This is a genomic window from Mycoplasma sp. 613B (genome assembly GCF_054343485.1).
The window spans coordinates 1-53589 of the sequence record NZ_JBTGVH010000005.1 but is presented as its reverse complement, the minus strand read 5'-3'; the positions used below and the strand labels follow the sequence as shown (position 1 = coordinate 53589).

The following is a 53589-nucleotide window of genomic DNA, read 5'->3' as shown; positions in this document are numbered from 1 at the left end:
GAAATTCTTTTGATTTTGTTTTTTTTGAGTTTATTAGTTAATAGTAAAAATATTTTTTATATTAAACCTTATAAAAAATTTATGAAGTAATATATTTAATTAACACAATTAAATTATAGTTTCTTAATCATTTAAGATTTAATCTTTTATGGTTAAATAAATTACCATAAATATTGAAATTTAATTTTGTTCTTATTTTTATTATTAATATCTTGTTTGATTTAAAGAAACATTTTTCTCTTTAATAAAAAACCTTTCTGTTAAGAAAGGCACATTGAAGGTTTGAGTACTTAATATTACGCTTAATCTGACGATAAACTCTTCATATGATTATCCGTAAATTTGTAAATTTACTAGTAATTTAATCATTACTAATATTATTATAACATTATTTACATTAGTTTACATTTGATTTTGTCTTAATAATTTTGTTTTATTAATTTATTTTTTGTTTGGTTTAATAAATAATTAAATATATATACTTTAACTTGATTATAGTATACTACCTAAACTTAATCAAATTAAGATAGAGGTGGGATAATACTGAACTAGTATTCAATATAAATAATAAGTAAATAAAAAATCTAACCTATTACTAGATTAGACTTTTATTAAATTATTATTAGTTAGTTGGTTTGATTTCAAACTCAATTAAAGTATTTGCAAATTTATCTGTATGAATGAATACAGGTGCTACTTTAGAAGTACTATCTTCTTGTGATCAAATTCCAATTAATCTTAATGGTGTATTTTCAGGAGCTTTTTCATCTTCTGAAATTCCATTGTAATTTACATGGAATTGAATTGTTTTATTAGAAAAATCAGTAGAACTAGTAGATAATGCTTGTGGATTACCTTGATTATCACCTGCAAAGTATAAATTACCTTGTTGATCTTGGAAGACAGCATAACCTTTAATAGTTGTAGTAATTATTCTATTGGCATTTGCTGTATTTGGACTATATGATATTGATAAGGTTTTATTAGTATTATCTCATGTTGTAGAACCAAATGTTACATAATTATCAATTTGACTTGGATTACCATGTGTACCTGGTTTTCCAGTTAATCTTAGATTATTTTGTCCAGAGTCAGATGTTCATACTAATTTAGATTCATCATTATTAAAATCACCAGCAGGCATAGGTAGTGTGTAAGTTGCTCTTGTAGTAATATCATCTCTTAGTAATGTTATACCTTCAGTAACATCACTTGTACCATTTGTTAGATATGTAGCAGAGTTAGTTGCTTCTGTTTTATCAGCGGGAACATATTTAGTTAATGCAAATATAGAACCTGCTTTAATTCTAATATATTTTTGATGAAGTTTTCCTCAACCTAAACCATCATTTCTGTTTGTAGAACCACCAATTGTTACATAAATATAATCTGGATTATTCGGATCTCTTTTAGCTGTCATCCATTCAATAGCTTGTTTTGGCATAAATTCTGTTCAAGTAGAACTACTATTTACAAATGCTGATGCAGATTGTTTTAATTTAAAATGACTAGTTGCTTTAGTTGAAGTAGGAGTAATAAATTTACTGCTTGTTATAGTTGTATTATCACTGTTAGTTGCAAAACCTTGATGAGATGCTGCTCCAAAACCATCTGTATATTCAAATGTCATTACTGGAGTATAAGGTGCATCTGATACATATCAAGTATATGCTAATCCACTACCACTATTATATGGATGTGACTCTTTTAATGATCTAGTTGGATCATAAACTTTGAATGCTAATCCAAAGAAGAAGTTTGTATTTTGTTGTGGAAATGCTATTTCTTCAACTAAATAAGTAGATTTAACTGTTGCATAAATATCTCCACCTTTTTCTGTTCTATTTAAAGTAGTAATAACTTTATTATCGCTTTTATCTACTTTTTCAGAATAGGTTACACCACTAATTGTAAATTCTAATCTTGCTCCTAGAATTTCTTTAACATCAGCGGTTGTTAATTCTACTTGTAAAGTAGAAGTATCATTTAATCTGCTATATGAAATTTCTGAATTAGTGATATTTTTATCCGCTTCACCTTCGTGTCTTCCTTTTCTAACAACAGCAACACTTCAAGAATTTATTGTATCTCATTTAATTGTTGATTTTGGATCACTAAACTGTATATTAAATTTAGTTTTATAAGCATAGTGATTATCGGTTACAGTACTATTTTTAATTGATGCTTCCGGAGTTACTCCAACAATTTGTGGTTGCTCAATTAAAGTAGAGAATGTAGAATCTGCTGGAACATTAAAAGTAATTCTTTCTGAAGCAGGAGATAAATCGATAATTTCTTTTACTTTATATTTAGTTCCTGATAATAAACCGTCAACATCACTACTTAAATTAAATTCAATGTTACCATCTTCTGCTAATCTAATATTAACTGGTGAAGTTTTTTCAGTATTTGTAACTTCAGTTCCATCATCTGCAAGTTGCACATATCTTAAAGCTAAGTTTTTATTTCTTGCATATGTTCTATCTGTAGTTGGAACTGTAAATTTAACTTTTGCACTTGATGTTGTTGCATCAGTTCCATCAAATTGTTGTGCATTAAATTCTAATGTTGATGCAGTTCCTAAAGTTCTAAACTCTTTAGAACTTTCTAATTCTCCATTAGTATTAAATAACTTATTGTATGGAACTGCTGTATTTGAATTAGTTGTGTCAACAACAGTTGTTATTCTGTAACTGGTATATTTACTTAAATTACTAAAGTTAAATGTAACTGAATTATTTGCAACAGTTGCATTTGCTTGAACTTGATTTGCTGCTGCATTACCATCATTTGTTGCTAAAATTGCATCTAAATGTAGTGAGTGACCATTTAGTGAACCTTCTGCATCTGCAAAAGTTAATACTACTCTTGCTTCAGTTTCTGAATTAGGAGTAATTTCAATTGCGGAAATTTCTGGTTTAGTATAGAATTTATGACTATTTTGAGTTTGTAATTCATTTTTAATTGTTATTGCAGCTGATGAAGGAATTAATGTTCCCCCTATTATTTCATATTGAGAACCAGCTGATAAATTACTTAAATTAACTGTAAATGTTTTATCTGAATTAACTTCAACTAGTGCAGTGTTGAAACTTTCTGTTGTTCCTACTTTTCTATATAAAATGGATGCATGTTGACCTGATTTAGCAAATTCATCTTCAAGTGTTAAAGTAGCACTAGCACTATTTACTGTTTGACTTGAGAAAGTAATTGCAGAAACTACTGCTGTTTGTGTAATAGAAGTAAATCTTCTTTCAGAATTTGTATCTTCACTTATATTGCTATTGAAAGTTAAATCTTCTCCTGAAGTTGAATTTCTTTTAATTGCAGTAATTTTGTATTCTTGTCCTTTTACAAGATTAGTTAAATTGAATGTCGCAACACTATTATTATTATTATTATTAGACACCACTACTGTTCCTGTTGCATTTCCATTGTGATTTCCATCACCAAGTGGAGTTACTAATTCATAAGTAATTGCAACAGTTCCGTTGTTTGCAATATCTAAGTTAGTATTATCAAATCCTACTTTAACAGTTGCTTGTCCTTCTGTTGATGAAACATAAGAAATAGTTTTAACTGTTGCTTTAGTGTTGATTTGTGCAGGAGTTCCTTGAACTCTTGCAATAACTGAATCAACACTTGCTTCAGTGTTAGCTGAATCTTTAGTTAAAGTAATATCGGTAATATGATAGGTTTGACCACCAGTTAAACCGGTTAAACTAAATACTGCTTGTTTATTAGTAATATTTACAGGAGTATTATGTGTAACTTTTCTTTCAAGTTCATTAGTTACTTGGTAAGAAATATTAGCAGTTCATCCTTTGTTTAAAAAGTCATCACTGTTTCCAAATGCAAGTGTAAAGGTTCCTGCTCCTACTTGTTTATCATCATTAGCAGTAATTGTTACTTCTGCTGTTCTTACAGAAGTTCTAAATCTCTTGTTATTATCTGTGTTAGTTGCAGTTGTGAAAACAAGATCTTTATTATTTACAGTAGCTTTAACAATTTCATATTGTTCATCTTTTTGTAAATTATTCAATTCAACAGAAATTGAAGTTTTACTATTGTAAATGAAGGAAGCAGTTAATTCAGTACTACTATTATCTGAAACTTTTCTATATGTTAGAGTTCCTTGAGTTGAAGCACTCGGTTCCCCTAAGATATCATTATTATTAACAAGATCAATAGTTAATACTGCTTTTTTCTCTGTATTTAGGTTTTTAGTTACAGAACCTAAAGCAGGTAATGTTTTAAAGTCTTTATTAACATTATCTGGAAAACTAAATTGCACATCATTTGCTTGTGGTTCACCAGTTCTTTCTTGAACTGAAATGATTTCATAAGTATCCCCTGAATCTAAACCAGTTAAATTGAAGACTACTTTTGCTTTATCTCCTTCTTTAGTTACAATAGCTGCAGTTTCAGAAGTTTTTGTTGCTCCTGTTGTTTTTGAAGAAAATACTAAGTAAAGATTTTTAGCAGTTGTATTTGGTTCAACAGTAGTACTTCCTGCTAAGAATACATCCGCTGCATCAAATATTAATGTTATAGTTGCAGTATCTTTAGCAATTGAACTTTCATCTTGAGTAATAGTATCAACAGTAGCGGTTTTTCCTGTTGTTTTAAATGTTTTGCTATTGTTATCAAAACTATCAACAAAAGGAGTTTCTGTATTATTAATTAAAACTTTCTTAATTGTATAAGTATGTTCTTTTTTCAATGCTGTTAAAGTAACAACTGCTTCTGATTTACCACTTTCAGTACTTGGTACAATTTCTGCATCACTTGAAGTAATTTCATTAGTATCATCTTTTAATGTATAAACTACTTTTAGTCTTGAACCAACATATGTTTGAGAATTATCATTAATTCTTACAGTAGCTTCAGCAGTAGTTTCATCTCCTACTGTTGAAATTGATGCAACATCTGTTGTTGTAGCAAATGTTTTATCATTTCTAGTTAATGAATCCTTAAATAAGATTAACACACCTTCAGGGTTATGTTCTGTGTTTTTAACACCAGAATTTAATTGATCTCCTTGGAAAATTACTGATAATAGTTCATAAGAAGCTTGAACAAAGTTGTCAGTTCCTACAGTAAAACTAAATGAAGCTTTTAATGTAGTTGTGTTAATAGTTCCATTTTTCTCTATAATGTCTGTTTGACCTTTTTGTCTATATTTAATAGTAATGTTGTGATATGCACTTAAATAATTTCTATCTGCATCAGCAAATTTAAGATCAAATGATGAAGTTGTAGTTGTTGAAGTTTTGTTTTCAACTGCTTCAATTGTTGCTAATTTTGGTATTACTTTGAATTTTTTATTTTCATCAGTTACTGAAGATTCAAAAATTAATGATTGTTCTTGTGAAGAAGAAGAAGAATCAACTAAAATAACTTCTTTAATTTTGTATCCTGTGTATTTTTCAAGATTTGAAAGTTTAATAGTTACTCTATTTGAATTAACAGTTCCAGCATCTGAAGTTAATACATCATTTTCTGCACTTTCTTTTACATATTTAATTTTAATTTGTTTATTAGTTGAAGTTTCTTTTAAGTCTTTTAGTCTAACTTCGATGTTTCAACTTTCTTCTTCATCTGCTTTAAAGTTTCTAACAACTCTAACTGTTGGAATAGTGTTAAATGCTTTTTGCTCTGCAGTTATAGTAGAAGCAAAGTTAACACTTATACCATCAATAATACCTGAAATAATTCTAACATTTGCTCCGTGTCCAAGGTTTTGTAAATCAAATGAATAAACAACAGTTCCATTTTCTACAGTAGCACTTGATAAAGTACTTTCTTTACTTTCAGAATCTTCTGAAGAACGGTATTTAATTTTTAGTTGTTTACTTGAAGTACTTAAGTAACCATCGACATCATTTGAGAATTTAACTTTAACAGTTGCACTATTATTAGTTATAGTTTCATAACTTAATTCTGTAATTTGTGCTGTTTTTGGTTCAACTGTAAATTGTTTATTAGAATCTTGAACTTCACTTGTAAATGTAAATGCAGTTAAATCACCTGTTAATTCATTTCCAGTTGCACTGTATTCAATTTTTTCAATTTTATAAGTTTTAGATTTAACTAAATTAGTTAAAGTTGCATCAATTCTTGATAAAGTAATTGTTGAATCAACTGTTAATTTAGTACTTTCTGCATCGGTTGCATAATAAGTAATTTTTACTTTCTTATTATCAAATGATCTATTGTCATTTGATCCAGATAATGGATCACGAACAATAGCATTTAATTGATAAGTAGTTTCTGCTGATGGAGCAATAATTACTCTAGAAATTAATGGTGTTGTAACTACTTGTTTATTTGAATCAGTAATTGATTGTGAAAAACTTGTTTTAGGAACACTTTCAATAGAGATTCCTGTTAATACGTATGTTGAACCAGCATCTAAACTATTAAATGTAAACTCTCCTTTTGGAACTCCACTATCATCAGTTAAAGCAACTTGTTGAGTTATTTCAGCTTCTGAACCTTGTTTTCTTAATTTTAATGTTGCAGTTTTACCAATAGTAAATGCATCAGCAGTTCCTAATTTAATAGTTACTGTTGCACTATTTAAAGTAGTAGTTGAATTTACTGTTGTTACTTCAGAAGTTTGTGAAGTTAAAGTAAATTGTTTGATATTTTCTGTAACAGTAGATAATTCATCTAATTTAGTTAAACCATCTTCTGAATTTGCTGCATTACTAATTTGTAACTCTTTAATTGTATATGAACCAGATTTGGTTAATCCTGTTAATTCAAATACTGCTCTACGGTTTGAAATGCTTACTGCACTTGTTTCTAGTTCAGTTGATGGAGTAGAAGTTGCATAGTATTTTAATTTAGCTTTAAAGTTTTCTTTTACTCTAGCATTATCTTCAATAGAAACTACAACTCTTGTAGAAGTTTCACTAATTTGGAAAAATTCATATTTTGAAACTGCTGATTTTGTTACAAATTGTCTATGACTTAATGAAGCAAGAGAATTTGTTGAAGAATCAAAGTTAGATTTATAGTTTTCAACTGTAAATCCTACAACTTCATATCTGATACCTTCTTTTAAGTTGCTTAAAGCAATAGTAAGAGTACCATTATTTATTGTTTCACCATCACCTGTTGTTTCAATAATATCTGATGAATCTTGTCCTTTATATCTTAATTTTAGTTTTTTACCATTAACAAATGAATCTTTAGTTGTATCAAAAGTTAATTTTACTGAAGCAGAATTTCTTTCAATTGAAGTAACTTCAACTTTATTAACTGTAGCACTTGTTGCAGTAACAGTAAATACTTTTGTTGTATCTAATGTACTTGCTTGTTCTGCTCCAAAATCAATTTGTTGAGTATAATCTGAAGAACCTCCTGATTTTTCATAAATACCTACTACTTCTAATGTTTCTGTTTTTGGTAAATCTGCTAAATCAAATACATATAATCCTGAATCTGAAGTTGATGTATCTTCATATTTAGTTGCTGAATCATTATCTTTTTCTGATTGTTTTTTAACAACGATTTTTAACTCTTTATTAATAATTTCTGTTTTTGCATCGTTAAATCTTACTACAATTCTTGCTTTTGCTTCTTCAGAAGTATTTACAGAAATAGAGTTTACTGTTGCTTTAGTTGAAAATTGTTTTTTATCTTCACTAACATTATCTAAAATAACATCAATGTTTTTATTATCTTTTTCACCATTAAATCCAATAATGTAGTAAACAGAACCTTCTTTTAGACTTGAGAAAGTAAATTTGTATTTTTTATTAGAAGCATCAGAAGCATCTAAAACACCGGTTGCTTCTTGAATTGCTTCATTAGATCCTCTTAATTTATATCTCATTTTTAGAGTGTAAGAGTTATCTGCAAAGAAACTATCGTGTGTAGTATCAAATGAAACATTTACAACTGCAGAGTTTTTAGTTCTAGAACTTGCATCTTCTTCAATTGTAGCAACTTTTGCACTTTGAGCAGAAGTAGTGAATTTTTTATTATCATCTGTTAATGATGTTTTTAAAGGAATATCAGTTTCAGTACCATTATTTACTAATTTAACATGAGTAATTTTGTATTCTTTGATTTTTTCTAAATTAGTTAAATCAAATACTGCTTTACCATTAATAATGTCAACTGCATCTGTAGTTGTTTCAGTAGAGTTTGCATCTGTTTTAGCATAAACTAATTTTACTTGTTTATTTTCATATTCTTGACTTGCGTCAGCAATTGAAACAATAACTCTAGCTTTTGTTTCAACTGGAGTTCTAAATTCAAATCCACTTACCCCGTTAGTTGTTCTAAAGATTTTGTTTTCTTCTGCAACTGTTTTAGCATCAAAAACAATTCTAGTTAAAGGTTTGTCATCTGCATCTGCAGCATCTTTTTTTAGTGTTAGTGAACTAACAATATATTTAATTCCTATGTCTAAACCAGTTAAATCATAAGTTAAACTGCTTCCATCTGCACTTACAGTTGTTTCAATTGTAGAATCTTGGGTTGAAACACTAGCATTCACTTTTCTGTATTTCATTATAATAGTTCTACCTGCTAAGAATTTAGATCTATCATCAAAAGTAAATACTAATTGTGAAGTTGATTCTGTTTGTGGTGTGTTAGTAATATTATTAATATTAGCTGAAACAGCTGTTGTATAGAATAGTTTTTTATCTTCTGTTATATCACTAGAAACAGCTAAAATATCATTTGGTTTAGTTGTATCTGAAGTTGTATAACCTTCAACTTCTACTGAAGTAATTTCAAAAGTTTTGTTTGGTGTTAAATTCTCTAAATCAACAACAATGTAGTTACTTTTTACTTGTGCTGTAACTGTTTTTTCTGCTGTATCTTCACCTGCTTGTGGTTGAGCATTAGCATCTGTTCTTAATTTATATTTAACAGTAGCTGTTTTTCCTTCAAAGGATTGAGTTTTATCTGTATATGAGTTATTTAAAGTAAATGTTAAACTTGCGGAAGCATCTGAGTTTGTATAGTTAATATCTTTAATTACTGGTTTTGTAATAAATCTTCTTTTAGAACCATCTAAATTAATTGAAAAATCAATTTTTAAGTTATTTTCTACAGCACTCTTGGTTGAATCTTCATCAAGAGTTAATCCAGTAATAGAATAACTTGTTCCTCCAATTAATCCAGTTAAGTCAAATTCTACTTTTAATTTGTTATCTTGTTTAGAAATTACTTTTCCTTCCACTGTTTGATTATCAGTAGCAGGTGAAGGGAAAGTAACAACATCATTAGAACCTAAAGCAGAAAATTGTAATTTTGCTTTTCTGTTTTCAATAAAATCATTGTTTGGTTCAAATTCTAGTACAACTTTTGCTGTACTTTCTTTTATGTCAGTTACATTAACATCGTTAATTAAAATATTTGAAACAGTTGGTATAAAGCTTTTGGTTGCCTGATCAAAGTTTTCAGTAAAATCAAATGCAGTGTGTTTTTCTTGATCTGCAGTTCTACCTGGTTCACTTATTCCAATTTCTGTAATAGTGTATTCTAGTAATCCTTGTAAATCTTGTAAATTGAATCTAATAAAGTTACCAATAACATTTCCTTTAACGGTTTTAACTTTAGTAGCATCATCTTTTTCTGTTTTTAGAGCATATTTTAAATATGCACTTTGTCCGTTTTTAGTATATGAATCATCTTTTAGAGTTACTGTAATAAATGCTGTTTTTTCTACTTGTGTATCAGTCGAGATTTTAGCAACAACTGGATTTGTAGATAAAATTCATTTATCTGCTTCTTCACGTGGAAGAATAGCATTTACTGCATGTTCTAAATCATCGCTATTAACTGATGAAAGTCTAAGAATTTCATATGAAGAACCTGGTTGTAAGTTAGTTAAATCTAAATCTACTTTATAGAATGTTTCTTGTTTATTATCAATTGTTTTTTCAACTTTTGTTAGAGATAAATTAGAAAGGGTTTGAATGTTTGTATAACCTGTTTTTTGTCCGTTTTCATCTTTGCTAATTTGTGCATAAGTAACATTAATTTGTTTATTTTCAACATCTTCATCATCTCCTGAAAATAATAATTCACCTTTAGCAGTGTTTTTGGTGCTTTCAGTTTGAGTTAGTGATTTTACAATTGTAGTTGGTATTGAAGTTTTAAAAGTACGGTCTAAGTCGGCTTTTGCTTCTACTTCTCTATTATCGATTTTAACACTTGTAACTTCATAAGTAGTGTTTCTTTTTAAACCTTCTACTTTAGTTTTAAATACAACACTGTGTTTGTCGTTACCTGCTAAATCTTTACCTTCTACTAATTCTACTTTTCCTGTTAATGTTTGTGGTTGTGCACTTGTGTTATTTTGTTCTTTTACTTGAATTGTAACTTCTTTACCAACAAGAATTTTTTCTTCATCAGAGAAGAATAATTCCAGAGAAACTTCTCTTTTATTAAGATTATAGTTTAGTTTTTCTAATTCAGGTTTTGTAACAATGAAACCTGCACTTGTGCTCATTTCAAAAGTTAAGTTATCATTTGCTAAATCAACAACTTGTAGATTATAGATTTTTCCAGGTTTTAATGAAGTAACATCTAATGAAAATTCTTGTGTTTCTGCATTATATGTTGCTACTTCTGTATCAGCAATTCTATTAGTTTTAGATTCAATAATGTTAACGTTTAATTGTGGATTACTTGATAAAGTTTTTTTATATCTTTCAGGTAATGATTCAAGATCTAACTTGAATTTAACTGTAGCACTATTTAAACCAATATTAGTTGCTTCAAATTCTTTAATATTAACTGTTTCAGCTTTTTTTGTTTTGTCATTAAATAAATGTGGAACAAAAGCAGCTGTAGTACCTATGGATGCTCCAAGTAAAGCCCCTAAGGCAATTCCTTTTTTATTTTTTACTTTTTTACTCATAATTACTTCCTTTTATATTATCTTTCTTTAACATAAGGCATTAAACTTGAAATATGCACATATTTAGGTTGTTTTCCTTTTTCAAATACAACTCTAATTGCTGTTACTTCTTTTTTAATGTCTATTGTATTATGAACGTGTTGAACACCGTGGTGTCATTGGTTTTTCTTAACAATTGTATTCATATTTGCTCTTTGTCAATTGTTATTATTTGCTGTTTTATATTCTATATGATAGAATGTTTGATCTTTATAGTAAGAACCATCTCTAATAAAGATTAATTCTAAGTTATAAACATAAATTGGTTGATTGTTTTTCTTAGTGATTTCAAAATGAATATCTTGTTTTGGATTTGCATTTGTGTATCAATAGTTTTTACCAAGATACCCTCAAGATCCAACTGGAATAAATACATATTCTTTTTTTCAACTTGAACTAGGTTGTGGTGCACTAATATTTCAAGTAGCTGATCTATGTCTATTATTATAATCTTTATCTTCAGCAACAATTTTATTAAATCCGTTAAATGTTAATGAAACAGTATCAGATGCATTATTTTTAGTTACTCTAAATTGTAGTGTTGCACTTCCTTCAAAATCTTTTAATGATTGTGCCTTATTTACAACAGTAAATTGCACGTCATCTTTTTGATCGTGATATTGCAATACTTGTGGATTTAATTGAATTTCACTTGGAATTAAGTTTTTGTTAAATAACTTATCAATTTCTGCTTGATATTTTTGCTTATTAGCAATAACTCTTGCAACAATTTGTTTATCGGTTTCAAAACTTCAACTTAATTCTGTTGCAAAAGGTTTAGAGTGATTATCTTTTGAAATAGTTCCACTAATAGTTGTAGTTCTAATTCCTGTTTCTTGATTCTCACTTACTGCACTAAATGAACTTAGATTATATTGATATTGACTATCAGGAATATTAACAGCAAAATCTTCAATTACATATTCATTAAGTTTTTTGTTTTTAGATTCAGGTTTAATTACTAAAGCTAAATTTTGAACTTTTTCTGTTAATAATTCATCATAATATTGCTCTTCAGTTTTGAAGTTAGTGAAATTATCAATAATGTAAGTTTTACTTTTTTCTTCTTTTGTTATTTTAACCACAATAGAAATTGATCTTTGATCTTCATTTATACTAAAACTTTCTACTGAATAACTTAAATTATTATTTGTATTATTAATTGAAAAGTTTTCTTTTTGAATTTTACTAAATCTTAAAGTAGAGTTATTTATACTTACATCTAAGTGTGGAGCATTTTCAAATTCTTCATCAACTGGCTCACTAACTACTGGTTCTTCTGTAGTTGGTTCACTTGCAGTGTTTCCATTTGGTTCTGATACAACAGGTTGTTCTTCGTTTGATGTTGATACTGCTGGTTCAACAGGTTCTGATGAATTATTTGAAACTGGTTCATTATCTGTTGTTGTATTATCGGAATTATTTGAAGGGTTTTCTGTAACTGTAGCAGGTTCATTTTCTGTTGGTTGTGAAACGGTAGTTGTGTCTGTTTTATCATTTGAATCAGTGCTTGAAGTTGTTGTAGGTTCTTGAATTGAATCATCAGTATTTACAACTTTAGAAGAATCATTTGAAGAAGGTTCGCTTGAAACAGAAGGTTGTTCATTATCATTTAAAGTAGTTGGTTGTTCTACTGTTGGTTCTTCTTGCACTGGAGTTACTGGTTGATTTACAGCAGGTTCTGAATCACTATTAGTTGTAACAGGTGGATTTTCTTGATTTGTTGTTGAGATATTATCATCTGTATTAGTTATATTTTCTTGTTCATATTGATATTGTTTAATATAAGGCATTAAACTTGAAATATGTGTGTAATATGTTGGTTGTTTTCCTTTTTCAAATACAACTCTAATTGCTACAACATCTTTTTTGATATCAATTTTGTTATGAATATGTGGAATAGCATTATGTACTTGATCTCACTTAACATTTGTTGACATATCTGCTTTTTGTCATTGTCCATCTGGTGTAGTTTTATATTCAATATGATAGAAATCATTGTCATTATAATATCCACCATAATGCATAAAGATTAATTCTAAATTATAAACATAAATTGGTTTATTGTTTTTCTTAGTAATTTCAAAAACAATATCTTTTGATTTATCTGAATTAACATATCAATAGTTTCGCCCTATTTTACCACCAAGACCAACTCTTGTAAATACATATTCTTTTTTATAACTTGTACTATCTGATTCTGGTGCATTAATATTTCAAGTAGCAGATCTATGAGTATTATTGTAATCTTTATCTTCAGCAACAATTTTATTAAATCCATTAAATGTTAATGATAATGAAGCAGCAGAATCATTTTTTCTTACTTCAAATTGTAATCTTGCAGTTCCTTCAAAATCATTTAATTCTTCTGCTCTATTAAAGATAAAATACACATCTTCTTTTGAATCATAATATTGAATCTTTTCTGAACTTAAAGATATTTCAGCAGGGATTAGTTTTTTATTTAGAATCTTATCAATTTCTGCTTGATAAACTTGTTTGTTTTTTATTACCCTTGCTAATACTTCTCTATCTGTTTCAAAGTTTCAAGTAACTGTTTTGTTAAAACTTTGAGAATGATTATCTTTAGAAATAGTTCCACTAACAACAGTAGTTCTTATTCCTGTTTCTTGATTTGATTGCACTGTTGAAAGTGAAGTTAATTCATAAGTAAAATTATTATCTTGGTTATTTAGTTCAAAATTATTGATGGTATATTCATTTGCTTTTTTATTTTCATTACCTGCAATAAGATGCACTTGTAATGCTTCTGTTTTAGAATTCAATAATTCAATGTAATATTGCTCTTCAGTTTTGAAGTCAGTAAAATTATCAATGGTGTAAGTTTTACTTTTATCTGCTTTTATTATTTTAACAACAACAGAGATTGATCTTTGATCGTCATTTAGTCTAAAACTTTCTACTGAATAACTTAAATTATTATTTGAGTTGTTAATTGAAAAGTTTTCTTTATGAATTTCACTAAATCTTAAAGTGGAGTTATCAATATTAACTTCTAATTGCGGAGCATTTTCAAATTCTTGATCTCCTGATTCAACTATTGGTTCTTCTTTTTTATTTTCAACAGTGGTGGGTGGATTTTCTTTTGAAGGTGATACTGATTTTTCTGTTTCTACTTCTTTAGGTTTTACATTTGTTTCTGTTTTAGTTTCAATTTCTTCTTTTTTCTTTTTTTGAATAGAACCATTTTCATTAACTTTTGGTTCTTTATCTAAATTTGTTTGGTTATTTGAAGTTGCTTCAGTTGGTTGAATGGAAGTAGGTGTATCGTTTTTTTTGAAAAAATAATATCCAGCAACCGCTGTAGTTCCTGCTGCTACTGCAGTAGTTGCAATTGCAGATAAAATTATTTTCACTTTTTTACTCATTAGAATTCCCTTCTTTTGACTCTATTATATTTATAAATATAATAATTATATCATTTTTAGCAAAAAAACAAATTTTTATAATTTTTATGGGCAAAAATGCACTAAAAAATAGAAAAATTTTCTTATTTTAATGTCTTGATAAAACAGAAAAATACATCCTAAAGCTAGAATGTATTTATTAAAATTATCTTTTGAATTGAATTTCTTTGTATGAATTATCTACTTCTGTTCAGTTCATTGGGTATAAGAAAGTTCCATAACCATTTCTTGAGAAAATAACATTTACAAATCTAAGTGTTTCATTTTCTTCTGGTAATTGAGAAAGTGGAATTGTTGTATTTTTAAGATCAAATTCAATTTCTGCAGTGTCATATTGATTTGTTCCATCTGCACTAGGTCTATAAGTAATATTTCTTAAAAAGTCTAATCCTTGACCATTTTTATCTCCAAATACATATTCATCACCTTTTGAATTAACAAATAAAGCATAAGCAATAAATCCTTTACCATTATTTGTATCTGTATTTAATCCACCAGTAGGTGGGGTTGTATTTGGTAAATCAATAATTGCTTTTAATTTCCCTGTATTTTCATTGTATTCAACTCTATTTAAAGAAATTTTTCCTTTGTCATAAACTCCGGTGTTAGAGTTAAATATTGTAGGTCCAAAATTTAAATCTCAGAAATTAGAACTTCCATCAGCGGTTCCTATGAAACTTGTTCCAGAACCAGTTAATAAAGGACTTTGATAATTTTCTCAAACAGTAGATGATTTAGAAGCAAACAGTGTTTTTTCATTTTGAATTTTAAAGTCATTTAAATCAAAGTTGAATATTTTAGCAATTAAATAATCACGAGATGCTTCATTTCTTGTTCCACCTGCTGTTATTCTAATTTTTATATCAACCATATCAGCATTTTCACCAGTAGTTTCACGATTAATTCATAAAATTTCTTTCTTAAATGCTTTTGTAACGTTAGTTCAATCTCTACCTTCTGCTCTAAATTTTCATTTGTCTAATGGTGGTAAATTATTGTTATTTAAATAGTTTCTATTTGGTAAATCACCATCAGGATAAGGAGTATTAAGTCCTGCAGGTCTTGTAGTTCCATAACTTGCAATTGCTCATCATTGATTTTGTTCTTCGGTTGTTGATCTATCTTGTTCTAATCCAGAATTATAATAGAAATTATTTCTACTTAATCCTGCTCATGCTTGTCCTGTAAAGTTAATAAAGGATTGTTTAGCTCTTAAGATAAAACTTAAAGCATTACCTGTTGTTGTAGGTTGTTCATTTGTGAGTCCATTTGGTGATAAAAATTCTCTTCTATTATCACTAGGAGCATAATTATATGCTCCAGTTGCTGAACCAAAGTTAGTTAAGGTTTGTTTTGGATCGTAAACTTTAAGATTGAATTCAATATCATAACCAGTTGTAACAACACCAGAAAGAGATGTAGTTACATATCTTTCTTGAGTTTCTAAGTCGATAGTACTTGTTGTATTATTAATGGTTTTTTCATTAATAAAGGTTCCTGAAATTGAATGAGTTTTCTCTAAGTTATCAAAGTAGCTAAAGTCTATCTCTAACTTATTAACTCTTCCTACTCATTTAAGGATATCTCCTTTAATATCAAAAGTTAAAGTTGTGGTATTAGTTGAGTTATCTCTTGTATAAGAACGATTAATGAATTGTAAATCACTTACAATTTGTTCTGATCCAGATTTACTATTTTTAAGTTGGAAGTTTCATGAGTTAATTAAGTTTGTATTTAAAGCATCGTTAGGATCACTAAAAGTTACACTAACATGTGATAAGAAGGTGTTATTTTTACCTTCTGGGTTATCAGTTGAAGTTATTTGTGCTCCAGTAATAACAGGACGTGCTATTTTGGTTTCAAAGAATTTGGTTTCGTGTGCTGAAATATTAATTGAATTAGAAATACTAAAGGTTATAGCGTTTTCATCTGGTTGTGATTTTAGTCCTAATATTTCATATTTTTTACCTGATTGCACGTCATTAGAATCTAAAGCAAATGTTACAGTAGCAATTTGTCCATTTAAAGTAACGGTTGCAGCTGTTGCATTAGTTTTAGCGGTTGCTGAAGTTGTATCTTCTGCTTCTTTATAATATAGTTTTACTTGTTTATTATTTAAGTATTTATCTTTAGCTGCAAAAGTTAAAGTGACATCAACTCTATTTGTTGTGTTATTAGCATTACTAATAGAAGTAATAGTTGCAGTATTACCTAATGTAGTAAATTGTTTATTTTGTTCTGTTACACTTTCATAATAATTTAAAGTATTATTATCTATTTTTATAGTGTCAATTGTATATGTTGTTTCTTTAGCTAAATTTCTAATTACAAAAGTTGCTACTTGATTACTATCAACTGTTGCATAAATATCTTGATCAATACCTTGAAGTCTTAAAATAGCAAGTTTTCCTATTACTCTTGTTGGTTCATAATCTTTTAAGGTTACAGTTAATGTAGCACTTTCTTCTTGCGTTGTGTTTGCAACTGTTTTAATACCTACATAAGAAGCAAATTCTGTATTTACTCCATTATCTATATTAAATCCTACACTTTGGTGAGCTGAACCGCTTCCAGGCACTGTATTTTCAAAACGAATTACTCTGTATTTTTTACCATTTTTTAAACCACTTAAATTAAATACAGCATTGTTGTTTTCAATAATTACATCAGCAGATAAAAGTGGTTGACCCACAAGGTTATTAGAGTCATCTAATTCTTGATAAACTACTTTCAAGTTTCTTGTATTTACATAACTATCAATAGTTGCAATAGTTGCAGTAATTCTTGCTTCTGTATTTATTATATTAGAATATGCAATATTAGTAATTGTAGCAGTAGTTCCTGAAGTACTAAATTGTTTGTTTTCTACAGTAATATTATTATCTCAACTATATGTATTATCACCTATAGTTAAACTTCTAACATTGTATTGAGTGTCTTTATATAAATTACTTAAATCAAATCTAATAGTTTTATTTGTTTTATCAAAGAAAACATTTTGAACTGTATTATAAGCACTAAAATCAGTAGAATCAGGTGCTCCTTTTGAAAGAACAATTGTTCCTGTAGAATTATCTGCTATATCAGAAACATCACCTTTTAACCTTATTGTAACAACAGCTGTTGTTTGATCTATAGTTCCTTTTGTTATTAAATCAATTACAGGAGTTGTACTAAATGTTTTAATAACATTTTGTTTGTATTGATTTTCAGTTAAAGTAAATGCTGGAAATGGTTGATTACTTATGCTTATACTTACTTCTTCAATACGTACAGCACTAATTTCATATTCAGTACCTGGTTCTAATCCTGTAATATTTAATTCTAATTTTTTTGTATTAGCATCGATTTGTCCTTGAATTGTTGCAGGTGTATCGTTTGTCCCTCTTTTTCTGTAAGATACAGTAATTCTTTTTCTATTTCTTAATAAGTTTTCATCTGCTTTAGCAAAACTTATAGACATTTTTGCACTTGTTGTAGTTTTTTCACCATATTCAATATTTGTAACAGTAGCATAATTACTATTACTATTAAATCTTGAACCATCAGCTAAATTGTATCCAGTTGGTGAGTTAACAGTAGGAACTCCATCAATAAGAATACTTACGATTTGATATCTAGATTCTTTGGAAAGTAATCCTTGAAATTCTATTCAGAAAGTGTTGTAATCTCTGGGTGCTACTTGATTAACTACCATTTCTTCATATTTACCAGTTGCTATGTTATAAATTCTTAATTTAATAGCACCGGGAATATTTTGTAATCTATTTCCGGGATTTGCAGCATTAATAGCAACTAAATCTTTTAAACTACTTACAGATGCTTTAACAGTTACTCTAGCACCATTTTCTTCCACAACATTACCTTCTGCTGCACTTAAACCGACATTATATCCAATAACCCCATCTGGTGTTAATAGATCTTTCATTTCTGGTGTTAAATTATTAGCAAAACTAATTGTTATATTTTCATTTGTATCTACTGTCTGTAAACTTTCAATTCTATATTTTGCCCCTTGTATAAGTCCTTTAAATGCTACTGATCTTGGTTCAGTTCCATCGCTTGTAGCAGTTTGAATATTAGAACTATAACTTGAAGTATTATTAATTTGATTTCCGTTAGCATCAATTCTTCCTTGAAGGATGAATTTGATTGTAGAACCACGAACAATAATGTCTTGACCATCTTGTTTTGCTACTGTAATAGCATCACCGTGAACGTGTACTCCGTTGTCTGGTTGTACTTTGTAGTATTTTAGTTTTAGTGCTTTACCATTCATAAAGGAGTCAACGTCAGAGTCAAAACTTAGTGTTACTTGTGCTTTTGATTTGTTAGCATCTAATCATTTATAACTAATACCTGTAACAGTTGCAGTTGTTGGTTGTGTTCTAAAGGTTTTAGCACTTTCTTGAACTGTGGTTTCGTATTCAAGAATTTGAGCAGTTGAAGAACCAATACTTAATCCTAAAATGGTGTATGTATCATTTTTAGGTAATCCAGTTACATTGAATGTAACTTGGTGTTGATCGTTAAAGTTAGCAGTTGACTCTACTGTAGTGATGGCATTTGTGGAGTTGTTTACAATGTGCACAAATGCTTTTTTGTTTACAAGAGAAGTGTCTTGAGTTTGTAAAGTCATTGTGAATGATGCTGAATTTTCAGTAGTTGTAATAGCACTAATTGCATTAATTGTTGATAAAGTACTAAAGATTTTATCACTTAGATCTTCTAAACTAATAGTTGTATTAGTATCATTATTTTCACTAATGATTACTTCAGTTAGAGTATAACCTGTTCCTGAAGATAAGGTTTTACTATTTATTAATGTTTGAGCATTAACATTAATGATTAATGAACCTTCATCATTAATTGTTGCTGCAGTAGTTTCAAACTCTTCACTTCCTTTTGTGAATTTAAGTTTTGCTTGTTTATTAACTAAATATCAATCTTTGTTAATATCAAAGTTAAGTGATAATAATACTGAATCTTTAGATGCTTCAATAGTTTGTAAACTAGTTGCTCTTGCTTGTTTAGCAGTAGTTTTAAATCTTCTAGAAGCATTGTTTGAATCATTTATTGTACTATTAAATTCAATAGTAGTTCCATCTACTATTACTTCATCAATAACAAATTGATTATTTTTATCTAAGTTAGTTAAGTTAAAGGAAACAGAGTTATTAGTAATGGTTGCATCAGAAGTGTAAAGGGTTTGTGAACCATTAGTTGCACTACTAATAGAAACATTTGCTATTTTACCATTTAGTGAATGTAATCCATCACCAAAAGTTAAAGTTAATCCTATTTGTGTATCACTGTCATTTGTTGTAGGAACAGTAGAAGTAATAGCACTTACAACTGGTAAGGTTGAAAAGTCTTTATTAACATTAGTTTTAAAGTCAACGCTTACACCATCGATGTTAATAGAAACCGCACTAAATCCTGCTCCTTCTTCTAAGTTGTCTAAGTTAAAGGTTAAGGAGTTAGTTGCAGAGTTAACTATAGTTGCACTTGATGTTTGGTTAGTGCTTCCATCTTTTTTATTAATGTAAGTTAAAGTTGCACTTTTGTCTGCAAGGAAAGTATCCACAACTCTATCAAATTGGAATGTAACACTTGTTGAAGATTTAGTTTTACTATTTGCATCTTCAATAATACTAATTACAGTTGCACTTGTTGCACTTGTAGTAAAGTCTCTAATTCTATCAGTTTGATTTTCAGTTGTAAATGATTTATCTAATTCAATAATTCTGTAATCATTTGCAGATTCTTCTAATGAAACATCTTGTAAGATGTATTTAGTGTTTTTATCTAAAGACTCTAATGTAAATGTTGCACTGTTATTTGTAACAGTTGCAGTAGCGGTTTTTAATGTTCCGTTTGCTGCTGAAGCAAATTTAATTAATGCTTGTTTATTATTAAAGGTTTTATTAGTGTCAGCATTTTTAAATGTAACAGTAATAGTTGCATCTTGTTGATGCACTGTTGTTGCTACAACATTTTGCACTACTCCTAATGTGTAGAAAGTAGTAGAATCGTTAGTAATATTAGCAATATTATCAATTGTAATTCTGCTTGCGTTGTATTGTGAACCTTCTTCTAAATTAGTTAATTCAAAATCAGCGTGAATGGTTCCAAGAGTGTTTTTAACAGTTGCAGTAGCAGTTTGTTCACTTCCGTCTTGCACGGTGTAATGTAAAGTTACTTGTCTTTCATTTAAGTAAGCATCAATGTTATCAAATACATAAGAAACAGTTGCAGAATTTTTAGTTACATCTTCAACAGTAATTCTGGAAACAGCAACATTAGTTGCAGTTGTATTAAAGGTTTTAGCAATTCCTGTTTTGATTGTAATGTCTTCAAAGTTAGAGTTTAAAACATTAACTTTAACTCCTACAACTTCATATTCTGTAAATTTATCTAAATCGCTTAAAGCAATAGAAATTTGGTTATTTTCAATTGTTTGACCTGTAGTTAAAGTGGTTGAATTAATTTGACTAACAGCGTTAGTTGTTTTATTTAAAATGGAAAGAATTACATTTTTACCATTGTAGTTATTTTGTGAATCAGCAAAGTGTACTACTACTGTAGCAGTTCTTTCTGCTACGTCATTGAAGTTAAATGAATTAACAAGTGGTCTTGTATAAACAAATCTTTTATCTACTTGCACAGAAGATGCAAAAGCAATGCTAATTGCTTCGCTAGAACCATCTGCTAATGCAAAGTTAGTAATGTTGTATTTAGTTCCTGCTTCTAATGTTTCTGCGTGGATTCTTAAAATTCCACTTTGTACTGTTCCTCTTGCAACTACTGTTTCAGTAGAATTATCTTTGGTTAATGTAACATCTACTTGTTTAGTATCCATGAATTTGTCGATAACATTATCGAATGCTAATTCAAAAGTTACATCATTATCACCATTAGTAATTTGATTTAAGGAAATTACTTTTGATGTTGTGGAAGGTGTTGTAAATTTATTAGTTTCTTGATCAAATGAAGTTATTCTTGGTACTTCAATTCCGTTAATTGAAATTTTATCTAATGTGTAACTTGTAACTTTTTCTAAGTTATTTAAAGTTACAGTTACCTTTTTAGAGTTGAATTGATCTAGTGTTAAATCTTGTTCTACAAAGGCAGAAACTCCATCTGCATTAGTGTATGCTACTTTAATTTTACCTTGAGCTTTTAAGTATGCAGGATCTGCATTAACAAAGCTTAAGTCAAAAGTTGCAGAATTTTCAGTTAAATTAGTTCTGGTAATTAAAGAAACTGCTGGTTTAGTATAGAAAGTTTTATTAGAATCTAAAGTAGTAGGGATAACAAAACGGTAGTCTGCTTCTTGTAATGCTTCATTTCCTGCTGCTGGTTCAATGTGTGGTAATAATTTAGTTACTATGTATTTTTTACCTTCAGCTAAATTAGTTGCATGAGCATTAGCAACTCCTAATTCATCAATAGTTGTTGTTACTTTTTGCTCTGTAGCGTTTGCATCATCTGCTTCTTTAAAGTAAACATCTACTTTTTTATTAATTAAAATAATGTCAGAGTTTAAATCAAAGGAAAGTAGGATATCTGCACTGGTTTCACTTTCGTTTTCAAAACGGATGTTTTGCACATCAAATTGTTTTGCAGTTGTAGTAAAACTATTGTCTGCTCTAGAACTTACTTCACTTCCATAGAAAGTTGGTAATTCAATATCAAATTGAATTCCTGTAATTTGGTATTCTACACCTTTTAATAAACCAGTTATATTAAAGGTTACACCATCTTCATTGATTTCAACTAATTCAGTTGATTTAGGTGAAGATTGTAAAGTTTCTTGTCCTTCTTTAGAATTATTTACTTGGTAAATTAATTTTGCTTTTCTATGTGAAGGTGATTTAGAACCATCTTCTGCTTCGGTTGTAGTAATAGTTTTAATAGCATCAGCAAAAGTTACTTTAATAGTTGCACTAGTATCAGTAATGTTTGATGATTCAATTTTTCTAATTCTTGAGTTTGTAGTAAATTCTTTTTGGCTTTCATTATCTGCTTTTAAAACAGTTTCAATATCTGTTGTATCTTTTAATCTTACAGATAGTAATTTATAAGTTGTACCTGCATCTAATGGTTCTGCTGCTGGTGTAGGTGTTGCCAAAGCATCATCTGTATTTTTATTAATAGCAGTTGAGTTTCCTCCAAGTTCAAAAGTTGCTTTTAAAGCATTAGCAACAGCTTCAACGGTGTATTCTTGCTCACTTGCAGGATTAATTTTTTTGTAAGTTAAAACAAGGGTTTTTCCACTTAAAAAGTTGTTTTCTGGATCATAAACTAAATTAACAGTAGCAGAGTTGTGTCCTGCTTTTGCAAATCCTTGAATGTGTAAATCTGCTTGTCCAACAACTGTTGTAAATGATCTTAAGTTTTCATCTTGATCAATAGCATTATTAAAAGGTAAATTGAATGAATCTTCTGGGTTGTTTTTTGGTGTAATTTTTACTTTAGCAATTTTATATGTTATTCCTTGTAGTAAATCGGTAGCAGTAAAAGTAGCGGTATAAACATCTGCTGTACCTTCTTTTTTAGTTAAAACTTGTTTTTGAATTGCTTTATCATTAAATGGTTCTAATGAAACTTCAATAGATGCACCATCTAAATTTCCTTTATTTTCTTGGGAAATAATGTCAATTGTGAATGTTTTTTGTTTTGGTTCTCTTGGTCCAAAAGTAATAGCACTTACTGCTTCTTGAGTACTAAAGAATAATGCTTTAGAGTCTGGTGATCTTAAAGTATCTTTAAATTCAACTGAAGAGTCTGCTGCTTCAATAGAAACAATTTCGTATTCTGTTCCTTCTTGTAAAGTTGATGATGCATTTTTGGCATTAAAGTCAAAAATAGATGAGTTACCAATAACGGTAGAAGTGATTTCTTTTATTTCACTTGTACCTTTGATTTTGTATTTTAATTTTGTGCTTTTACCAACTAATGAAATTTCTGGTTCGTCATTTGATTTTAGAAAACCTACTGAAATTTGTCCAGTATTTGTTCCCATTTTAATTGTTTGCACGTTATTTACTTCTAGTTTAACTGGTTTAGTTTCAAATGTTGATTTTGCTTCAACGTCATAAGGAACGGCAATTTCTCTTTGTGAAACAATCCCGTTGTATTCGTTTTCATCAACGATTGCTACGTATTCAATTACATATTTTCTTGCTGGTTGTAATCCCTTGATAACAAATTGTGCTTTTCCGTCTTTAATTTCAACAGCTTGGTCAAAAGAAATTCTTGTTTCGTCATTTTTAATATCGCTTGGATTGTCAGAAGCATTTCCTTGTGACACTGTTGTGTAGTGGTATTTTAAAATTGCTTTCTTACCATCTAGAGATTTAATTTCATCAGCAAATTTAACAGTAACTTGTTGTTCTCTGGAGTTTAAACTACTTGTTTCAAATTGAGAAACGTTAGCTTTAGTTACAACTGTTTTTTTGTTTTCGTTTAAAACATTAAATTTCTTTTTCTCTTTTGTAATGCTTTTTGAATCAGTTTCAAAAGAAATTTCATATTGTCTACCAGCTAACAGTTTGTTTTCAAATCCAGTTGAATCAAAACTTCATTTTCTTAAACTCTCAACATATCTTGCATCCCCAGATTGCACAACATTTTTGTTTGCATCTAAAATGGAAACTTTAATAGGTGTTCCATTCAGTCTATAAGTTTGTTCATCACTAAAAGCAAAATCAAAAGCAACACTAGTATCTGTTGTTTTTGAAAAGTTTTGTTCTATATCAATAACATCATATTGGATTTCTTTTCAATTTTTAAAAATGAAAAAAGGAGCCAATATACCAGAACCTATAACCGCTCCACCAAAAGCTAAGGCAATTATAGCCGCTAATTTTTTAGTAAATTTTTTATTTTTTTTATCTTCCATAACTTGTCCTTTTTAGATTTATTTCAATTTTTTTACTAATTTTTTCTTACCAAAAATTTATGGTAAGATTTCTATTAAATTATTATAAAAATAATAATCTAATATTTATTACATTAATAAATAACAAAATTTTACCACATTTTGCCAAAAAAATCATAAAATAAGCAAAAGAGCACACTAAAAGTGTTTTTTTGCTAAAAAACTGATTTTATTTTAATTTTAAAAGTTTAATGTGCTAAAATTTTTGCACTATGAATGTTCAAAAATATACAGATTATTTAGTTAAATGATTGCAAGATGAAGTTGCAAAAGCAAACATGAAAGGTGTTGTTGTTGGTATCTCAGGTGGGATTGATTCTGCTCTTGTAGCAACACTTGCTAAAAGAGCTTTTCCAGATAATAGTTTAGGAATCATAATGCCTATCAATAGCATGCAAAATGATCAAGAAGACATTGCTGCTCTTGTGAAAAAATTTTCTTTAAAAACTGAAACTATTTCTTTAAAAGAAACTTACCAAACATTAGTAGAAGCACTACCTTTAAATGATAAATTAGCTCTTGCTAATATTAAACCAAGATTAAGAATGACTACTCTTTATGCCTTTGCACAAGAACATAAATATCTTGTTTTAGGAACTGATAATTTCTCTGAAATGTATCTTGGTTACTTTACTAAATATGGTGATGGTGGAGTTGATTTATTGCCTATTGTACAACTAACTAAAAGTGAAGTAAGAGCAATGGCAAGATATTTAGAAATTCCAGAAAGTATTATTAATAAGATTCCAACAGCAGGTTTATGAGAAAACCAAAGCGATGAAGCAGAATTAGGTTTTACTTACAATGATTTAGAAACTTACTTTAAAGACAAAAGTAAACTTGATTCAAAAACTATAACCTTAATAGAAAAACAACATAAAATCAGCGAGCACAAAAGAGTTGCTTTACCAAGACCAAAACATTATAGCGAAATCAATTAAAGTAGGAAAAACAAGGCATTTTTCCTAAATTAGTTTTTTTCTTTAATATTTTTAAGCAAAAATGAAATATTTAAGCGGGAGAGTATGACAAAGATAGAAAACGAAAGCGAAAAAGATAAAAAAATTATAGAAACAATTATTTTTGCAATAGTTGAAGAAATCAAAGTTTCTAATATTTCTTTTTCTAAAAATTTTGAAGATGGAAGAACAAACTCAACAATTAATAAAAAAGAAATTTTAAAATTTATTTTAGAAAATCAAAAAATCAAATCATTACTTAAGAAAATGGAATTGAAACTAACAGATAGCAAACCAAGAGAATGATATGATTTAGCCATTGAAGGTGAAACTTCTGAATATTTTGTTCCTATAAACTTAAAAATAACCTCCCTAGACAATAATTCTGGTGATAATTTGAATTCAAAAGGCGGCATTTATTTTGCCTTAACTGGAAATAAACCAGATTTTTCAAATCAAATAAATTGAAATGATTATTTTCAAAAACTTCACGACAATATTAAAGAAAACTACAAGGATTATTATTTTTTAATCATTGATAAAAAATAATTTAAAAGAATCATTCTATACTTCTTTAAAACAAATAGAAACCTTAGTTTCCAACGGAAATAATTTACCATTTCAGTGTATTTGAAGTAAAAATAAAAATTTAAAATATAGAACTTATAATGAAGCTAAACAATTTATTTTGCATTACCTAAGAGAAAGTATAGAAAAAAGAGCAAATATATTAAATGATTTTAACAAATACTTTACAAAAAAAGATGATGAAAATGAATAATATAACACAATTAAATAAAAAGAATTTAGGTCAAGTTTTTACTCCGGAATTTATTGTTAAAAAAATGATTAAATTAATATCTATACAAAATCCAAAACGTATTTTAGAACCTTCATCCGGAACGGGTAATTTTTATTATAAATTAAAGGAAAAATACAGCAATTCAGAAATTATTGCAATTGAAAAAGATAGTACTATAAGTCATAAAGAAGCCATCATTGATTCATATTTTAACACCAACTTTAAAAGTGATGTTATAATAGGAAATCCTCCTTATGTAGACTTTAAAAACATTCAAGAAAATTTGCATTCAAACTTTCTAAATCATAAACCTAATTTATTTTATTTTTTTCTTGAAAAAGCTTTATTTGATTTAGAAGAAAACGGAGAATTAATTTGAATTATATCAAGTAAAATATTTTCCAACAGTAGTGCTAAAAAATTAATAAAACATATATATGATAATTTTTCCATAACATACTGAGAACCGGTTTCTGAAAACGTATGAGAAAACGCATCAGTTCCTACTTCGATAGTAAAAATAGTTAAAACTAAAAATCATCCTAAAAAGTTAGAATATTTTTATAATAATGGAAAAATTATATTTGGTAAACCTTTAGAATTAAATCATAAAATAGTAGTAAAAGTAGGTGGTGCTTCTGGTTTTAATAGCAAAATTAAAGCAGGACTTACAGAATTTATAAATTCACAAACCGAAAGAACATTAAAAACAACAAAAATAGCTTACGAGCCTGAAAAGTGGATAAGACCAACTCCTAAAAGTCCACATAATTTTTCTTTTCAAATTTTTGTTAATTGTTTAACAAGAAAAGAAAAACCTTTTTACATTTTAAAAAAATACACAAGAGAACAAATTTATACATTATGATGCATCAGTTCTTTCGATTTACACTTTTTGTTCTCTTGATGAAACTATGGAGATTCTTGAAAAACTTAATAATTTTGATTGAGAAAAAGCAGGAATTAAAAAAGATGGCAGATTTCATTTTTCTCAATCATTGTTAAGTTCTATTATATTCAGTAATAAATAATAATAAAATGGTATAAAGAAAAAAGAAAAACAATAAATTTAATCAAAAAATAGGTGATTTTTAACTTTTTTACTATTTGTTAGGAAACTTGATAAAGTATAATTATAAAAACAATTTTGTGTTACAATTATATTATCATTAGTAGAGCTGCTGTTGGCAGTTTCCATTGTTCCGGCACTGGAAATAAGAAAAACTCACATTTAGTGAGTTTTTTGAATGCTTTGATTTCATTATTTTTTAAAAGTAAAGTTTCTTGCTGCATAATAAACAGCTTCTGCAATTGTTGGGTGTGTATATGATTTAGTTTGTAAGTCAGTAAATGTTCAATCGTTTTGGATGGCATGAGCTATTTCATTAATTAAAATGTGTGCCCCTTCTAAAAACATAAAACTTCCTAAAATTTTATTTGTTTTTTTATCAATTAAAAATTTAACAAAACCGTGTTTTTTATCTAAACCATCAGCATGTACTCTTGGTAATGCAGCAGCAGGTAATACTAATGATGCATATTCTACATTAGAATTAATTAGTTGTTGTTCGCTTGAACCAACTCCTGCAAATTCAGGATTTAAATAAACAGATCAAGGAATAAATTTAGGATTTACTACCTCGTTGTGTTTTTTATTTAATAATTCTTTTGCAACAATATCTCCTGTTTTATAAGCAGTTGTTGAAAGAAGTAAAATACCTGTTACATCTCCAATTGCATAAACATTTTCTACACTTGTTTCCATTTTGTCATTTACTTTAACAAAACCAGTTGGAGTTAATTCAACATTAAGTTTACCAAATGATTCTGTATTAGCAACTCTACCAACTGCCATTAATACTAAATCATCGGAAAATTCCTGTATTTTTGAATCAATTTCTACTAATAAAGTTTTATCTTTTACTTCTAGAAGTTTGACATTTTCATAAATTTCAACACCTTTTTCTAGTAAGTAATTTTTTACATTTTTTTGTAATTCAATGTCAAAATTACCCATAAAACTTCTTGCTTCTAAAATAGTAATTTTAACTCCAAGAGTTGAATAAAAATAAGCAAATTCTAAAGAAATTGGACCTGAACCAACTATTGTCATTGATTCTGGTAATTTTTCCAATGTTAGTGCTTTATCTGAATCAATTAAAAATCCTTCTTGGTAACCTTGTTCAAAACCTTTAAGGTTTAATTTTCTACTAGAAGAACCGGTAGCTAAAACTAATTTATCAAATTCAATAGTTTCGTTAGTTAGTTTTATAATTTTATTACTTAAAACTTCACCATATTCTTTAAAAATGGTTACATTACTAGAAACTAATAATTTTTCAATATTAACATTTAATAATTCTTTATTATCTTTTCTTCTTTTTTGAATTTCATTTAAATGAAAGTGTTTTCCATTTAAATGAATACCAAATTCTTTAGCTTTTTTTACAGTTTCATAAACTTTTGCAGATTTAATTAAAGTTTTGGTAGAAATACATCCTCTATTAACGCAAGTTCCACCTAAGTCGCTTTTTTCAATTAAAGCGACATTTTTTCCATTTGTAGCTAAAATGTTAGCAAGGCTATATCCACCTGGACCACCACCTAAAACTACTACATCAAATTTTTTCATTTTTTCTCCTTTTTTATAATTTTTTATAAATATATTTTATAGTTTTATTATATAGCAGTTTTATTTAAAAAACTTAGAAAATAATAAAACAAATGAAAAAATTGCATTTTTTTGCATTTTTTTCATTCAGAAAAGTAAATTTTTATTCTTCATAAAAGATTTTGTTGTACATATCTTGATTTTCCCTTTCGGAAAAATGCAAGTATTTAAAAGTGGTTGTAATTTTAATATGGCCCATTAACATTTGTACCATTTTAGGATTTGCATCATTTTTTAAAAGAAAACTAGCAAAAGATCTTCTTAAACTATGTGGTGAATAAATTTTTCCTAAAATTTTCTTGATTTGCTTAGCCACTGTATTTGGCTTGGCATTTTTATATTTATCTCAATTTTCAAACATTATTTTTAATGTTTCATATTTATAAAACAATTGTCTTTCACGATTACCTTTTCCTATAGTATATAGTCTGCCATCTCTAATATTTAAATGCTTTAATTCTCCAATTCTTATTCCTGTTTCAAATAAAAAACGAATTATTGTTTTATAAAAAATTTCTGTTTTCCGTTTAGTTTTAATTGTTGTTTTTTCATAAAGTTCTTCTTTTGTTATTATCGCTCTAAAGTAGAGCGGGATGGGTTTGAGTTTGATTTTGCTTAATTTTTCTAATTTTTCTTCATCCTTTGTATACTTTAAAAAACTATGATAAATATCTTTTAAAGTATGCTGGTATCCACCACCTTTTTTATCATCAATAATAATTTCAATTACTTTTTTAAATTCTTTATTATCAACATCTAAAACATCTCCTAGTATATATTCGTATTGTCTAATTGTATTTTTAGACAAATTAATTTCTGTACAATATTCTAAAAAATCTCTAACTTTCATCTTTCTCCTTATTTATAAAATTTAAAAATACACAAACAAATTTAATTTCATTTTATTTTTGACTTAAAAACTTAACAAAAAATATATAAGTTATAAAATTCAATTTTATTAAATAAAAATTAAATTCTCAAATAGTTCTTTTTTAAATCCGTAATTTTGCACTATTAATGATATATAATTTTTGTTTTCACATTTTTATAAACATTTGTAGAAAAAGTGTTATAATAATATTGTAAACATAGTTCATTACACTTAATTATCTAAATTTAGATAATGAAAACCCCATTGCGCTACAATGAGGTTTTTTTATTATTTTTTGAGGTAATGAACTTTAACAAATTTATAATTTTAGAATTTGATAATAAATACTAAAATTATGATTAAAATTAAGGTTATCATTTTCTCTATGAATAATATAAAACATAGTTCACCACCCCTTTCTGTGACAAAAAACTTAGTCACATTTTAATATTACCACAGAATTTATTTTATTACAAAAATACGGAAAAAATTGGGATTTTTGGTTTATTTTTCCTAAAATTTTTGTGTCATTTTAAGATTAAAACTTTTAACAATCAATGAAAGAATGATAAAATTTTTTACATCGTTAAAAACCAACTTTTGAATTTTATTAATAATTTATTTATAAACAAAAATTATGATTAATATATAATTAATACTATGAAATTAATGCTATATAACTCAACTGGACCAAAAAAGGCAACTTATAAAAATATTGGATATTGACAAGTTAATGGAAAAACCAGAAAAAATGTTAAACTTTTAGGACTAGGAAACGTCATTCAATTAAAAAAGAAAAATGAAAATTTCGAAGCTATAATTAAAGAGGTTATCAAACAATACGATGAAAAAGTTAATTTAGTTTTTTTAAAATCAGAAATAGACAGAGCATTAGAAAACCGAGTTACGTATTGAGATATCTTATATTATGGTTCTGAATTTATAAAAGAATATATTGAAGATATAAAATTATTAAATCAAATTACTTTTGACCAAAATAAAGAAATGAAAGAAGTAATTTCTTATCAAATAGCCAACAAAATAATAAATCCTAAAAGAATAATTGAAGAATTCTATATTAAAAACATAACAACTTTAAATCCAGATTATTCCAAAAGTAATTTCCATCAAGCTTTAAGTATTTTATTTAAAAATAAGTCTAAAATTTTAGATTTTATTTTCAAAAATAAAATCAACAAAGAAAACAACTTATTATTTTTTGATTCAAAAACTATTTATTTAGAAAATATTATAAAGGACAATTTACAAGACTTTAGTTTTTTTGAATATTATGAATTTTATGATGATCAAGTTGTTTTATCTACGATTTACAATGATCAAGGAATACCTATTTTTTATAAAACATTTGCTAAAAATACAGAATATGTTGAAACCTTAATTCCATTATTTGAAGAATTAAAAGAAAGAATTTCTATCAATAAACTAACAATAATAATTAATAAAGAAATGAGTTCTACTGAAAATATACAATTTCTTGAATCTAACAATATAGATTTTATAATTCCATATAAAACAAAAACTGCTTCTAAAAAAGAAAATAACAATATCAAAACCAATGATTCTTTTAAATCTAAAAAAATAAAAACTTTTTCTGTTTATAAAACTTCTTTATTAGAAGTAGAATTAGATTTCTATTGAAATCAAGAAAAAATCCAAGAAATATTCAAAACTTTAAAAAGCAATGATGAAACTGGTTCAATGTTGGTGTATAATCAAAACCACATTGAAGAAAGTGCGTTTTTTTCCTTTATTTCCCTTTATGTTTTCAAAAATTTATTAAGCGAAATAAAAGATTATTATAAGGAATTAGGAAGTTCAGAAAAAATTACTGATAAATCATTAATAAACATTTTAAATAGTTTAGAATATATTGTAGAAAAAGATACAAACACAAAAGAAATTATTAGAAAATTTAAAAAAGAAGGAGAATTTTCTAATAATGCATGAAAAATTTTTGAAGAATTTGAAAACTATATAAAAACCAAAAAATCTAAAATCAATAAAAACTAGTTTAATTTATAATTTTTATAAAAAATCGTGACAAATTATTTCTGTTCTAATAAAAAATTTACAATTTACAAAACATTTGTAGAAAAAGTGTTATAATAATAATGAATAATGGATTCATCACATTTAATTATCTAGATTTAGATAATGAAAAACCCCATTGACGCACAATGAGGTTTTTTTATTATTTTTTTTGAGGTGATGAACTTTAACAAATTTATAATTTTAGAATTTAATTATAAAAACTAAAATTATAACTAAAATTAGAGTTAACACCTTATCTATAAATAATGAAATAATGGATTCATCACCCCTTTCTGTGACAAAAAACTTAGTCACATTTTAATATTACCACAAAATTTATTTTGTTACGAAAATACGGAAAAAATTGGGATTTTTGGTTTGTTTTTCCTAAAATTTTTGTGTCATTTTAAGATTAACACATTTAAAAATTCTATGAAAAAATAATAGAGTTTTTTACATTAGTAAATGCCCTGGGACATTTTGATTAATAATTTGCAAAATTTACATAATCACCTTTAGAAAAAGTGTTATAATAATATTGTAAAGAGATTTCTCATTACACTATAGTTATATAATTTTACAGAATTTATAACTTAAGAATTTAATAATAAAAACTAAAATTATAACTAAAATTAAAGTTAACATCTTATTAATGAATATTTAAATAAATAGTTCATTACACTTAATTATCTAAATTTAGATAATGAAAACCCCATTGCTCCACAATGAGGTTTTTTTATTATTTTTGATTATTTTCTCTTTATTTAATGAAAAAATATAATAGATAAAATGGATATTGAAAAAACTATTCAAATAATTAAAGCATTTTTAAAATAAATTGTTTTTGTTTTTTTGTAGTTTTTAGATAAATTAGAATCAATACTAATAAGTGATTCAATGTTTTTGTATTTATCTACTCTTTTTTCTCCTAAATAAAGTGTTAATAACATTAATCCAGATAAAATATTAGGTACTAATCAGTAGAAAATTTTAAGTGAAAAACTAAATATTTTAAGATTGTTTTCTAAATCAACAACATTTTTGTCAACAAAAATATTTTTAAAAATTACTAATAATAATCAATCAGATGTCCCTATTCCACCAGGTGTTGGAGAAAGGTTATTGGCTGTATTTACAAGAGCACTTCCTGCTAAAAAATTTAAGAATCAATACATAAATTGAACTGGTGTATTATATACTTCAAGTATTTTAGGTTGAATTATTAAAGCAATAAAAATAGCGCCATTTAATACGAAATTTAAAATTTTATATAAAAATATACACTCTAAAAATAATTTAATATCTTTAAAGACATTTTTAATATTGTTTTTAAATTCAGAGAATTTATTTTCTAAAACTATTTTTTTTCTATCTAAATTACTAAAATAATATAAAGGATGAAGTTTATGAAAGAAAATGATAACTCTTATAATAAAGTGTTGAACTGGTTTAACAACTGAAATTAGTAGAATAATAAAAAACAGAACAATATTTAATAATATTCCTAAAATTAAAGAAATAAAAGTTATTATTTTTTTAGCATCTATATCAACTAAAAGAGTATCTCTATATAAATAAAAACCTAATGGAATAAAAATAAAAGAAGTTATTAAAATAGATATTTGTTGAAATAGTGATGATAAAGCAAATGCAGAAGCTAAATGTGATTTATTATACCCTTTTTTCTGTAAATATCAATATGAAGATAAATCACCACCAAAAGCAAAAGGAGTAATATTTTGAACAATAGTTCCTATAAAAATTGCTAAATATAAATGTTTGAACTTAACTTTAGTTCCTTGTTTTTTAAGTATTCTATAGAGCATAAACGTGCTAAATAGATAATAAAATAAAAAGGATAAACCAATTGCAATACTAAAAAATCTATTTAAATAATTATTTAAAAATATGTTGTAAAAAATAACAAATATTCCTAAAACTCCCTCAGCATCACTTTCTTTAGTTCTATAAATGGTTGAAAATAAAATTACAAAGATCACAAAGATTATTACTAAAAACGAAGCGAACTTAAAAATGTTTTTAATCTTACTATTTATGTTTGTTTCTTTTAATGAAATAGAAAAATCTATAATTTCTTTTTTGATTTCATCTTCTTTTTTAATTATTGAATTGATTTCTTGTTTGTGTATAAAGGTTGAAAAAGTAGAAAATTGTAGTAAATTTTGCACTTTATCAAAATAGAAATTAATAATAAATCCATTTTCTAAAGTTAGTTTTATAGAAATTGTTCTTTTTGAATAAAGATTTTCCTGCTTTTTAAGATCAAACTCTAAAATTTTATATTTAGAAATCATTTTTTCTCTTTTGATTTTTTTAACAAATTTTAAAAAGGAGTTAAAACTCATAGCTATAGTTTGATTAAATCTTGAAACATTAACATCAATTTCTTTTTTTATCTTTGTTAATGAATTGCAAATATCTTTTTTATTGTTTTTAAAATAATCAAAAACTTCTATATTAAATAAAATATCTGCTACATTTTCAAATCCAACTAAATCATTTTTGTTGCTAAAATCGATTTTATAAATTTTAATTCCATCATAAACAAAAACTAAGTTTTTAATCTTATTTTTGTTTTTAAACACAAAATCAGTTAAAGAAATTTCTTTTGGACTTTGTATAATATTAGTAATTCCTTTATCTCTTAAAAGTCTTTGAAAAATAGATAATTTATCATCTAAAATATGAAATTCAACATTATTTAAACCATTATTTTTATCACTAATATACTCAACAGTCAGTAAGTTAATATCATCTTGTGTTAATTCTATATATTTATTATTTAAATTTTTAACAAAGATATTTTTTGTTTGCTTTTGAATATTATTAAAAAATAGAATATCTTTTTTTTCTTTTTTTTCTTTTAATAATGTTTGTTTAATTTCTCTTTTTAAAGGAATTTCTTTACCATTTAAAAAGCCATTAAAATGTTTGATAGAAATATTTTTATATGGTAAAAATACAGATAAATCATCTTTTTTGTCAATAGAAATTAAATACTTATTATCAGAAAAAACGGTTTTGTTACTTTTGATAATTCTTTTATCTAAAAAAACAATACCTTCTTCTCTGTTTTGAACTTTATTAAAAGCTAAAGTATTAAATAATTCTAGTTTATTTAAAAATTGTTCTTCTTTTTTTGTTAAGTTATCTCAAGTTCTTTTTTTGAAAACAATTTTATAAAAATCATTTTCTTTTAAAAATAAAATGGAGTAATCATAACTTTGCTTAAAAATTTCGTTTAATGCAAAATCTTTAGTTAAATTATTTTCTGCATTTAAAACTGTTATTTTATTATTTTGATCACTTGATAAGATTTTAATAAAAATTTCTGCAAAAGCATAATTGATATCATCATGATCAAAATATATGAAAATTTTATGATTCTTATTTGATAACTTTTGAAGCATATTTTTAAATAAAGTAGCCTTTAGAAAAACACTATTTTCATTAATTTCTTCTTCAGAATTGCCTAATTTAGCTACGATTTCGGATGAAATTATATTTGCAGTTTTTAATTCATTTTCGGAAACAAAAAATTCTCCATCAGTTGCTAATGAATCCATTTTTTCTGTATTTTCTTCGTTTATATGATTAATTAAATGCTCGTTATTATTATCTATCGTCATTGTATCCTAAAATTATTTTTCTCTTTGTGAACCGAATAAATCAAAAGCTTCTTCTTCAACTTCCTCTATTTCATCGAATTCTCCAGATGGTTCTACAAATTGATCAAACTCGTGAAATTTTGGTAAATCTTGAAGAGATTTTAATTTAAAATAATCGTAAAATCTATTTGTAATTCCATATAAAGTTGGTTGTCCAACAGTTGGTGAAACACCCACCTCTTCTATTATTCCTTTCATTAATAAGGAAGCAACAATTGCATCTGAAGCAACTCCACGAATGTCACTAATCATCGATCTAGTTACTGGTTGTTTGTAAGCAACAATTGCTGCAGTTTCAATAGCTGCATTTGATAATTTGTGTCTTCTTGTAATTGTTACTAAATCAGAAATATATTCTTTAAATTCTTCTCTTGTAGCAAATTTAAAAACATCATTAAATTCAACTACAAAGATTCCACGTTCAAGTCTGTTAAAGTTATCTGCAAATCTTTTTAGCAAACTTCTTGCTTCATTAACTGTGTTTAACTTTAGAACTTGTTGTAATTGTTCAGAAGAAATCCCTTCTTCTCCTTGCATATAAATTAAAGCTTCAATTATTTTATTTTTCATAGTTTGGTCCTTTTTCTATTATTATTGTAGCAAATTGTTCTTCTTGTGTTAAGATAATTTCTTCTTTTCTACTCATATCTAATAATGCTATTAAAGTAATTACAAAGTGTTTTATGGAAGGTACTGAAAAGATCATTTCAAAAGTAACTTTTCCGTGTTTTGCAAATAACTCTCTTATCATTTTCATTTGATCGCCAGGAGTAACACTAACACTATCGATTTTAATTTGTCTTAATTTTTCAGCATGTAATCTTTCAAACATTAAAGTTAAAATTTGCGTTAATTTTGTTTTTGAAGAATTTCCATCCACTTGTGTTCTGTCAATAGGTCTAACAAATTCTTCCAAATCATTTGCTTTTTTAATAAAAATGTGAGATCTTTTTTCTTCTTGCTCTCTTAAAAGTTGAAAAATTGGTTTAAATTGTTGGTATTCAGCAAGTAATCTTAATAATTTTTCTTTATCTTCTTCAATTTCTTGTTTTATAACTTCATCTTTTTCTGCTAAAAGCATTTTTGCTTTTATTTGAATCAAAGTTGCTGCCATAACAAGATAATCAGTCGCTATTTCAAAGTGAGTATCCTTAATTCTATCAATAACTCTTAAATAGTCAGTAGCAAGTTCTGCTAAGTTTATTTCAAAAATATCTAAATTTTTCTCTTTTACTAAAGATAATAATAAATCTAATGGTCCACTAAAATTTTCAATATTTATATCAGCATCATTATTTTTTTCTGCTTCGATTTCTTTTTCAAGATTTTCTTCTATTTTATCTATATTTTCTTTAATTTTGTCTTTTAATTCATTCTCTAATTTTTCCATTATTTATCCTTTTTACTTCTTTTTTCTGGATCGCTAACAATATATTTACTTTCTATTATGTTTTTTACTCTTGCAGCTATTGCTTCATTTGATTGAGAACTAAAACTTAGTGGTTTTATTAAATTATGAAATATAACTTCTACCTTTAATTTTCCTTTTCTTTTGGAATCAAACATTAGTCCACTATAATTAATAGTTATAGGTAAAATTGGTAAAAACATTTTTTTAGCTATTTTAAAAGCTCCTGCTTTAAAATCTTGCATTTTACCATCTTTGCTTCTGGTTCCTTCTGGGAAAATTATTCCTATAGTTTTATTGGTTTTAACAAAATTTCCGAAATCATCTAAAGTTTTAAATGATTCTTTGATTTTAGAACGGTCAATAAAAAATGTATCAATTAAATTTAAAATACTTCTAGAAACTCAATTTTTAGTGAGTTCTTTTTTAGCAAGAAAGGTTAATATTCTTCTTGGATCTGTTTTTAACTCAATATCGGATTGCAAAGCACTAAATAAAATAAAAGAATCTCCATTAGACAAGTGGTTAGCAACAGCAATAAAATTTTTATTAGTTAAATTTTCTTTGCCCTTTACTTCAATTTCAACATTGTATAATTTTAAAATTTTTTCTGCATATTTTAAAATTAAATCGTTTCTAAATTGTGGTTTTAATTCAATTTTTCCTTTTTTATATTTTTTTGCCATTCTCCTAATTTTATTAAATCTATATAATCAAATAGGAGAAAACAGAATTTTTTTAAATTTTATATTCATAATAATATTCCTTTATTCTTTTTTAATTGCTACTGCAATAACTGTATCTTCATCATTTGAGGTTGATATTTCAAAATTTTGAAATTTATACTTTTTGTTTTCTTTATAAATATCAATTTGCTTAAAATTAAAATATTTATTATCTGCTTTAAAAATTGCTTCTTTAATTGCTCACCTTGTAGCTAAAAATTTTTCTTTATTTTCTGTTTTTATAAAAGAATTTCATTCATTTTCTGACAAAATTCTTTTTATAAAATTTTCTTTTTTTCCTTTAAATCTGGAAATTGAAATTATATCTACCCCAATCATATTTATAATTATACTTTTTTTTCGAAAAATAGGAAAAATATTGTATTTTTCTCATTTTTGTATTTTTTCTTACAAAAGTAGTAAAAAAAGGAAATAATAAGTATGCAAAACACTAAAAACAGAGGAATGATCTTAGAAAAAATAATTAATAATACTATTAAATTTTATTTAGAAAATAATATTGCAATTTTTCACAAAAAGAATTTAGATATTTCTTTTAAAAAAGTATCAAATAACAATGAGTTAGAAAATGCAATTATTTCTAAAAAAAGTACTGTTGATTATTATGGTATTTATAAAGGTTTTTTTATTTGTTTTGAAGCTAAAAGCACAAATGAAAATTACTTACCTAAACAAAACATAAAAGATCATCAATTAAAATATTTAAAAAACATTAATGCACATGGCGGTATTAGTTTCTTTATAATATTATTTAAACACTTAGAAAGATTTTTCCTTATTTCAGCAAATAAAATTGATCTAAATAGTGAACAATCAATAAATATTGATTTTTTATCAAAAGAAGGGATTGAAATAGATTTAATGTATCCAGGAATTATTGATTTTGCACCATTTATCGAATCTATTTAATATTATTTGATATAGATTCTTTAAAATGTTTTGCTGGTTTAAACTTTGGAATTTTTTTAGGTTCAACAATATATTTTTCTTTGGTTTTTCAATAAATTGTTTCTCTTGCTTTTTGAGTTGTTATACAAAAAGTTCCAAATTTTGGAATCAAAATTTCTTCTTCTTCATTTAATTTATCCATAACTAAATTAATAAAAGAGTCTAAAAATAAATCACAATGTCTTATGTTTAATTTAGTTCTTTGTGAAAGTTCAACTAAAATTTCTTTTCTTTTCATTATTTATTCTCACCTTTATTTTTTAAAATTAATTTAATTGGTGTTCCTTTAAAATTAAAATACTGTCTAAGTTGATTCTCAATATATCTTAAATAAGTAAAATGTGCATAATCTTTGTTATTAACAAAAAGTAAAAAAGTTGGAATAGGTCCTTCTACTTGTTTTATAAAGGAAATTTCCAGTCTTTTTCCTTTTAATGATGGAGCAGGTTGACTTATTTGAATTTCCATTAACACTTCATTTAAAAGACTTGCTTGAATTTTTCTTTGTAAATTTTCTTTTACATGAAGAATTTCTTCTTTTAATTTTTCTAATCTATTCTTGTATAAAGCAGAAATAAATACAACAGAAGCTCAATCTAAAAATTTATAATTTTTTCTAAGTTTTTTTTCAAAATTTACCATAGTATTTGTTTCTTTTTCAACCAAATCCCATTTATTTACAACAATAATTATTGGTTTATTTTCTTCAAATGCATAACCAGCAAGTCTTGAATCAAAATGACTTAATTCTTGTGTTGCATCAATTATAATTAAAGATAAATTGCTTTCTGATAAGGAATTCATAGCTCTCATTAAGGCGTAATGATCAACCGATTCAACTAATTTAGATTTTCTTGTTATTCCAGCTGTATCAATAATTTCAAATTCTTGATTATCAATAGTTAAAAAAGAAGATATAGAATCCCTTGTAGTACCAGCTATCGGAGAAACAATAGATCTATTTTCATTAAGAAGAGAATTTAGCAATGATGATTTACCAGCATTTGGTTTACCTATTATTGAAAGTTTAAATTTATCCGATTTTTCTGTATTTTCGAAATTTAAATGAGCAACTACTTCATCTAATAAATCTCCTATACCTTCACTATGCATAGCTGAAAGTGGAAAATATTTTTCAAAACCAAGTTTATAAATTGAATAATCAAATTCTTTGTTTCCTTCTAATTTATTACATGCAACAAGGATTTTTTTTCCACTTTTTCTAAGTAAATTTACTACGAAAAAATCGTCTTTATCTACTTCATTTCTTCCATCAAGCATCAAAATAATTAAATCAGCTTCTTCAATAGCTATTTGTGCTTGAATTCTTATTTGCTCTTGAAAAATTCTTTCTTCAACTTCTATTCCACCTGTGTCTATTATTTTAAATTTCTTTCCTGTTCATTCAACTTCTTCATAAAGTCTATCTCTAGTTACACCAGGTTGATCATGAACTATTGATACACGTTTTCCTATTAATTTGTTAAAAAAAGTTGATTTACCAACATTAGGTTTTCCTACAATTGCAACTATGTTCTTACTCATTTTTCATCCTTTGCTCAACTAATTTTGAAATTTCTTCCACTACTTCTTCAAGAGTCAATTTAGAAGAATCAATTAAAATAGCATCTTCTGTTTTGTGTAAAGGATCATTTTCTCTATTCATATCTTGAAAATCACGATCTTCAATCTCTTTTTTGAGTTTTTCAAAATCTGTTTCAAATCCCATTTCTTTATTTTGTTTCATTCTTCTTAATGCTCGAACTTCTGCAGAAGCTCATAAAAATATTTTTAACTCAGCATTAGGTAAAATAACAAATGTTGTATCTCTTCCATCCATTATTACCCCTTTTTCCTTACTTGAATAATCTTGTAAAAATTTTACTATTTGCTTTCTTATTTCTTTATATCTGGCAATATTACTTGCTCCTCATGAAATAACATCTTGTCTTAAATCATTAGAATTAATTAGCTTATTTTCTAAATATAAATTACCTTTCTGATCTAAATGCAATTTGTCTATATTTCAATTTTCTAATACAAATTTTTCATTTGATATTTGAGAAAAATTATTTTCTCCTAATTTATTTAAAAAATACAAAGAAATTGCTCTATAAAATGATCCAGAATTAATAAATTTTAAGTCATATTTTTTAGCAAGGAGTTCAGAAACACTGGATTTACCAACTCCTGAAGGTCCATCGATAGCTATATTTATTTTTTTCATTTCTATCCTTTCATTTTCGATATTAATTGACTCAACATGTTGAATCTCTTCATCAAAAATATGTGAATCTATATTTATGTTTTCTACAAATGTAATTCTTTCCTTTTTTTCATTTAAAAAAGCATTTAACTCATTTATTTTATTATTTAAAAAATTAAAATTTAAACTTATATTTTTGTCATCTTCTAAATTACTATTTGCTTTTTTTTCTCTATCTAAATTTTCTAAAATTAAAAAATCATCTATTTTTAATGTGCTTTTTTTATTAAAATTTTCTACTATTTTTTTAATTTTATAATAATTTTTCTTAAGTTTTACATCTTTTTCTAAAAGAGCAAAATAAAAAAAAGAGTATCCATTAATAGAATCTCTATATTTTTTTCATTTTTGTCTTCTATTTTCTTTATTTTCATTCATAATTTTAATTAAATTATAAATGAAAATAAGAATATTTTTTTATTTATTTCTTAAATTTTTTCCAAAAATTTTATACTCTTCAGTAAGTCCTTTAATTCTTTCTATAAATCTTGTAACTTTAAATTCTTCATCTTCTTTTTTGTTGTTGTCCACAAAAGAATCTAAATAAATTTTTTTGAGTTCCAATAAAGAATAATTAGAACTAAAAAAAGTTATTTTTGAATTTTCTAAACGATAATTTAAAATTTCGTATAAAACTGAATCTCTGAATCACATTGATTTTTTTTCTAAACCAAAATCATCTAAAAATAATTTATCTACTTTTTTCAATTTTTCTAAAATTTCATTTAAATTTAATGTTTTGGAAGTTATTTTATTATTTAAATAAGTTTGAAAAATAGGAATATTTAAAAAAATTATAGAATTATTTTTTTTAGCAAAATGCACTGATGTAGCTTGTAAAAATTTTGTTTTTCCCACTCCCATATCGCCATAAAAATAAAAGCCATGCTCTAAATTTTTATATTTTTCTATGACTTTTAAAAATCTTGAGTTAATTTTTGTATCTTTTTGTTGATTTTGTTTTAAAAGAGTTTTTAAGTCTAAATCAACATCAAAACTAAAAATTTCTGTTAATCAAAAATTTTGTTTATATTTCTCTTTTTTTCTTTTCTCAGATAAAATAAATACTTTTTTCAAAGTTCCTGTTTCAGTTCTTACGATTGAAACTTCAAAATTTTCATTTTTTTCTAAAACTTGAATAAATAAATCTAAATTTTTTTCAATTTCTTGATCCAAAATTGAATATTGTTCAATTATTTCAGATGTTTTACTATTTCTTTTTATTTCTTGAATTATTAGTTGTTTCTTTTTATCAATTATTTCTTTTTCTTGTTCACTAGAAAAGATATCTAAATTTAATTTCATTTTATACCATTCTCTTTTCTATAAAAAATCTAATATTTTTTCTAATTCATTTTCTGAAACTTCTTTTTCTTTATTTTTAAATGAATTATTAGAACCATTAGTTTCTTCTTCATCTAAATCTAAAATATTAGTTTGGGAACTCTTTTTAAAAGAAAGGGCATCTTCTAACTCATTTTTAATATCCTTTGCTTCAGTTATTTCTTTTTTTAGTAAATCAGATATTATGGTAATAAAATACTTTCTATTTATTTTACCATTAACTTCATAACAAAAACTTAACACTTCATTAATAGATTCTTGACTCATATGAACTAAAAATTTATCAATTTCTTTTACTAAAGAAGGTTTTACAGATTTTTTAGTTAAAAAATTTAAATATCTTTCAGTATTAAAAGTTTCTTTAGCAGTTGAATTGTCATTAACCTTAGTTAATTCAATTTCTACTGTATTAGATATTTTTTGTTCATCGATTTTGAAAACTTCTAAAAAGCTTGTACTAATATCTTCATAATCATCTGTATTAGTTAATTTAACTTCAAATTTATTTATTAATTTTTCTAATTTTTTTTGTCCTATTTTTTTCTCTATTTCATTTAAAAATAATTTATTTTTTAAAATAGTCTCAACTTCTAAAGGTTTTTTTAGTAAAAAAATGTATTCATCTAAGTCTTCTGAATAGTAGGTTCTAATTAAACCAACAGCTTCTAAAAATTGTTTGCTTTTTTTGAATTTATCTTCTTTCATATTTAATTCAATAATAAATTCTTCAATTTCAAAAAATAGAGAACTTAAAGATAAGTTTGCTTTAACTTTATTATGTAAAAAACTAAACAAAAATACAGCTTTTGCCCCAATAATAGGTAAGTAAAAATTCTCTATGATTTCCATATCATAATCTGTTATTCTTTTTTCTAATTCTAATTTATATTTGCTTTTCATTTTACTCCCTAAAATTTTGTTTTTTTATTTAAGTGAAATTATTTTATTATAGTATTTTTAAAGTTGTAAAAAAATCTTCAAAAAAGTTTTCTTTTTCTATATCTTCTCACGAAATATTAACAACTTTTTTGCCTATTTTTCCATTATTTAGGAAATTATTTAATTCAGAAATTTTTTTATTCACACCTTTTTTTTCAATATTTTTTTGCCTTTTTTCTTCGGTTGTTTGAATATTTAAAATTTGTGAAAAAAAACGAAGAAAATTTGCGTTTTTCGTAAATAAATTTGGTATTTCAACAAAATCATATTTATACTTGCTTAAATGTTCTTCAAGCACCGGATAAACTAATTGTTCTAATTTATTTATATTGCCTTTGTCATTAAGAATAAAGTTTCTAATTTCTTCTTTATTTACTTCATCATTTTTAATAAAATTTATTCCTAATTTTTCTTTAATTATAGAAACGCAAACTCCGTTTTTTGCATAGCATTCTTTATAAAAATCATCGGTGTATAAAACTTTATAACCGTATTTTTCTATTTTTTTTAAAAAGGTTGTTTTTCCAGAACCATATTTTCCAATAACTGCTATCATCTTAAAAATTGTCTATTTTCTTTTCTAAATTTTTTAATTCTAAATATTCTAAAATATTTGCTAATTCTTTTGTTCTTCTAAATTTAAAAGTTGTACTTTCTATTGTGTGTTTAGTTGTTGCTTGGTCGTTTAATTTTACAATTTCTCTATATAAATAAACATTTTCTTTATCTGCAAGTAATTTTTCTTTTAAAGAATCTGAAACTTCTTCAATTCTTCTATAAATATTGTCAATATTACTAAATTTATTTAATAGTTTTTTAGCAGTTTTTTCTCCTATACCTTCAACACCTTTGATATTATCAGATTGATCGCCAGCAAGTGCTTTAAAATCAATAACTTGTCTTGGATCCATTTCTTCATAAATATAAAAGTTTTTTCTTGTTTTTAGTGTATATTCTTCTCTTCTTTTGTTTAATACTGATACATGGTCATCTACCAATTGCAATAAATCTTTATCTTCTGAAAATACTATAATTTCATTTTCATTTTCTGAAAATCTTTTTGCTAAGGTAGCAATTAAATCATCTGCTTCAAAAGTTGGAATGTTTTCAAAAACTATATTCATTTCAGTTAATATTTTTTTAATTCAATCAAATTGAATTCAAAGTTCTTCTGGTGCTTGTTTTCTGCCATCTTTATAATCAGCAAGCATTTCGTGTCTTTTTGTTTTTTGAGCAGAATCAAAAGCTAGATATAAACAATCTGGATCAATGTAATCAATTACATTTAATAAAGTGTAAAAGAAAGCGTTGATTGCTGATGTTGGAACACCATCTTTATTATTTAAATTGTTGTAAATTGTTCCATAAAATGACTTAAAAAGTAGTAAATTGGCATCCACTAATAATATTTTTTTATTCATATAACTCCTTTATAATAGATGAAATTTTAAAATCATGATTTTCTTTTTTTAGTATTTCAAATTCATAATAATGATTAATTTTTAGTTCTTTAATTTTTTCTCATTCTCTTCAAAAAATTAATATTTCAATTATTTTTGAACTATCTTTAAGAGTAATTTTACCCATTTCATTATTGTTTTTATCATGGAAAGAAGATTTGGAAACTACTTTTAAAACTAAAATGTGCTTAGTTCCTTTGTGGATATCTGCAAGTTTGATTTTTCCTTCAAATTTACTTGCTTTTTCCTTTGTAAAAGTCATTCCAAGATAAGACAACTCTTTATTTTGAATTAATTCTATTTTAGCATTATCTAGTTCTATTTTTATATCATTTTGTAAAAATTCATTTTTTGTTTTTTCATAAATTTCTTCATTTAAAGAAAAATCATCACCTTGTTTTTCTACGATTATATCTATATATAAAGAAATTTGGTTATATTTTTCTTCAAGTTCAAAGATATTTCCAAATTCTCTTAAAGTATTTGAAAAAATTAAAGTTTTGATAATTGAATCAGTAATTTTATTCATTTTCATTTTTAAACAAAAATCAAAAAATGAAGTGAATTGACCTTTAGATCTTATTTCAATAATTTTTTGTGTTGCAATAATACCAAGACCTTTAATCATAATAAAAGGTAAAATTAATTTATTTTCAACTATAACACAACTATTTAAAGAACTATTTATTTCTGGAGATTCGATTTCAAATTTTAAATTTTGAGCTTCTAAAACATATTTTTTAATTGTTTCATGAGAACCACTTGCATTATTAATTAAAGCAGCATAAAAATATTGAGTATATTTACTTTTTAAATATGCCATTTTATATGCTAAAACAGCATAAGCTACTGCATGAGCTTTGTTAAACCCATATTCTGCAAATTTTTCTATTTGAGAAAAAACTTTTTCAACAGTTTCTAAGGAATAATTATTTGAAAGTGCTCCAGAATAAAATTTTTCTTTTAACTCTTCCATATAATGAATATCTTTTTTAGAAATTGCTCTTCTTAAAATGTCTGCATCAGCAAAATCCATTTTAGCAACAGTTTGAGCTATTTGCATAATTTGCTCTTGGTATATGATAATTCCATATGTGCTTTTTAAAATTTGGTCAAAATCATTAGAGATAATTGGAATTTCTTCTAAACCTTTTTTTCTTTTAGCATAAGTATCAATATTTTTTATTGGTCCTGGTCTAAAAAGAGAGATTATAGCAGCAACATCATCAATGGAAGTGACGGAAATTTTTTTCAAAGTTTCTTTCATTCCTGGTGATTCCAGTTGAAAAACACCGTTTGTTTGTGCTTTTGAAAGTAATAAATTAGTATTTAAGTCATATGTTGGAATATTTTCAATTTTGATTTGCAATCCTGTTTTTGCCTTTACAAGTTCAATCACATCTTGAATAACGCTTAAGTTTTTTAAACCTAATAAATCAATTTTTAATAATCCAAATTTTTCAAGATACTCCATAGGAAATTGAGTTTCTAAAAAATTATTATCTGTATATAAAGTTGGAACTACTGTTTCAATTTCTTTGTCACTAATAACAACTCCAGCAGCATGTGTTCCATGTTGTCGTGGAAGTCCTTCTATTTCTTTAGCTATTTCAAAAACTTCTAAATATAAAGGATTTGAGTTAATTTTTGCTTTGAATTTAGGTATTTTTTCATATGCTTGTTTTAATGAAAAATCATTTGGAATTAATTTGGAAATTTCATTAACTTCTGAAACAGAAATTTTTTTAACTCTCGCAACATCTCTAAATGCCATTTTAGCTCCAAGAGTTTGGAAAGTTGTAATTAGTGCTACATTTTTTTTGCCATATTTATTAATTAAATAATGAATTAATTCTTCTCTTCTTGTATCTTGAATATCTATATCTATATCTGGCATTGTTACTCTTTTTGGATTTAAAAATCTTTCAAAATATAAGTCATATTTCAGCGGATTTATTTCTGTTATGTCTAAAATATATGAAATAAGGGATCCTGATACTGAACCTCTTCCTGGTCCAATAAAAATATTCTCTTCTTTTGCTCACTTAATTAAATCTCAAATGATTAAAAAATAATCTGAAAAACCGAGTTCATTAATAATTTCTAACTCTTTTTTTATTCTTGGTAAACTATCAGCAAATTTTTTTAATTCATCACTTTTAGCATTAGCTTTTTCTTTAATAATATCCATTAAATATTCTTTAGAATCTAAATTTTTATCATTTTTAAATTTAGGTAAAGGATTTAGTTGTGTTGGAAAAATTATATTAATATCATCTATAATTTTTTCTATATTTTTATTGTTTTTTTCATTTATTTCATCCTGCTCACACAAAGCAAAGAAATCATTTTTTATTTCTTTATTATTAATTGAAAAAAGTGTAGATAAAACATCTCTATCTTTTTCTAAAAATAGGCGATTTTCCTTTATAAAAACAGTTTTTTCATCATTTATTTCCTTACTATTTTTGTAGAAGTTAACGATATTTGGAACTTCTTTATTTGTTGCATAAAAACCATAATCAAAATGGTCAATAACTATCAAATTTTCATCATCTAAATCAGAAATAAAAATCTCTTTTTTTGCAAAAAATTCAGAACTTAATTTACTTAATTTTAAGTAACCTTTATAATTTTTAGCAAAAATTAAAAATCTATATTTTTCTACATCTAAATCTATTCCAATTATGGGTTTTAAATTATTTTTTTGACACTCATCAATTAATTTTGCTACTCCAAACATATTATTTCTATCACAAATAGATGCATAAGAAAAATTATTTTCTTTAGCAAAATAAATAAGTTTATCTATTGTAATTGTTGATTCCAAAAAAGAATATTCAGTAATATTATGTAATTTATAATTATATTTTATTTTCATTTCCATAATTTAATTATATAGAAAAACAAATAAGAAAAAAGGAAACTTTTTAAAAATTTCCTTTATGGTCAATAAGGTGATTTGGCGCGCCCGAGAGGAGTCGAACCCCTAACCTTTTGGGCCGTAACCAAACACTCTGTCCAGTTGAGCTACGGGCGCAATTTGGAGGCACCAACCGGATTCGAACCGGTAATCAGGGTGTTGCAGACCCATGCCTTGGCCGTTTGGCTATGGTGCCTTGTATAATTACGTATTTAATTATACAACAAATTTATCTATTTAAATGATTTTAGTATTTTCTAAAAATAAAAAAAATCATTTTGAAAAGAATTAGCCTGTTCTTTTTTCATTTTTTCCTTCAGTAGATATAATCTTAAGCGGTCTAGAAAGTATAAAATGAATAGAATCTTTTTTAATATATTCTCTTTTTTCATCTGTTTTTACATCATAATCTTGTATTTTTCTTTCTCTAGAAAAAGTTAAATCATAATCATAAAAATTTTCTGAATCTTGATTTGCAATTGTTTCAACATTTTCTCTTGCATTTAAATCATTTTCAATGTTATATCAGTCATTTAAATAATTTCGAGATGTAAAACCTAAATTTTCTGTTGTAAATACGTTTATTATAGGCAATGAAGAATTAAACTTATCAATTTCTTTTTGTGAAATACCCGGTATGAATTTTTCTATTTTAGGTTTTGGAATAGAAAATCATTTATAATTTTCATTATCTTCGTATTCAGAAAAACCAAAATTAGATAATAAATTTATTTTAGAAAAATAATTATTTTTATATTCTTTAGGTAAATAAAGTTCGTTGTTAAAAGCAAATCTTCCTTCAATATTTACATTTGGAATTGATAATAATTCTTCCATAATAGAATTATCAATCGAAAAAACTTCATTATAATCTTTATCGCTTTGAGAAAAATTAAATTTAAATTTATATTTGCTTTCTTTTACTAAATAAACATCTTTTCCATTCTTATATTTTATTTTTTTGTTTGGCACAAATTTGTCAATAACGTCCTTATAAACTTGAAATTTAAATCTAAAATCAAATAATCACTTATAAAAAAATTCAGTTTTTTCTTGTTTAAAATATATAAAAATATTTTCGTTATTAAATTTTTCTAATTTTACATATTCATAAGTAGGCTTAAATTCTAATAATTTATCAATATTGATTATTTCATAGTAATCTTGATTATTGAAATCAAATTCTTCAAAATCATCAAATACATAATTATCACTTCCCACGTATTTTTCTTTATATTTATTAAAAAGTTCTTCATATTTTTGTTGTCTTGGCGTTTTTGGAAAATTTGGTTCTTTTGATTTTTCTTCATGATTACAACTTACTACCAAATTTACAGAAGCAAAAGCTAGGATTGCTGCACTAGTTAATAATATTTTCTTTTTCATTATTTAGTCCCTTCTATTTTTTTAGCTCTATATTTTATGTAATCTCTTAGATATGACATCATTCCTTCTTGAGAATCAAAGAATAATTCTTGATTATTTAAATCTATGGTTCACAAATTATAATAGTTAGATTTTATTTCAATAGATTTGTTATCTTCTACATAAAATCTTCTTTCTGCTACAGGAAGAATTAATTTTCCAAGAATTAATCTGTAGTTCAATTGGAAAATTTTAGGATCATTAAATTCAAATAATTCTTCTCTAAAAGGTTGCCCTCTAGAAATAAGGGTGCTTTTTAATCCTGGGATATAATATCTTTCTTTTGGTTTCATTCTTTTTAAAAGATATTCTTCTAAATTCGATTCTTCAGTTTGATTAGCTAATTCTGTAATATTGGTATATCTTGAATTATAATTGTAGATTTTTTTCTCTGCATCATCTATTGAAATAAAGTTTTTTAAAATTCCTATTTTGGTATTTTCTAAAAATAAAAATTCTTTGTTTTTTCAAAAGTATTGATTAAAATTTTTTAAAATATTAAGCAATTTTTCATCTTTTTTAGTTTTGTTATTTTCATAATAATCTAATCAAATGTTTCTTAATTGATTTAATCCATTTATAGTAGAATCAGTTTTATTTATATATTTTATTTTTTGATTATTAAATGGATTTTTTATTAATTTTTGATGATTAATAATTGTATAATCATTTTTTTCAATATTTTCAAATAATGATATATTATTTTGATTTTTATAAACAAATTTATCATTTAAAGAAAAGAATTTGCTTTTCATAAATATTTTATATTTTTTATTATTTATGTCTTTAATACTATTAATTATTTTACTTTTCATTAAAATATTAAAATTATTTATCTTTTCTTTAGTTTTTTTCACTCCAGTTTTAGAAATTAAATTGTTTATATTATAAAATACAGAATCATAATTAGATGTTAAATTATTACGTTTTTCTTCAATACTTTTAATTAATATTTTTTTCATATTTAAATCTAAAACTAAATCATTGTTAAATTCTTTATATTTTTCTTTTAATTGAGAATTATTTTTCAACATTTTCTCTAATGTTGAAATCATTTGCTGTTTTAAAATTTTTACATTTAGATTTTTAATTCTATTTTCAAAAACTCTTTTTAATTTATTTGTATCTAATTTTAAGTTAACTTCTATATTAAAATTATTTCATGCTTGTGCTGAATCATAAGAATCTAAAATACTTACTGGTGCTTTAGAAAAACCAAAATATCTTACAATTGCTTGTTCATCTAGTTTTCATTTGGTTTTTGTTTTTATATTCATATTATTTATTGATAAAAAGTTTTTATCTTTGAGTCTAAGTGTAACATCTCCAACTTTATTTACAAAAAAATTATATTTCTGTTCTAAATCCGTTGTAAAATAATCATTAGAATTTTTCATTGTTTCTAAAACATTTTCTACATTATATTTATCTATATAATTTTGACTAACATTTTTTTCTAAAGTAAGACCATTTTCATCATTTTGAATAATAGATCAATTGCTTTCATTATCATTAATTGAAACTTCAAAACCACTATTTGTTTTGTTTTTATCACCTTTTGTTTCAACTAATTTAAATTGTAGTTTAAAGACTTTTTCGTTTTTCATATCAAATAAATCATCAATAAAATTATTCATAACATTTTCTAAATAATTTTCTAAATCAGTATTGTCTCTATGATAAATATAGTCATTTCCATTTAGTGTAATTCCTTGTTTTTCCTGATTAATTTTTACATTTTCTAAATCATCTTTATGACGTATAATTACATTTTCTTTTGCTAAAATATCTCTCAATTTATCTATATCATCCTGTATAAATGGATTGATTTTTAAATCATATTCTGGTTGATTTACTTCTTTAACTTTAAATTCATAAAACGGATTGTAAGTTAAATTTTCTTTAATTGCTTCAACTATGCTTAACTGCGCTTCTTCTTGAGTATCAAAAGGATTGTTGAAACTATCAAAGTATTTTTTAACTATTCTGTTTTCAGAAATATATGAATCAATTGCAAGTCTTTGATTATCAACGTAATTTCCAAAAATATCTCTGTATGCAGGTTTTATTTTTTCTCGATCATATTTATAAAGTTTTTCTGGTTCAAGAAAAACTTGACCATATTGATTATTTGTATCTTTAAGACCAATTGCACTTGTAAATCTTCTGTTTCCTATTTTTAACAATTCATTTAAAATTTCTTGATGATTTCTAAATGATTTAGGCACACCATTTATTTCTATTACATATAAATGTCCTGTTTCTGAATCACCAAAAGCAGAAACAGAAATCACTGGTAAAGCAACATAAGTTGCTGCTGTTAAACTAAATATTATTTTTTTCATTATTTACTCCTTTTTACTCAATAAAATATATTTGTAATGTAGTTAATATTATTTCGAAATTTTACAAAATATCATTTTAGTTTTATTTTTAAAAACTTGTTATTAATAAAATTTCACTATCATAATTACCATTATTTTGTCTTCTTTTAAAATAGTATTTCTGATAAAACTGCTATTTTTGATACTAAATAAAAACTTTTAAATTTCATTTTAAATAGAATATTATTTAACATTTTATTTTTATTGTAAATTTTAATCAAATTTTTGATAACCACTTTACTCATATATTTAAATTATATCATTTTATTTAAAAAAATTCATAATTATTCAAAAAAATAATCAAAATTTTTCAATTTTTTAATAAATTAGATTTTGATTTAAGAAAAATACGGAATATTCTTTTTTTAGGATTCCGTATTTTTTTATTATGTTTTGACTAATATTTATTTTTTTATTTAAATGATTTTAGTATTTTTGATACTCCGCCGTTCTGTTTTCTCGGTCCTACGACATCCGCAATTTCTTGCAACCTTTTAGAACCACTTTTCATTGCTACTAAAGTACCTACAATATTTTTTGTTGTAGAATCGTTCATAGAATCGCCAATGTGCATTGATTCTTTTAAATCAATATTTAAAAATTCTGCTATGGTTTTTGCTGCTTCTCCTTTTGAACAATCATGTCTTGTAATTTCAATTGCGTAATTTTTACCCACAATTCTTGCGTCTATTTGGTTATGAAATTTAGTTGTTAAATCATTAAATAAATTTTTAATTTTCTTTTTTGAATGTCCTATTACAAGAATTTTATTTAATTCTTTGATTTCAAACTCTTCATAGTCTTTATGACTAAAGTGAGAAAATAAAGAATATATTTTGTTTCAAAAACCACGTCCATAAACTATTGATCCAGGATTTGCAACAAAAGTAAGTTTTTGATTAATTACTTCATCCAAAATTTGTTTAATTACTTCTTGAGAAATTTTATAGTTTTGAATTTCCTTAAAATTTTTGTCAAGTATAATGGAACCGTTTTGACATACTATAAATTTAGCATTAACTGATTTAGCTATTTTTTCTACTTCATGATTAAAGGTTCTACCTGTTGAAATAACAACAGGATATTGTTTTGAATATTCTAAAACAGCATCTTTATTTTTTTCACTCATTTTAGCTCAAACACCTATACCTTTATCTAAAAGTGTTCCATCTAAATCTAAAAATAATAATTTTGGAAATTTCATAGGTTAATTATACTTGTTTAATTAAAAAATATGCTAAAATTTATAATTAATTTTAATGTAGAAAGGAAAATATGTTCCCATATAAAGCTGAGTCTTTTAATGGAAATATTGATTTAGCAATTTTTGTTAATCTATTAATATATATATCAATATTATTAATAGTACCAATTACAATGGTTTTACTAATTGCTAAATTAAAACCAACTATTAAAAGAAGTTCAAATATTTACTTATATGCCCTAAGTGCAGGAATGCTAATTATTATAGGAACAGTAGGATTTTTAAGAGAAGGTTTTGATACCATCGAACACAAAATTCATCATCAAGATGAATTGAAAGATTTTCTAAGTAAAAGTGTTTATAATGAACAATTATTGACTTTAGCAATAATTGGTTCAGGAGCAATTATTGGAATTGGTACTATTTTTATTGTTAGATATATTTTTGTGCGTTTTTTTGGTGTTTCTGATGTTCACAAAGACCATAATGAACATGGTCATAGCGACCACATTATAAACTTTAGTGATATCGATAATCCTAAATCTGCTTGATTAGCTATATTATTGCTTTTATCACATAGAACAATTGATGGATTTATTTTAGGAGCTACAGTTTCAAGAATAAGTGTAGGTGAAGATATTAATGTAGGTTTAATTGTTACATTTAACATTCACATTGTAATTGAAATTTTGATTGTTTATTATAGACAAGTACAATATGGTCAAACAGTTAAAAAAGCAGTTATTTATAACTTATTAACTACTCTTTTATTAATTCCTATTATGACTATAGGTGCATTTATAAATAGACATTTGCAAACAATTTGATGATTACTACCAATAATTAATGCTTCTGGTGGTTCTATCCTAACTTTTGTTGTTGTAATAGAACTTGTTCCAGAGTTCATTCACTTAAGAAATGGTTCAAAAAAAGAATGATATTGATCATTAATATTCTTTGCTATTGGAATTATAGGAACTTTAATGATGCTTTCTTTCCACTCTCACGAAGCAACACATGTAGAAGAAGTGGTAGAAAATCATGCATTCATTAAATTACTTTTAAAATAAGAAATATTTCAATCTATTAAGATTGATTTTTTTTATTAGTTTCCCAGTTTGGTTAATTAAAAAACCGTTTATGCCTGTTTTATGGGGCAAAACGGTTTTTATTTATCTGATTTAATTACAT

28 protein-coding genes and 2 tRNA genes are annotated in these 53589 nt (G+C 25.4%); 7 read left to right on the top strand and 23 right to left on the bottom strand.

The annotated features are described in order from the left end of the window. Window positions 1-622: 622 nt before the first annotated feature. The 3 genes from ACXX87_RS01370 to ACXX87_RS01360 all read right to left on the bottom strand — a co-directional run bounded on the left by ACXX87_RS01370 (window position 623) and on the right by ACXX87_RS01360 (window position 24268). Entirely contained in the window at window positions 623-10894 is a 10272-nt protein-coding gene (locus tag ACXX87_RS01370; protein WP_458573123.1) for a hypothetical protein, read from the bottom strand. Between the two features lie 17 nt (window positions 10895-10911). Beyond that, on the bottom strand, window positions 10912-14322 hold the full coding sequence (locus ACXX87_RS01365) for a lipoprotein 17-related variable surface protein (protein WP_458561026.1): 3411 nt from the start codon (window positions 14320-14322) through the stop codon (window positions 10912-10914). 184 nt (window positions 14323-14506) lie between these two features. After that, entirely contained in the window at window positions 14507-24268 is a 9762-nt protein-coding gene (locus ACXX87_RS01360; RefSeq protein ID WP_458573122.1) for a beta strand repeat-containing protein, read from the bottom strand. Between the two features lie 251 nt (window positions 24269-24519). Between ACXX87_RS01360 and nadE the strand changes: the two genes are divergently transcribed. From nadE to ACXX87_RS01340, 4 genes are all read left to right on the top strand, one after another. After that, window positions 24520-25248: an NAD(+) synthase gene (gene nadE, locus ACXX87_RS01355; protein ID WP_458561028.1), complete on the top strand. Its 729-nt coding sequence runs from the start codon at window positions 24520-24522 to the stop codon at window positions 25246-25248. An 84-nt stretch (window positions 25249-25332) separates the two neighbouring features. Beyond that, window positions 25333-25815, top strand: coding sequence for a hypothetical protein (locus ACXX87_RS01350; RefSeq protein ID WP_458560555.1), 483 nt, complete (start codon window positions 25333-25335; stop codon window positions 25813-25815). Next, window positions 25802-26047 (top strand): hypothetical protein, encoded by a 246-nt coding sequence (locus ACXX87_RS01345; RefSeq protein ID WP_458560554.1) that lies wholly within the window; start codon window positions 25802-25804, stop codon window positions 26045-26047. The genes ACXX87_RS01350 and ACXX87_RS01345 overlap by 14 nt, the downstream gene beginning before the upstream one ends. Beyond that, a complete protein-coding gene (locus ACXX87_RS01340) occupies window positions 26040-27005 on the top strand; it encodes an Eco57I restriction-modification methylase domain-containing protein (RefSeq protein WP_458561029.1) in 966 nt (321 codons plus the stop codon). The genes ACXX87_RS01345 and ACXX87_RS01340 overlap by 8 nt, the downstream gene beginning before the upstream one ends. A 324-nt stretch (window positions 27006-27329) precedes the next feature. Here ACXX87_RS01340 and ACXX87_RS01335 read toward each other — a convergent pair whose 3' ends face one another. Continuing rightward, a complete protein-coding gene (locus tag ACXX87_RS01335) occupies window positions 27330-28700 on the bottom strand; it encodes a dihydrolipoyl dehydrogenase (RefSeq protein WP_458561030.1) in 1371 nt (456 codons plus the stop codon). 142 nt (window positions 28701-28842) lie between these two features. After that, a complete protein-coding gene (locus ACXX87_RS01330) occupies window positions 28843-29589 on the bottom strand; it encodes a tyrosine-type recombinase/integrase (RefSeq protein WP_436358470.1) in 747 nt (248 codons plus the stop codon). Between the two features lie 681 nt (window positions 29590-30270). Between ACXX87_RS01330 and ACXX87_RS01325 the strand changes: the two genes are divergently transcribed. After that, window positions 30271-31641 (top strand): transposase, encoded by a 1371-nt coding sequence (locus ACXX87_RS01325; RefSeq protein ID WP_458560317.1) that lies wholly within the window; start codon window positions 30271-30273, stop codon window positions 31639-31641. A 785-nt stretch (window positions 31642-32426) separates the two neighbouring features. On the opposite strand, the gene ACXX87_RS01320 is transcribed toward ACXX87_RS01325, so the two are convergent. The 5 genes from ACXX87_RS01320 to ACXX87_RS01300 all read right to left on the bottom strand — a co-directional run bounded on the left by ACXX87_RS01320 (window position 32427) and on the right by ACXX87_RS01300 (window position 37823). Then, window positions 32427-35312 (bottom strand): lysylphosphatidylglycerol synthase domain-containing protein, encoded by a 2886-nt coding sequence (locus tag ACXX87_RS01320; RefSeq protein ID WP_458573121.1) that lies wholly within the window; start codon window positions 35310-35312, stop codon window positions 32427-32429. Between the two features lie 12 nt (window positions 35313-35324). After that, on the bottom strand, window positions 35325-35921 hold the full coding sequence (gene scpB, locus ACXX87_RS01315; RefSeq protein WP_436358474.1) for an SMC-Scp complex subunit ScpB: 597 nt from the start codon (window positions 35919-35921) through the stop codon (window positions 35325-35327). Next, entirely contained in the window at window positions 35911-36741 is an 831-nt protein-coding gene (locus tag ACXX87_RS01310) for a segregation/condensation protein A (RefSeq protein ID WP_458559603.1), read from the bottom strand. The genes scpB and ACXX87_RS01310 overlap by 11 nt, the downstream gene beginning before the upstream one ends. After that, window positions 36741-37445, bottom strand: a complete 705-nt coding sequence (locus tag ACXX87_RS01305; protein WP_436358476.1) for a lysophospholipid acyltransferase family protein — start codon at window positions 37443-37445, stop codon at window positions 36741-36743. The genes ACXX87_RS01310 and ACXX87_RS01305 overlap by 1 nt, the downstream gene beginning before the upstream one ends. An 81-nt stretch (window positions 37446-37526) precedes the next feature. Next, entirely contained in the window at window positions 37527-37823 is a 297-nt protein-coding gene (locus tag ACXX87_RS01300; protein ID WP_436358477.1) for a holo-ACP synthase, read from the bottom strand. Between the two features lie 102 nt (window positions 37824-37925). Here ACXX87_RS01300 and recU point away from each other — a divergent pair, with 102 nt between their 5' ends. Next, entirely contained in the window at window positions 37926-38414 is a 489-nt protein-coding gene (recU, locus tag ACXX87_RS01295) for a Holliday junction resolvase RecU (protein WP_436358478.1), read from the top strand. Here recU and ACXX87_RS01290 read toward each other — a convergent pair. The 13 genes from ACXX87_RS01290 to ACXX87_RS01230 all read right to left on the bottom strand — a co-directional run bounded on the left by ACXX87_RS01290 (window position 38407) and on the right by ACXX87_RS01230 (window position 52398). Beyond that, complete coding sequence (locus ACXX87_RS01290) at window positions 38407-38691, bottom strand: HU family DNA-binding protein (RefSeq protein WP_436358479.1); 285 nt, start codon at window positions 38689-38691, stop codon at window positions 38407-38409. The genes recU and ACXX87_RS01290 overlap by 8 nt on opposite strands. After that, window positions 38691-39998, bottom strand: a complete 1308-nt coding sequence (gene der, locus ACXX87_RS01285; RefSeq protein WP_436358480.1) for a ribosome biogenesis GTPase Der — start codon at window positions 39996-39998, stop codon at window positions 38691-38693. The genes ACXX87_RS01290 and der overlap by 1 nt, the downstream gene beginning before the upstream one ends. After that, on the bottom strand, window positions 39991-41097 hold the full coding sequence (cmk, locus tag ACXX87_RS01280) for a (d)CMP kinase (protein ID WP_458559601.1): 1107 nt from the start codon (window positions 41095-41097) through the stop codon (window positions 39991-39993). The genes der and cmk overlap by 8 nt, the downstream gene beginning before the upstream one ends. A gap of 39 nt (window positions 41098-41136) precedes the next feature. Further along, complete coding sequence (locus tag ACXX87_RS01275) at window positions 41137-42024, bottom strand: DnaA ATPase domain-containing protein (protein ID WP_436358482.1); 888 nt, start codon at window positions 42022-42024, stop codon at window positions 41137-41139. Window positions 42025-42042: 18 nt separating this feature from the next. Next, window positions 42043-42963 carry a DnaD domain protein gene (locus ACXX87_RS01270; RefSeq protein ID WP_436358483.1) on the bottom strand — a complete coding sequence of 307 codons (921 nt, stop codon included), beginning with the start codon at window positions 42961-42963 and terminating at the stop codon, window positions 42043-42045. A 46-nt stretch (window positions 42964-43009) separates the two neighbouring features. Beyond that, window positions 43010-43558: a dephospho-CoA kinase gene (gene coaE, locus ACXX87_RS01265; RefSeq protein ID WP_436358484.1), complete on the bottom strand. Its 549-nt coding sequence runs from the start codon at window positions 43556-43558 to the stop codon at window positions 43010-43012. A gap of 1 nt (window position 43559) precedes the next feature. Continuing rightward, window positions 43560-44423, bottom strand: coding sequence for a 5'-3' exonuclease (locus tag ACXX87_RS01260; protein ID WP_436358485.1), 864 nt, complete (start codon window positions 44421-44423; stop codon window positions 43560-43562). Beyond that, entirely contained in the window at window positions 44416-47349 is a 2934-nt protein-coding gene (gene dnaE, locus ACXX87_RS01255) for a DNA polymerase III subunit alpha (protein ID WP_458561095.1), read from the bottom strand. Before dnaE ends, ACXX87_RS01260 begins: the two co-directional genes overlap by 8 nt. Window positions 47350-47425: 76 nt before the next feature. Next, window positions 47426-47502 (bottom strand) — tRNA-Arg (locus ACXX87_RS01250). Window positions 47503-47506: 4 nt separating this feature from the next. After that, window positions 47507-47581 (bottom strand) — tRNA-Cys (locus ACXX87_RS01245). 92 nt (window positions 47582-47673) lie between these two features. Next, complete coding sequence (locus ACXX87_RS01240; protein WP_458559613.1) at window positions 47674-48771, bottom strand: hypothetical protein; 1098 nt, start codon at window positions 48769-48771, stop codon at window positions 47674-47676. Next, window positions 48771-51155, bottom strand: a complete 2385-nt coding sequence (locus tag ACXX87_RS01235) for a hypothetical protein (protein WP_458560322.1) — start codon at window positions 51153-51155, stop codon at window positions 48771-48773. The genes ACXX87_RS01240 and ACXX87_RS01235 overlap by 1 nt, the downstream gene beginning before the upstream one ends. Before the next feature lie 451 nt (window positions 51156-51606). Next, window positions 51607-52398, bottom strand: coding sequence for an HAD-IIB family hydrolase (locus tag ACXX87_RS01230; RefSeq protein ID WP_436358487.1), 792 nt, complete (start codon window positions 52396-52398; stop codon window positions 51607-51609). 71 nt (window positions 52399-52469) lie between these two features. Between ACXX87_RS01230 and ACXX87_RS01225 the strand changes: the two genes are divergently transcribed. Further along, entirely contained in the window at window positions 52470-53468 is a 999-nt protein-coding gene (locus tag ACXX87_RS01225; RefSeq protein WP_458559607.1) for a hypothetical protein, read from the top strand. The last annotated feature ends 121 nt before the right edge of the window (window positions 53469-53589 follow it).